This window comes from bacterium, from assembly GCA_020444325.1.
Classification (GTDB): Bacteria; Bacteroidota; Ignavibacteria; order SZUA-365; family SZUA-365; genus BM516.
In genome coordinates this window covers 1-45480 of sequence record JAHLLD010000019.1, presented here as the reverse complement: position 1 = coordinate 45480, position 45480 = coordinate 1, and the positions used below count along the sequence as shown (strand labels likewise).

At 56.8% G+C, this 45480-nt stretch carries 34 protein-coding genes and 1 tRNA gene; 23 read left to right on the top strand and 12 right to left on the bottom strand.

Annotated features, from left to right (window positions below):
• Positions 1 to 195: 195 nt before the first annotated feature.
• Together KQI65_17635 and katG are read left to right on the top strand one after the other, a co-directional pair.
• Positions 196 to 268: transfer RNA gene (locus tag KQI65_17635), tRNA-Met, on the top strand.
• Positions 269 to 506: 238 nt separating this feature from the next.
• The gene (katG, locus tag KQI65_17630; protein ID MCB2206568.1) at positions 507 to 2690 is read left to right on the top strand and encodes a catalase/peroxidase HPI; all 2184 of its coding nucleotides are present in this window, start codon (positions 507 to 509) and stop codon (positions 2688 to 2690) included.
• Between the two features lie 68 nt (positions 2691 to 2758).
• Here katG and KQI65_17625 read toward each other — a convergent pair whose 3' ends face one another.
• The 4 genes from KQI65_17625 to KQI65_17610 all read right to left on the bottom strand — a co-directional run bounded on the left by KQI65_17625 (position 2759) and on the right by KQI65_17610 (position 15700).
• A complete protein-coding gene (locus KQI65_17625; GenBank protein MCB2206567.1) occupies positions 2759 to 6007 on the bottom strand; it encodes a T9SS type A sorting domain-containing protein in 3249 nt (1082 codons plus the stop codon).
• Positions 6008 to 6232: 225 nt separating this feature from the next.
• Positions 6233 to 13675 carry a hypothetical protein gene (locus KQI65_17620; protein MCB2206566.1) on the bottom strand — a complete coding sequence of 2481 codons (7443 nt, stop codon included), beginning with the start codon at positions 13673 to 13675 and terminating at the stop codon, positions 6233 to 6235.
• A 472-nt stretch (positions 13676 to 14147) separates the two neighbouring features.
• A complete protein-coding gene (locus KQI65_17615; GenBank protein ID MCB2206565.1) occupies positions 14148 to 14810 on the bottom strand; it encodes a methyltransferase domain-containing protein in 663 nt (220 codons plus the stop codon).
• Positions 14798 to 15700: a DUF3473 domain-containing protein gene (locus KQI65_17610; GenBank protein MCB2206564.1), complete on the bottom strand. Its 903-nt coding sequence runs from the start codon at positions 15698 to 15700 to the stop codon at positions 14798 to 14800. The genes KQI65_17615 and KQI65_17610 overlap by 13 nt, the downstream gene beginning before the upstream one ends.
• A gap of 210 nt (positions 15701 to 15910) precedes the next feature.
• Between KQI65_17610 and KQI65_17605 the strand changes: the two genes are divergently transcribed.
• The gene (locus KQI65_17605) at positions 15911 to 16933 is read left to right on the top strand and encodes a pirin family protein (GenBank protein ID MCB2206563.1); all 1023 of its coding nucleotides are present in this window, start codon (positions 15911 to 15913) and stop codon (positions 16931 to 16933) included.
• Positions 16934 to 16954: 21 nt separating this feature from the next.
• Here the strand turns inward: KQI65_17605 and KQI65_17600 are convergent, their stop codons facing one another.
• On the bottom strand, positions 16955 to 17743 hold the full coding sequence (locus KQI65_17600) for an SDR family oxidoreductase (GenBank protein ID MCB2206562.1): 789 nt from the start codon (positions 17741 to 17743) through the stop codon (positions 16955 to 16957).
• A 117-nt stretch (positions 17744 to 17860) separates the two neighbouring features.
• On the opposite strand from KQI65_17600, the gene def reads away from it, so the two are divergent.
• Complete coding sequence (gene def, locus KQI65_17595) at positions 17861 to 18421, top strand: peptide deformylase (GenBank protein MCB2206561.1); 561 nt, start codon at positions 17861 to 17863, stop codon at positions 18419 to 18421.
• A gap of 39 nt (positions 18422 to 18460) precedes the next feature.
• A complete protein-coding gene (fmt, locus tag KQI65_17590; protein MCB2206560.1) occupies positions 18461 to 19369 on the top strand; it encodes a methionyl-tRNA formyltransferase in 909 nt (302 codons plus the stop codon).
• On the opposite strand, the gene lpxB is transcribed toward fmt, so the two are convergent.
• Both lpxB and KQI65_17580 read right to left on the bottom strand, forming a co-directional pair.
• Complete coding sequence (gene lpxB / locus KQI65_17585) at positions 19366 to 20502, bottom strand: lipid-A-disaccharide synthase (protein MCB2206559.1); 1137 nt, start codon at positions 20500 to 20502, stop codon at positions 19366 to 19368. The two genes, fmt and lpxB, sit on opposite strands and share 4 nt — an antisense overlap.
• 34 nt (positions 20503 to 20536) lie before the next feature.
• A complete protein-coding gene (locus KQI65_17580) occupies positions 20537 to 21184 on the bottom strand; it encodes an isoprenylcysteine carboxylmethyltransferase family protein (protein ID MCB2206558.1) in 648 nt (215 codons plus the stop codon).
• Between the two features lie 107 nt (positions 21185 to 21291).
• Between KQI65_17580 and KQI65_17575 the strand changes: the two genes are divergently transcribed.
• The 13 genes from KQI65_17575 to KQI65_17515 all read left to right on the top strand — a co-directional run bounded on the left by KQI65_17575 (position 21292) and on the right by KQI65_17515 (position 33114).
• Complete coding sequence (locus KQI65_17575; protein ID MCB2206557.1) at positions 21292 to 21942, top strand: phosphatidylserine decarboxylase family protein; 651 nt, start codon at positions 21292 to 21294, stop codon at positions 21940 to 21942.
• Between the two features lie 90 nt (positions 21943 to 22032).
• On the top strand, positions 22033 to 22818 hold the full coding sequence (gene pssA / locus KQI65_17570) for a CDP-diacylglycerol--serine O-phosphatidyltransferase (protein MCB2206556.1): 786 nt from the start codon (positions 22033 to 22035) through the stop codon (positions 22816 to 22818).
• A gap of 9 nt (positions 22819 to 22827) precedes the next feature.
• Complete coding sequence (purS, locus tag KQI65_17565; GenBank protein MCB2206555.1) at positions 22828 to 23076, top strand: phosphoribosylformylglycinamidine synthase subunit PurS; 249 nt, start codon at positions 22828 to 22830, stop codon at positions 23074 to 23076.
• A gap of 12 nt (positions 23077 to 23088) precedes the next feature.
• Positions 23089 to 23799 (top strand): phosphoribosylformylglycinamidine synthase subunit PurQ, encoded by a 711-nt coding sequence (purQ, locus tag KQI65_17560; protein ID MCB2206554.1) that lies wholly within the window; start codon positions 23089 to 23091, stop codon positions 23797 to 23799.
• Between the two features lie 12 nt (positions 23800 to 23811).
• The gene (gene tatA / locus KQI65_17555) at positions 23812 to 23997 is read left to right on the top strand and encodes a twin-arginine translocase TatA/TatE family subunit (protein MCB2206553.1); all 186 of its coding nucleotides are present in this window, start codon (positions 23812 to 23814) and stop codon (positions 23995 to 23997) included.
• A 33-nt stretch (positions 23998 to 24030) separates the two neighbouring features.
• On the top strand, positions 24031 to 25653 hold the full coding sequence (locus KQI65_17550) for an aspartyl/glutamyl-tRNA amidotransferase subunit A (protein MCB2206552.1): 1623 nt from the start codon (positions 24031 to 24033) through the stop codon (positions 25651 to 25653).
• Complete coding sequence (locus KQI65_17545) at positions 25646 to 26392, top strand: HAD-IB family phosphatase (GenBank protein ID MCB2206551.1); 747 nt, start codon at positions 25646 to 25648, stop codon at positions 26390 to 26392. Before KQI65_17550 ends, KQI65_17545 begins: the two co-directional genes overlap by 8 nt.
• Positions 26393 to 26535: 143 nt before the next feature.
• Positions 26536 to 27453 carry a site-2 protease family protein gene (locus tag KQI65_17540; GenBank protein ID MCB2206550.1) on the top strand — a complete coding sequence of 306 codons (918 nt, stop codon included), beginning with the start codon at positions 26536 to 26538 and terminating at the stop codon, positions 27451 to 27453.
• A gap of 186 nt (positions 27454 to 27639) precedes the next feature.
• Positions 27640 to 28464, top strand: coding sequence for a hypothetical protein (locus tag KQI65_17535; protein ID MCB2206549.1), 825 nt, complete (start codon positions 27640 to 27642; stop codon positions 28462 to 28464).
• Positions 28464 to 30032, top strand: coding sequence for a hypothetical protein (locus KQI65_17530; GenBank protein ID MCB2206548.1), 1569 nt, complete (start codon positions 28464 to 28466; stop codon positions 30030 to 30032). The genes KQI65_17535 and KQI65_17530 overlap by 1 nt, the downstream gene beginning before the upstream one ends.
• Before the next feature lie 14 nt (positions 30033 to 30046).
• Positions 30047 to 31057 (top strand): hypothetical protein, encoded by a 1011-nt coding sequence (locus tag KQI65_17525; GenBank protein ID MCB2206547.1) that lies wholly within the window; start codon positions 30047 to 30049, stop codon positions 31055 to 31057.
• Positions 31058 to 31077: 20 nt separating this feature from the next.
• Entirely contained in the window at positions 31078 to 31998 is a 921-nt protein-coding gene (locus KQI65_17520; GenBank protein MCB2206546.1) for a PorV/PorQ family protein, read from the top strand.
• A 6-nt stretch (positions 31999 to 32004) separates the two neighbouring features.
• On the top strand, positions 32005 to 33114 hold the full coding sequence (locus tag KQI65_17515; protein ID MCB2206545.1) for a glycosyltransferase: 1110 nt from the start codon (positions 32005 to 32007) through the stop codon (positions 33112 to 33114).
• Between the two features lie 36 nt (positions 33115 to 33150).
• Here KQI65_17515 and KQI65_17510 read toward each other — a convergent pair whose 3' ends face one another.
• Genes KQI65_17510 through amrA form a run of 3 tightly spaced genes read right to left on the bottom strand, consistent with a single transcriptional unit; the run spans position 33151 to position 35511 of the window.
• A complete protein-coding gene (locus KQI65_17510) occupies positions 33151 to 34119 on the bottom strand; it encodes a DUF2520 domain-containing protein (GenBank protein MCB2206544.1) in 969 nt (322 codons plus the stop codon).
• Positions 34116 to 34958 carry an AmmeMemoRadiSam system protein B gene (gene amrB, locus KQI65_17505; protein MCB2206543.1) on the bottom strand — a complete coding sequence of 281 codons (843 nt, stop codon included), beginning with the start codon at positions 34956 to 34958 and terminating at the stop codon, positions 34116 to 34118. Before amrB ends, KQI65_17510 begins: the two co-directional genes overlap by 4 nt.
• A 10-nt stretch (positions 34959 to 34968) precedes the next feature.
• Positions 34969 to 35511: an AmmeMemoRadiSam system protein A gene (gene amrA / locus KQI65_17500; GenBank protein ID MCB2206542.1), complete on the bottom strand. Its 543-nt coding sequence runs from the start codon at positions 35509 to 35511 to the stop codon at positions 34969 to 34971.
• Positions 35512 to 35703: 192 nt separating this feature from the next.
• Between amrA and KQI65_17495 the strand changes: the two genes are divergently transcribed.
• Positions 35704 to 38373: a T9SS type A sorting domain-containing protein gene (locus KQI65_17495; GenBank protein MCB2206541.1), complete on the top strand. Its 2670-nt coding sequence runs from the start codon at positions 35704 to 35706 to the stop codon at positions 38371 to 38373.
• Between the two features lie 108 nt (positions 38374 to 38481).
• Here KQI65_17495 and KQI65_17490 read toward each other — a convergent pair whose 3' ends face one another.
• Positions 38482 to 39894, bottom strand: coding sequence for an MFS transporter (locus KQI65_17490; protein ID MCB2206540.1), 1413 nt, complete (start codon positions 39892 to 39894; stop codon positions 38482 to 38484).
• 272 nt (positions 39895 to 40166) lie between these two features.
• Between KQI65_17490 and KQI65_17485 the strand changes: the two genes are divergently transcribed.
• Genes KQI65_17485 through KQI65_17470 form a run of 4 tightly spaced genes read left to right on the top strand, consistent with a single transcriptional unit; the run spans position 40167 to position 43684 of the window.
• Positions 40167 to 41528 (top strand): DUF1446 domain-containing protein, encoded by a 1362-nt coding sequence (locus KQI65_17485; protein MCB2206539.1) that lies wholly within the window; start codon positions 40167 to 40169, stop codon positions 41526 to 41528.
• A gap of 1 nt (position 41529) precedes the next feature.
• Entirely contained in the window at positions 41530 to 41865 is a 336-nt protein-coding gene (locus KQI65_17480; protein MCB2206538.1) for a hypothetical protein, read from the top strand.
• A gap of 51 nt (positions 41866 to 41916) precedes the next feature.
• The gene (locus tag KQI65_17475; GenBank protein ID MCB2206537.1) at positions 41917 to 42744 is read left to right on the top strand and encodes a transketolase; all 828 of its coding nucleotides are present in this window, start codon (positions 41917 to 41919) and stop codon (positions 42742 to 42744) included.
• A 16-nt stretch (positions 42745 to 42760) separates the two neighbouring features.
• Entirely contained in the window at positions 42761 to 43684 is a 924-nt protein-coding gene (locus tag KQI65_17470) for a transketolase family protein (GenBank protein MCB2206536.1), read from the top strand.
• Positions 43685 to 43807: 123 nt separating this feature from the next.
• On the opposite strand, the gene KQI65_17465 is transcribed toward KQI65_17470, so the two are convergent.
• The coding region (locus tag KQI65_17465) for a hypothetical protein (GenBank protein ID MCB2206535.1) at positions 43808 to 45480 on the bottom strand (1673 nt) is incomplete at its 5' end.

Here is a 45480-nt window from a genome sequence, read left to right as displayed (position 1 = left end):
TCGCGCGGGAGTTCGCTTGCGCTCACGCAGGAGCGCCGCTTCGCATCGCGCGGGAGTTCGCTTGCGCTCACGCAGGAGCGCCGCTTCGCATCGCGCGGGAACTCGTCCCTCTGCGAGGGACTCGTGCGGGATGATCACGGTAAATTGCTATTTTGTTTGCATTCAGCAGGGAGTCTTCGTATATTAAAAATCCACCGCGGGGTGGAGCAATTGGTAGCTCGTCGGGCTCATAACCCGAAGGTTGTAGGTTCAAGTCCTGCCCCCGCTACAAGAAAAGGCAAAGCCGTCTGGCTTTGCCTTTTTGCGTTGTGCTTATGGGGTAGGGAGAATCGGTGCCCCTTTCTTGACATTCGCTGTCCTTCCTGCTAAATTTTTAAGACAATTCCAGAATGGTATTTGCCGCGATCTGATCGGTATTGGTCAGGGAAGCGGTAGTATCCTGATTTCAGTGATAGTGCTATAGAGATCACCGCGTTAACTTAATCCAGATAAGAAGGAGTGAATGCATGAGTGGAAATGGAAAACACCCGGGGATGGGTGGTGATCGATTCAGTGGAACGACGAATAAGGACTGGTGGCCCAACCAGTTGAATCTCAGGATTCTGCATCAGAACTCTGAAAAACTCGATCCGATGGGGCAGGACTTCGACTATGCGGAGGAGTTCAAGAAACTGGACCTGCAGGCGGTCAAGCATGACCTGTATAAACTGATGACGGATTCGCAGGACTGGTGGCCGGCGGATTACGGGCACTATGGCGGACTCTTTATCCGTATGGCGTGGCACAGTGCAGGCACGTATCGTACGGCGGATGGACGTGGGGGCGGCGGTACGGGATCGCAGCGCTTCGCACCGCTGAACAGCTGGCCTGACAATGCCAACCTCGACAAGGCGCGCCGTCTGCTGTGGCCGATCAAACAGAAGTACGGGAAAAAGCTCTCATGGGCAGATCTTCTGATTCTCGCTGGTAACTGCGCGCTTGAATCCATGGGACTCAAATCCTTCGGGTTTGGTGGGGGACGCAAGGATATCTGGGAGCCGGAGGAGGATATCTACTGGGGCAAGGAAACCGAATGGCTGGGCGACAAGCGCTATTCCGGTGACCGCGATCTCGAGAACCCTCTCGCAGCTGTGCAGATGGGACTGATCTACGTCAATCCTGAAGGACCCAACGGGGAACCTGATCCTGTGGCCTCGGGACGCGATATCCGTGAGACGTTCGCACGCATGGCGATGAATGACGAGGAGACCGTGGCGCTCACCGCAGGTGGACACACCTTTGGCAAGGCGCACGGTGCTGCAAAACCGGAACATGTCGGTCCCGAACCGGAAGCAGCTCCTATGGAAGAGCAGGGGCTTGGCTGGAAATGCAGCTTCGCCAGCGGAATGGGCGATGATACCATGACCAGCGGCATCGAGGGTGCATGGACGCCGAATCCGATCAAATGGGATTCCGGTTACTTCGATCTGCTCTTCGGCTATGAGTGGGAGCCGGTAAAGAGTCCAGCCGGTGCATGGCAGTGGCATGCGAAGGACGTGAAGGAAGAGGATATGGCACCCGCCGCACACGATTCCTCCAAAAAGGTCCCTACCATGATGACCACGGCCGACATGGCCATGCGCATGGATCCGATCTATGAGAAGATTTCCCGACGCTTCCATAAAAACCCTGAAGAGTTCGCTGACGCATTCGCGCGGGCCTGGTTCAAGCTCACGCATCGCGATATGGGACCGAAGTCGCGCTATCTCGGGCCGGAAGTGCCCGAAGAAGATCTAATCTGGCAGGACCCCATTCCCGCCGTTGATCATGAACTGGTGAGTGCTGATGATGTCGCAGCGCTCAAGGCGAAGATCCTCGAAAAGGGACTGAGCATTGCAGAACTCGTGTACACAGCCTGGTCCGCAGCTTCCACATACCGCGGATCAGATTACCGCGGTGGCGCCAACGGTGCGCGCATTCGACTTGCACCACAGAAAGACTGGGAAGTCAACAATCCCGCTCAGCTCCAGAAGGTGCTGCAGACGCTCGAAGGCGTGCAGAAGGAGTTCAACGACGCACAGTCGGGCGGGAAGAAGGTTTCCCTGGCTGACCTTATCGTCCTCGGAGGCTGCGCCGCTGTTGAGAAAGCGGCGAAGGATGCGGGACACGATGTCACCGTACCCTTCACTCCAGGACGCATGGATGCTGCAGATGAGCAGACCGATGCCGACTCCTTTGACGTACTCGAGCCCGAGGCGGATGGTTTTCGGAACTACGCAAAGGCGAAGTACACGGTATCCGCGGAAGAGATGCTTATTGATAAAGCACAGCTGCTGACGCTGACGGCCCCCGAGATGACAGTGCTTGTCGGCGGACTCCGCGTCCTCGGAAACAACTACGGCCATTCGAAGCATGGTGTTTTCACCGATCGTGCCGGATCACTGACGAATGATTTCTTCGTCAATCTGCTCGACATGAGTACGGTGTGGAAAGCTACATCCGATGATGCCGACCTGTTCGAAGGACGTGATCGCGCGACCGACGAGCTGAAATGGACAGGCACGCGAGTCGATCTCGTGTTTGGATCCAACTCTGTACTTCGCGCACAGGCGGAAGTCTATGGCTGCCAGGATTCCCAGGAGAAGTTTGTCAGCGATTTCATCGCGGCTTGGGATAAGGTGATGAACCTCGACCGCTTCGATGTGGCCTGACATACCATCACAGGAGACAAAAAACCCCGGCACAATGTGTCGGGGTTTTTTGTTCCAGTATCAATTCTTTACTGAACCACGGTCATGACACGGCTCAGTATTTCTCCTTCGTTCTGTAATCGCAGCAGATAGCTTCCAGTAGGCAGCTTCGACACATCATAGGTCAGCAGGTGATTCCCGGAAGGGAGCGGAGAATCAATGAGTGTGGCGATACATCGTCCCAGCATGTCAAAGACGCGCAGCGTTGCAGCGCCATCACGTGCCGTTGCGAATTCGATGACGGTAGAGCTGTGTCCGTGGATGCTGCCACTGCCGACGGGATTGGGATGATTCTGCTGCAGCGCCATGCTTGCCGGAGTTCCCGGGGTGCTGCGCACCTCCAGACTTCGTGGTTTTGCGAGGATGTAAACATCCCTGTTGCTGACCGGGATGTTGGGAACTATGGTGTAGCTCTCGCCATCCGCCGGGAGGGAAATCGTGGTATCGCGAATCGCCCACAGCATATACATCAGATCTGCCTCCTGTGAAAGGTCTGAGAGAGGTCGCTGATATGCTGCGGGTGGTGTAGTGGCGTAATCGTCCGCGAAAATCCAGAGCAGTTCCCGGTCGTCGGGGAATGCACCCGGAAAATACATGCTGTCGGCGGCGGGACGATGCAATCGTTCGGAGAAACCTACCATCAGCTGTCGTGGATTTGCAGTATCGCGAATATCATAGACACGGAGGGGGATATCATGGTATCCCGTATAGCCGTAGTTCGGCCTGCTTCCCCTCATGTAGCCCGCCGCTTTCTGTCCATTGGATTGATCAAATACGATACGTACGGGGTAGCAATCATACAGATGGAGGGCTGAGCCGAATGGACACTCATCGGCTGTATAAAACTCATCATCAAACACCGTGAACCATGCGTGTGCAGGATCACTGAAGTATCCATCCGCATCATGCGTGTAATTCACCACACGTCCCCAGTTCTCGTCGTATACCTCATCATCGAAGGTTGTACCGATGTTGATGCGCCAGCCGTCGATTTCCACCGAAGCGGGAAACACCGCACCGGGAACAGGTTCGGACGGAAACAGCGTCTTTCCAAGAGTCACATCCTCGATCACCATGGTCTTCGAAGCATTATCCTCCCCTGTAATGCTCACTCGATAATCGTGGTCCGTCAACGCAGCAAGATTGGTGATAGAGTATCCCAGTGATCCCACGGCATTGCCTTCAACATGTTCAAGCAAGCCGTGCTTGTACACCGGGGGAGGAGGCTCAACCACAAGCGTGAACTCCGTTTTCCAGGTACAGTGTCTGTCGTTCATCAGGACCACAGGGACATGCCACTCTCCCTGGGAGACGGTATCGCTGATCTGAAACTGGAAATAACTCTTCGGGTTCAGTTCGTCATAGGTGGTCTCGAGCGACGATAGCGCGGAGAGCACAGTGTCATACCGCATGACCGCCTTGTCGCCCGTGGGTGATTGCAGGCCGGTGAAGAACACATGCCATGGTCCCATTGCTTCCGTGGTCAGATTTTCAATACGGTATTCGTATCTGACCACTTCACCCGGTTGCGCTTTCCCGTCAACCTCCGGGCTATCAAATACGAGATTGGTTAGAGAAACAGTGGCGGGACCGGGCAGAGGCAGCTCGCGTTCCACGAGCCATTCCTTTTCTCCGCCTGCATCGACTGTGACGATGTACAGATCAGCTCCTTCCGTCTGCCCGGAACCTTCGATCACACCCCCGTAAATCCCATCCGATGGCACAGCATCTCCATTCAGCCCATCGTCGGTAATTGTATTCCTCTGTATTTCCTTCCCATCGGCTGAGCGCAATACAGTCTGCACACTGCTGGTCCCGGCTGGAAACGGTCCGCCTGAGACGGCAATGCGGTAGGCATCATTATTCTGAGGAAAGGATATTTCTGATGCGAACTCCGGTGCCAGGAATCCGAAAGGGAGATTCCTGTAGATATCGCGCAACTGAAGCGCAGCCAGTCGCAGATCGCGGATACTCAGCAGACGGTTTTTTGCATCCGCTGCCAGCGTTGCGGTGATGACTTTCTGCGTATCGCCGGGCAGGAGAGTGAAGGGACCGCAGGCGGAGAGAAAGCGGCGGTCTCCGGGAGGATTGATGATGCCGTCAACCCAGCCGTGATTCCGTACCGGATCGCCTGAGAGCGAGAGCGTGGTTTCGGCGCCGGATCGAACGGGATCTGCCTGACTCTCGCCATTCCACAGTCGTCCCGTCGTGTTGTAGTACATGCTTGTCGTTCCGACCGGGTTTTTCAACTGCGGATCCCTGTACCTTGGATCGGCACTGATGTAATACACGAAGCTCGACAGTGGGATGTTGCGGTATCCGTCCCGTACGGCATCTCCGAAGCGGGCGACGGCTCCGGATGCAGGCACGATCGGTGTCTGCAGCCAGACCGTTCCTGCCGCTGCCGGGGGTGAGTACACTGCATCAATTTCACGCCCATTGTATGTATATGCCACTGCAGAGATGGTGTCAACTCCACAGAAATCGTTGAGGGGGTCACCAAAGTCTGGATCCTGCCAGATGGCTGCATACGCGTCCTCCAGAGGAAGATTCCCCCGGTTAATAATGGTGTGTTCGCGAAATACGACATCGTCGAGGAGAGGGTGTCCGCTGTCCGCCCAGATATGCGTGTGCAATTCGAGTGGATAGGCAGGTGATCCGTAAAGATTCGTCAGACGTATGTCGTCCATAGCGTTGCTGGCGCAGAACAGTGACTGCACACCGCGATAGTGGGGGTGGTCAGTGTCGCCGCCGGTTTTCCAGATGGAAGTATCCGGATCGTAAATGCCATTGCCGTTGCTGTCCACCCACGGAGCTCCCAGCTGAACGGGCCATTCGGCAATATCCTTCGCGAAGCGCCATTGCTCGGAACTCGTGAGCGCATTCCACCACTGAGGGTCGTATCGATGGACGTTGAAAAGGCGATTCTGTGGATCATTCGGATCGCTTGCCGTTCCATCGGGGAGTATCGGACCCGCCTGCCAGCTGTATGCGTACGTTGCCCCTCCGGCCCACATGTCGCCGTCGATGACGGCGGTAATCACAAGTCCCTCGGCGAAGGTGATATACTTTCCGCTGCCGCGTGGCCATTCGGTTCCGGCTGCTGCGGTCAGGGGATTGTGTCCCATCGAACCGTTATTACTCGCCCACATCAACAGGCGGTTGGCGCTGATGAAATCCCATGCATCGTTTTGTAAGGTGGTAGGAGGCAGGGACTGTGCCTGCGTAATGCATTGCAGACCCAGAACAAGGAACAAGCCAGAAAACAACAATCTCATGTTTCCCCCCGGTGTCGTGATGTAGAGAGTTAACAGGACCAAAAAATCCTTTATAATGCCATATAATAGGAAGCGCAGGGTCTTGTGTCAAGTCATCACGAGGGATGCATGTAGATATGCAGAAAGTGCATATCCGGCAGGATGTGAATATGCAGAAAGTGCATAAAAACGGGATGCATGCTGTGAACATGCATCCCGTTTCATGAGGCTATGTTATGAGAGGGCTTACTTGAGCATGAGCATGAGGCGCTCGCGGACGTACTTCCGTTCACTGATCAGCGACTGCGCATTGATGCGGTAGATGTAGCTGCCCGCGGGAAGCGTTTCGCCGCTGTCTCCAAGACCGTCCCAAACCGTGGAGTGCAGACCGTATGTGACTTCCTCGTTCACCAGTGTCTTGACCGTGCGGCCAAGAGTGTTGATGATGCTCAGGTGCACGCGGCTGCGCTCTGGTATGAAGTAGCTGATAGTGGTCGAGGGATTGAAGGGGTTCGGATAGTTCTCGAAGAGGCTGTAGTCGTTCGCTGTTGCCTCAGCCGGACGGCCGCCAGCCTTCGAGATTACGTTGAGACTGCAGGTTGCCTGGCAGCTCGAGTTGTTGGGATTAATCGAATTCCAGTTCGCGTCGCGCACGACCAGTGTGATGGTGCCGTAGTAGCTGCAGGGCACGTCGAACTGCGGAACCTGATGGTTGCCCGGGTTCCAGGTGTACTGGTACGGTGGTGTTCCACCGGTCACGACGGCTGATACCGTGCGGACCCCGTTGATGCATTCCGTGATCTTGCACGTCGCGATGAGCGGTGCCGGTTCGGTCACCGTGATCGTGACTGTATCCGTGCAGTTGTTCACATCGCTGACCACGTAAGTGTAGGTTCCAGCACCCTTGGTGAAGGTGCCGACGCCACTGTACGGTGGGGTGCCGCCGCTGGCGGAAACTGTAACCGATGTTGTACCGCCGTTGCAGAGGATGTCGCCGACCACCGCCGCCGCCACGAGGGGCGGAGGACCGTTGACAGTCACCGATACGGTCTTGCTGCAGTTGTTGTCATCGGTCACGGTGAAGGTATAGGTGCCGGGTACGCGTTTGAACGTGCCGGTACCCTGATACGGCGGGGTGCCGCCTGATGCCGTGATGGTGACTGTGGCGCTGTCTTTTCCACAGATGACTGAAGTCGCACTTGCATTGACGACGAGCTCAGGCGGTTCCAGGATGGTGACAGACGTGGTTGCGGTGCAGCCGTTGGAATCCACAACGGTGAAGCTGTAGGTGCCCGCGCCGCGGAGGTAGGTCCCGGTACCCTGATAGGGAGGGGTGCCACCACTCGCAGTAACGGTGACCGTACTGTTGTCGCCATGACAGAGAATCGGTGTGAATGTCGAAGCCGCGTTGAGCGGAGGCGGTTCCACCAGTGTGATGGTATCCGTATCCTCGCAGCCATGGGCATCGATAACCGTGAATACGTATGTCCCGGGTCCCTTCTGGAAGGTGCCGACGCCACTGTACGGTGCCGTGCCGCCGGAAGCGGAAACGGTGATGATCGACTTGTCGCCGTAGCACAGAATCGGTGTTGCATCGACATCAATGATGATCGGCGTGGGTCCATCGACGAGCACGGAGATCGTGGCGATGCAGCCCATGGAATCGATGACGGTGAAGCTGTGGTATCCGGGCAGCCGCTTGAAGGTGCCGATGCCCTGATATGGAGGCGTTCCACCGGATGCTGTCACCGTGACAGTCGAGCTGTCGCGTCCGCAGTTCACCGGCAGTGCCGAACCGTGTGCCACGAGTTTCGGGGGTTCGGTAATGGTCACCGAGACCTGCGCGGTGCAGCCATTGGCGTCGGTGACGACAAAGGTGTGTGTCCCCGCGCCACGGGTGAAGCCTCCTGTGCCAGTGTAGCCCGGCGTACCACCGGAGCCGTTGACGGTGACGATGGACGTGCCGCCATTACAGGCGATGGGTGTATGATCGGCGGTTGCAATCAGCGGAGTGGGTTCCGTTAATGTGATCGAGACCGTGTCGGTGCATCCATTCGCGTCGATGACGACGAAGGTATGCGTGCCCGCATGGCGGGTGAACTTGCCGGTGCCCTGATAGGGAGGCGTTCCACCGACAGCGTCAACATCCACCACCGTGGTTCCTCCGTAGCAGAGGATGTCCGGCGCCGTCGCATCTGCGCGAAGCATGGGCGGCTCGGTGATGATGACGGTCTCGGTTGCGGAACAGTTGTTGTAGTCGGTAACGGTAAAGCTGTATGTACCGGCAGTGAGATTCCACGTCCCCGTTCCCGTGTAGGGCGGCTTTCCTCCCGTGGCGGTAACGACGACAGTGGAATAGTCCCCATAGCACAGCACAGGGGTTTTCGTGATGTTGACAGTCAGCAACGGCGGCTCGGTCAGGGTGATCGAGACGGTGTCGGAGCAGCCGTTCGCATCGGTGACCTGGAAGTAATATGTGCCTTCGCCCCTGCTGAAGGTACCCGTTCCGAAGTACGGAGGAGTGCCACCGGAAGCGGAGACGGTAATTGTGGAAGTGCCGCCGTTGCAGAGAATGGGCGTTCCGCTGGCAGTAACGATCAGCGGCGTCGGTTCTGTCAGCGTGATGCCAACGGTATCTGCGCATCCATTTGCATCGGTTACGATGAAACTGTGCGTTCCCGCCGTGCGTGTGAAGCTGCCTGTGCCGGAGTAGGGAGGTGTGCCGCCTACCGCATCGACGTCCACAACCGTACTGCCGCCGTAGCAGAGAATAGGCTGGGCATCGGCGTCGGCCATCAGCTTCGTCGGTTCCGTGATGGTCACCGTGGTGGATGCGGTGCATCCGAAAGCGTCGGTGACGGTATAGGTGTAGGTGCCCGCGGTGACGAAGAACGTTCCGGTCCCGCTGTAAGGCGGCGTGCCACCGGCACCGTTGACGGTCACCGTGGAATTATCGCCGTAGCAGAGCACCGGTGTCGCGGTAGATGATGCCGTGAGCAGAGGCGGTTCCGAGATGTTTACGGAAACAGTATCGGAGCAGCCGTTCGCGTCGGTTACGGCGAAGGAATAGAGGCCCGCAGGACGCGTAAACGTTCCTGTGCCGCTGTATGGCGGGGTGCCGCCGGTCGCGGTCACGGTGACGGTGGACCCGCTGCCGTTGCACTGGATCTGCGTGGCGTTTATTGCGGCTGTCAGTTCAGGAGGTTCACTGATGGTTATCGAGGTTGTTGCCGTGCAGCCGAGGGAATCGGTCACCATGAACGAGTAAGTGCCTGCGCCTTCGTAGAATTTTCCGGTGCCGGTGTAGGGCGGCGTACCACCGCTGGCGGTTACCGTAATCGTCGCATCCTCACCATAGCACTGAATGGATGTTGCCGACGAGTTCGCTGTGAGGAGAGGCGGCTGCGTGATGGTGATCGTGGTGGAGGCCGAACAGTTGTTCGCGTCCGTCACGGTAAATGTATATGTACCGGCACCGCGAGTATACGTCCCGACTCCGACGTACGGGGGAGTACCGCCGGATGCGGAAACGGTGACTGTACTATTGTCTCCATTGCAGTTGATCGGTGTGGGAATGGCAGATGCGACCAGCTGCGGGGCACCGGTGATGGTGATGGACGCCGTGTCCTGACAACCGTTGGCGTCGGTGACGGTAAAGATGTACGTCCCGGGGGATTTCGTAAAGGTACCTGTTCCGCTGTAAGGCGGTGTACCGCCCACGGCGGAAACCGTAACCGTGGAAGTCGTGACCGAACAGGTAATCGGCGTTGCATTGAGTCCGACGATCAGCTCCGTAGGTTCGGTGACGGTGACGGAGGTCGTTGCCGTGCAGCCGAGGGAATCCGTCACGGTGTAGGTATGGGTCCCTGCCTGCGCCGGGAAGCTGCCCGTCCCGGAATAAGGAGGAGTTCCACCGTTGGCGGCGACGGTCACAATGGCTGTGCCGCCGTAGCAGGCAATATTCGTTGCCGACGAGGACGCGGTAAGCAGCGGTGGCTGTGTGATGTTCACGGTCGCACTTGCCGAGCAATTGTTGGCATCGGTGACGGTGAAGGTATACGTCCCGGCAGTCTTACTGAATGTCCCAACGCCGGAATACGGCGGGGTGCCACCGGAGGCGGATACCGTCACGGTACTGCTGCTTCCGTTGCAGTTGATCGGCGTGGCCGAGGCCGCTGCGATCAGCGAAGGAGCGCCTGTGATGGTGATGGACGCAGTGTCCTGGCATCCGTTCGCATCGGTGACGGTGAAGATATATGTGCCCGGGGATTTCGTGAACGAACCGGTACCGCTGTACGGGGGCGTTCCACCGACAGCGGAGACGGTAATGGTCGACGTTGTCGTCGTGCACGTGATCGGGGTCGCACTGAGTCCGGCGATCAGCTGCGTCGGTTCGGTGACGGTGACCGAAGTCGTCGCCGTGCAGCCGAGGGAATCCGTTACCGTGTACGTATGGGTGCCGGCCTGGGCCTGGAACGTCCCGGTGCCCGTATACGGCGGGGTGCCGCCGCTGGCAGTGACGGTGACGGCAGCCGTGCCGCCATAGCACTGGATGGTCGAGGCCGATGACGATGCGGTCAGCTGTGAAGGCTGCGTGATGGTCACGGTCTGACTGGAAGAACAGTTGTTGGCGTCCGTCACGGTGAACGTATGTGTGCCCGCGGACTTGCTGAACGTGCCGACGCCAGTGTAGGGCGGCGTACCACCCGATGCGGATACCGTTACGGTACTGCTGCTGCCGTTGCAGTTGATCGGGGAAGCGTTGACGGATACGATAAGTGACGAGGGTCCCGAAATGGTGATCGTTGCAGTATCGGTACAGCCAAGTGCATCAGTGACCGTGAAGGTGTACGTGCCCGGTGCCTTGGTGTACGTCCCGATGCCCAGGTAGGGCGGTGTTCCGCCAGCAGCGGAGACCGTAACGGTCGATGTCGTATTACTGCACGTGATGGAAGTCGCGGTCACACCGGCAACGAGTTGCGGCGGCTCCGTGATGGTAATGGAGGTGACGGCGGTGCAGCCATTGGCGTCCGTCACCGTGTAATTGTGCGTACCAGCTGCGGCTGCAAAGCTGCCGATGCCGGTGTAGGGCGGGGTACCGCCTGATGCGGTGACGCTGACGGTGGCATTCGTGCCGTAGCATTGAATCTGAGTTGCCGATGAGGATGCTGCAAGGGCAGAGGACGGCTGAGTCAGCGTTGCTGAAGCCGTTGCCGTGCAGCCGTTGGCGTCCGTCACGGTAAAGGTGTGTGTGCCGGCGGACTTGCTGAAGGTTCCGGTGCCGGTATACGGCGGAGTGCCTCCGGTCGCGGAGACGGCAATACTGCCCTGTCCGCCGTAACACTGAATGAGCGAGGTCGGATTCGCCGTCGCGGTGATGGCGGAAGGCTGTGTGATCGTCACCGTTGCACTCGAAGAGCAGTTCTGTGCGTCTGTCACGGTGAACGTATAGGTGCCGGCGGGTTTACTGAAACTGCCGACGCCTGAATAGGGCGGTGTACCACCGCTCGCCGCGACGGTGACTGTGGAATTTCCGCCATTGCATCCGATCGGGGAGGCCGTGGCCGTGACGTTCAGAGACGGCGACCCGGTAATGGTGACCGTTGCGCTCGCACTGCAGTTGTTCGCATCCGTCACGGTGAATGTATGCGTACCCGCCGATTTGCTGAAGGTACCGATACCACTGTACGGCGGTGTGCCGCCACTGGCGGTCACGGTGACAGTTGACGTGGTATTTCCACAGGTAAGCGGTGTAGCACTGGCGGTGACCGCCATCTGTGCAGGTTCTGTAATCGTCAGGGAGGACGAGGACGTGCAGCCGTTGGCATCCGTCACGGTGAACGTATGCGTTCCCGCAGGTTTGTTGAAGGTTCCGGTTCCCGAATACGGTGCTGTTCCACCAGTGGCCGTAACGGTGACGGCAGCATCACCTCCGTTGCAGCTGATCGGCGTTGCGATTGCTGCCGATGTTGAAAGCTGCGCTGGTTCGGTGACGGTGACCGAGGTAGTCCCGCTGCATCCGTTGGCATCGGAAACGGTAAATGCGTATGTGCCGGCACTGCGCGTGAATGTACCAACGCCCGTGTACGGCGGGGTGCCACCCGAGGCGCTGACGGTCACGGTTGCGTTTCCGCCATTGCAGGACACCGGTGTCGTGACGTTGGCGCCGATCTGCATGACCGGGGCGGATGTGATGGTGACGGTGGCGATGTCGCTGCAGCCGTTGTCGTCGAGAACGGTGAAATTGTGTTTTCCGGGTCCGCGCATGAATTTGCCCGTGCCCTTGTAAGGAGGCTTTCCACCCACGGCATTCACCGTTACCTCGGCATTGCCGGTGGTACAGGAGATGATCGTTGCATTGGCCGAGGCGGCAAGCTGTGCGGGCTCAGAGAGCGAAAGCGTCGTGCTGCCCGAGCAGCCGTTTGCGTCCGTCACCGTGAAGGTGTAAGACCCTGCCTGTTTGTTGAATGTCCCTGTTCCCGTGTAGGGCGGCGAGCCGCCGGTCGCGGAAACGACGATGGAGGCCGAACCTCCGGAACACGTAATCGCGGTGGTCGGTGCCGCGGTGACCGTAATGTCACTGACGATGACGGGGTAGGGACACTGGACCGTCTGTCGTCCGTCAGAAACCGTTGCGACCACCGTGTAGCCGCCGGAAGTACTGCCTGCGTCGACAACAACGGTTCTGCCGGTCGTCGAACCCACTATGCTTGCGCCGCTGCTGTTGTTTTCCAGCGACCACGCGTAGGTCACATTTTTGGATGCGGAGTTGAAAGTGAACGCGCTCTGTGTATTTGCACAGCTGACATCAGAGCCCGTGATGTCGCATTCGAGACGCGCAACGATGGCACTGCTGGAAATCTGATTGTCCTGGCTGCCGAGGGCAGAACCATCAAGCCGGTCGAGCTTGAAATGGAAAGGGGCACCCTTGATGCTCCCGGCGCCACGTCCGATGCCGTATCCCACGCCACTCGTGACATTCGGGACGTCGACGGCCATGGACAGATGTCCCGCAAACTCAAGAAGAATGCTGGAGGAAGTCGAGGTCCAATGCAGCGTGTATTCCGCGTACGGGTCCCTGCCCTTGCTGTAGCCATTGAAAACGACGACTGCTGAACTGATGGGCTGATCGCCATAAATCTTCAGTTCACGATTCCCGAACGCATTCTCATAGTTCGCGACCACTTTCGCGATGTCGTCCGAAAGCACCCATTTCATGTCGTCCGGAAGATCCGTACTGAAACTGTAACCGTTGCTGCGCAGGGAAGTGCACATCTGTCCCAGATTGTGCGGGGGACCAATGGCAGCGCCGCAGTTGTTCAGATTGACGAGGGTGGTGGGACCGGCGATCGCCTTCGATGAACTGAGCGCCTGATCGTAGGAGGTGAGAAAATCATATGCGTGTACCATGTTTTTGCTTGCCAGATGCTTGAAAGTCAGCGTATGCTGATTCTTCCTCGCAGAAGGAACACTGGTAAACATGATGCGCTGTGGAACGGACATTCCTTCGAAGTACACGGAGTTGTTCTTCTGAAGAATGGAGTTGACCCAGTGTACGTCACCCAGCTGATAGGGGCTGTCATCATTTGCAGCCTGGCGAAAATCTACCGTTGGCTGCGCCAGCAACGTACCGGACATCATGAGGATGAACAGCAGCAATGCTGGCAAACTTCCTCTCATTCGTAACATAAAAGCCTCATCCGATCAGAAAATGAATACTATCAGGCATCTCCCTGGCCACTCAGCCCGCCTCTCGGCTTCGCTTTCGGAGCGCCGTGTTCAGTACAAATCTAGAATGAGGACCTTTCTATTAGGTAAATCCGACATTACAATACGCTGACAGTATGCTTACGTTTTTGAAAGGAAAGTGCCTCTCAGCAAGAAAACGCATACAGGGGAAAGCAATAAACCCATATATAAGAATGGATAATAGGAAATACATAAAGTATATATTTCAGTGATGCCCTGAGGAATTGAATTCCTGTCCGGAATTTTCGATTTCAGTGTGGATCAGAAGGGATAGGAGCGTAGTCGCTAATAATATGGATGATTATCCATATAATATTCAGCAAGGAATGCACGAAAATGCGTCAATATAGCAGCGAGGGACGGATTATGTCCGTCCCTGCCAAAACACACGTACAATTATGGGAGGAGATTGTCACTGTTTTTCAGGACGTGCGACAACAAAGTACAGTTTGCCGAGGCGTTTGAATTCCACGATGTGCAGTCCAGCTTCGCGGAGTATGCTTTTTACGCCACGGGCGGAAAAGAAATACACCGGGCAGCCGCGCATGGACAATCGGATCTTTCGAATCGGTGCCCGCCAGGTGTTCACCCTGGGGAAGGTCGCAACGACGTCCGATTTCGTTCTCAGCGCCATTTCACGCAAGGTGGGAACGGGATCTTTGATATAGTCAAAGAGTCCGATACCGATGCTGACGTCATATTGCCGTTCCTTTTCGAGATCCTGTACCTCGCCGCGGATAAAGCTCGTGTTTTCCAGCTTCTCTTCTTCAGCGCGCTGCGTGCAGGCTTCCACCATGCGCTCTGCGATATCAATGCCGCAGACATGCTGCGCACCGCGCCGCGCGAGTTCTAGCGCATACACTCCGGTACCACAACCTACATCGAGGATGCTTCTTCCCTCCAGTGGTTCGCACGCCGCGAGTGTACTGTTGAGCCGGTCATACATGTCTTTCCGGAACACGCTGTCGAGCATCGATGAAAACGTGGATTTCCGATGTGTATAGATTGCGTCGAATGCTTCGCGCTCCCTGTTCCAGTAATCGCGTTGCGTGTCAATCTCGTTCATTGCAGGCATGGCTGTTCCTTGAGTGGAGTAAAGCGGAATTCCTCGAGCAGCAATTGAAGGCGCTGCTCGGTTTTATCGAGGTTGTGATAGTGGCGGTATGCTTTCGAGAAGGGAAGCGTGACGCGCGGCTGGTCACTGTCGATTTCCCAGGGGTGCAGATAAAGATTCAGCGGTCTGCCGTCTTTCCGCACCTGACGAAGCAGTGACCTGATCATGGAAAACGGGAGAAGACGCATGTACGCACCGCCAGCACAGGGAATGCGCAGGGACACGCGTTCGGCTACCGTCAGCGGCAGTTCCATCAGTGTGTCGCCGATTTTCCAGCAGGACAGCGGCGCATCGGGGATGCCATACGTCGGATGTCCCTTCACCGGGAATACCGAGGAGCTGTAATGGATACCGTAGCGCTCGAGAATCGGGATTGCCCAGAGCGTCTCCGTAACCAGGGTGAAGGATGGAGCACGATATCCGATGACAGGCTGCGAATGCTGACGGACGTGGAGGTTCAAGGCACTTTCAAGATCCCGTTCGAACTCATCGGCCGTCATCGTGGTCAGCGGACGATGGTCGTATCCGTGCGTCGCCACCTCGTGTCCGCGAGAGAGTATCTCCGAGGCAAGGTCCGGATGACGTTCCATCACCCATCCGAGGAGGAAAAAAGTCGCCCGGTTCTCCGTCTTCTCCATCATATCGAGCAGACGCATCACGGATGCTTCGACACGGCTTTCACAGCGCGGCCAGTCCCTCCGAAGCAGTGGGGGAGACAGGTTGTGGGCACAGAACCATTCTTCCACATCAATGCCCAGGGCGCCATCGCTGTGATCAGCGGGCGGAATACTGTCAGCAGCACCGTTTTCGTGTGACTGATCGGTATCGAATTGGGAAACACTGTCGCTCATTTACTCACCTTTTCCCAGCATGCACTCCATACAATCTTCCTGCTGCGTATGCACACACGTTGCATTTGCGGACAATGTACGTAAAAAATCTCTTCTGATGCCATGACAGCACGGGAGGAGATTTGTTCCCCTGCCAGTTCGATATGAACGCTTTTGCTGCGCTCCGTTGTTGTACAGGCAGAGAGGAATAAACAGTCGAAAGGACAGCACATGGCAAGCACAACCGTAAAAAATATATTTCCATTGGGATTCATGTGGGAGACGGGTGATCCGTTTCTCTTCTGTGTACATCACAGGGATGCGTATCCGCATGGAAACAGTGAACTGGGGCCGGCCGCATCGCTCGCGGGACGAAATATCGGACAGGATTTTCAGGTAAAGGACGGCTGGCGCATGTACCATGGGAGTACCGTCCCGGGATTCCCCGCGCATCCGCATCGCGGCTTCGAAACCGTCACACTTGTGCAGAAGGGATTCGTCGATCATGCGGATTCGAGTGGTGCCGCGGGACGTTACGGAAACGGGGATGTGCAGTGGATGACTGCGGGCAAAGGATTGCAGCATGCGGAGATGTTCCCTCTGCTCAGGGAAGATGAAGACAATCCGCTGGAGCTTTTCCAGATCTGGCTGAATCTGCCGAAATCCGGGAAATATGTGGAGCCGCACTTCCGCATGCTCTGGTCCGAGCAGATTCCCATAGAAAAGTTTGTGGACGACGGTGGAAGAAACACCGAGGTGAAAGTGGTGGCAGGATCCCTGCGCGATGTGAGTGCCCCGGCCCCGGCTCCTGATTCCTGGGCGGCCAACGGCGAGAACGAAGTCGCCATCTGGCTGCTGCGCATGGACGCCGGGGCGAAGTGGACGCTGCCGGCTGCTTCCGCGGGATTGAGCCGGCGCCTCTATGCTTTTGAAGGCAGCGGTGTGAAGCTCGACGACGGAGACCTCCCTGATTATCACGGTGCGGAGCTGCAGTCTGACCGGCCCGTTGAACTCACGTGCGGAGAACTGCCGGCGCGATTGCTGCTGCTGCAGGGACGCCCCATCAACGAGCCGGTGGTGCAGTACGGTCCCTTCGTCATGAATACAAAGGCGGAAATCCAGGAGGCGTTCGAAGACTATCAGCGTTCGCAATTTGGCGGATGGCCCTGGGATCGCCCTGATCCTGTGCATGAGAAGTCAAAGGGACGTTTTGCCCTGCACAGTGACGGCAGGGAAGTCACGCCCTCGACCTGATCGCGCAGACGCGAATCTGAATTAAAGCAGACTGCGATTGAGTCCGCCATCGACCTGTATCGTAGCGCCGGTGATATAGGAAGCACGCGCCGAAGCGAGGAATACGGCGAGATGTGCGATTTCCTCAGGCCTGCCTATGCGTCCCATAGGTACCATGGACGTGACGTTGTCGCGAATGTCTTCGACGGTGGTCCCAGCCTTCTCGGCGCGGTCGGTGAAAAGCTGCGTCTGTCGTCCCGTGCGTATGTAGCCCGGTGCAATATTGTTTACTGTGACCCCGTGCCTGGAGATTTCATCCGACAGCGTTTTGGCCATGCCGGTGACTCCCGCGCGAAAGGTATTGGAGAGCAGCAGGCGCTGCACGGGCTGCTTGACGGAAATGGAAGTGATATTGATCACGCGTCCCCATTCCTGCTCGATCATGCCGTCGATCATCCCGCGTATGAGACGCACGGTGCTCATGAGCGTACGATTGTATCCGGCCAGCCACTGTTCCTCGGTCATCGAGCGAAAATCTCCGGGATTTGGTCCGCCGTTATTCGTGACGAGTATGTCGCAGCCCCCGTAGACGTCCTTCATCGCCGCAACGGCTTGCGCAATGGCATCTGCGTCATCGAGATCCGCGACGGCGTAAGCGACCTGCGCCCCGCCGGTGCTGAGCTCCTTCGCAAGTGCCGCGAGTTTATCCTCGCTTCGTGCACAGAGCATGACCTTGCAGCCCTCGGCTGCGAGTCCCGCAGCAACAGCCTTTCCGATGCCGTCGCTCGAGCCGGCGACGAACGCGCGTTTCCCTTTCAGTTCGAGATTCATATATGCCTCGCTTCTTCGTAAACCATACGTTACGTATTTTTGTTGGGTTGGAGAGAGGCAAACTACGGTATTTCACCGGGCGGACAAAATTGCCGTCCACCTCACAGAGAGTTACACATGGCCATACTGCCAATTTATCCTTACGATGCCCGCGTTCTTCGCGAGGAAACGCGTCTCATCGAGAAGCCATCGCCTGAATTGACACAGCTGATTATCGACATGTTCGCCACGATGGATCAGGCAAACGGTGTCGGACTGGCGGCAAACCAGGTCGGAAAGGGGGAATCGCTTTTTGTCATCAACCTTCGTCCCATGGAGGGCTATGAAGACACGCAGCCCCTGGTGATGATCAATCCGGAAATCACCGAATTTTACGGTGAGGATGTCAGTTTCGAAGAGGGTTGTCTGAGCGTCCCCAATGTGCGCGAAGAAGTCTTTCGACCCGAAAAGCTGCATATCCGATTCAGGGATGCCAATTTTGAACCGCAGGAGCTGGAGGCGGATGAATTTCTCGCCCGTGTCATCCAGCATGAATATGACCATCTGCAGGGGATTTTCTTTACGGACTACCTCAAGGGATTACGGAAGCGGCTCGTCATGCCCGTCCTCAAGAAAATCCGTCGTGGCGAAAGCGAGGCGGATTATCCCATGGCAACGCAGGTCGAACTCGCAGACTGATTTTTCACACAACCGGAGTGCAACATGCGGCTTATTTTCATGGGCACGCCTGATTTCGCTGTGCCCTCGCTCCGCCTCCTGCACGAGGCGGGACATGATATCGCCGCCGTGGTGACAGCAGCAGATAAAAAGCGCGGCCGCGGCCAGCAACTATCTCCCACACCTGTCAAAGAATATGCAGAAGAGCATGGGCTCAGGGTGATTCAGCCCATGGGGCTCAATGACCCCGGGTTTTCAAATGCGCTGCGCATGCTCGATGCAGACTGTTTCGTCATCGTCGCATTTCGCATACTTCCCGAATCGGTGTTCAGCATTCCACCGCGCGGCAGCTTCAACCTGCATGCGTCGCTGCTGCCGAAATATCGCGGCGCCGCACCCATCAACTGGGCACTCATCAACGGGGAGCACGAGAGCGGTGTCACAACATTTTTCCTCAAACCGAAGGTGGATACCGGCAATATCATTCTGCAGGAGCGTGTCGAACTGCATGAAAACATGACAGCCGGACAACTGCATGACGTCCTCGCCGACCTCGGTGCCGGTGCGGTGCTGCGAACCGTCGAACAGATCGAGACCGGAACGGTTACTGAACAGGCACAGGATGACAGCGCCGCGACTCCCGCACCGAAGATTTTCCGGGATACCTGTCAGGTAGACTGGAGCGGAGATGCGCATCGGGTCCACAATTTCATCCGCGGTCTCAGTCCCTATCCCGCTGCATGGACGATGCTGGATGGGAAACAGCTGAAACTGCTGGTCTCCCGCGTTCACGAAGAAAGCAGCACCGGCACCCCCGGCTCACTATCTCACACGGAGGGGGTTCTGCGCGTGCAATGCGGCACAGGCAGCATCCTCCTTCACGAGATTAAACCCGAAGGACGCAAGAGTATGACTGTTCAGGAATACCTGCGGGGACACCGGGTGGAGGAAGGCAGCAAGCTGCGCTAGCCATTCCCGACGAGCGCAGCGAGGAGGGAGGAGACGCGCTGGCTGGCGCCGGGTGAACCCATCTTTTCACGTACGCCGCGGAGTTCCTGCCGTGTCTTTTCGTATTGCTCGCTGTCGTTGAAATAGTGCAGCGTGTAGTAGGCGATGTATTCCGCGTTGGCGCTGGACTGCAGGAGTTCAGGCACGATGCGTTTTCCCGCGAGGATGTTGGCCATACCGATGTCTTTGACATTGACCAGGTGTCTGCCGATCTGGTAGTTCAGCGTTGAGGCTTTGTAGACGATGACCATGGGCGTTTCGTAGTAGGCCGTTTCCACTGTTGCCGTGCCCGAGGCGACAATAGCGGCATACGAGTGCTGCATGAGCGCATGCGTGGCATCGCGCAGCAGGCGAAAATCGGGATACGCATCCATCCATTGCATGTACATCTCATCCGGCTGACGTGCTGCTCCGACCGCCACCGCACATCCCGTTTTCTGCTGAATGCGATCGGCTGCGTCAAGCATTTCCGGGAGCAGACGCTGGATTTCCTGTTTGCGCGAGCCAGGGAGGAGGGCCAGCAGGGGTTTGTCCTTCGGAAGGTCCCATTCTTCGAGAAAGCTGTCACGGTCCGTATGTTCGAGAATTTCGAGCAGCGGGTGTCCCACGAACGTGGTTGGAATCCCTTCATCCCTGAAAATCTGTTCCTCGAAAGGGAAGACGACGGCCAGGTGGTCGACCAACGCTTTCATTTTCCGCGCCCTGTTTTTTCCCCATGCCCAGACCTGCGGACTGATGTAATAGAGGACCTTTCCCTGCATCTCCTTGATCTTTTCCGCCAGCCGCAGATTGAAACCGGGGTAGTCGATCAGCACGGCGGCGTCCGCCTTCCGCTCGGCATACGCCTCCTGGCAGGTGCGGAACATCTCTTTCAGAAACGGATAGTGCTTGAGCACTTCCACAAAACCCATAATTGCCGTGTCACGGATGTGATACAGCAATTCCATGCCTTCCTCCTGCATGTGATCACCGCCGATACCGAAGAATACGGCGTCAGGATGTTCCGAACGGAACTCCCGGATGAGGCGTGCCCCGTACAGATCGCCGGACGCCTCCCCGGCGACCAGCATGATAACAGGTGCCCTGGGGCTCATGACTCCTCTGAAATGATTGTGCCGCTGAAGCCTGTCAGCGAACGATGTATATAATGATCAACACTAATGTCGCAATAGAGAATGCCTGCAGCGTACGTGTTTCCGACTGCCAGCCTGCTTTCCAGTCAATATCCACCGGATGCCATGAGCGATACGGTGTCAGACGGAAGAGAAAGCGCGGCACCTTTTTACAGTAGTCCTCATATTCCTGTCCGAATTTTTCACGAAGGAAATCTTCTTCTTCCTTGACGATCATCGTGTACTGGAAAAGGAACCATACAAGTGCCGCGATTTGCAGCCATGGCCACAGGGCCAGTGACATGATGCCGATGCCGAGATAAATCAGGATGTTGCCCACGTAAAGGGGATTTCGCACGAAGGCGAAAGGTCCCGACGTGACAAGCTTGCTTGCACCGACTTCACCCGTGACCCGGGTTTCGCTGCCGACATAAAACACGCCCCAGGCACGGAGAAATTCCCCGAGTGCGGAGACGACAAAACCGATGAGCAGACTGCTCAGCGTCGGCTGTGCGAACACCAGCATCACAACCAGGAAGGGCAGGGGAGTATAACTTCGATTACGGAACAGGAACTGACGAACGGTCACGGTTTTCCTCTGTTTATCACAAACAACAAAATTACGCCGCACGCCGTCGAAAAACAACCAGGAAGCAGTCGGCATGGGCCATCCTGCTATGATTCCACGCGCGATTTCAATATCTTACATGGATTCATGAATGTGGGACCTTCAGTGCCCGCATCCTTATTACAGTACCGGATTTACCCTGCATGCTGACGAAATACGGCCTTGATGTTGCGATCCCCATTTTGATCATTTCGCTTGCCGTGGTGATCATCGGGTTTTTCGTATCCAATCTCCCGTTGCGCATTGTGCTCATTGCGGTCGGCGCCGCGGTGTTTCTTTTCACGCTGAATTTTTTCCGCGATCCTGACCGCAGTACCCCCGTCGTTGCGGGTGGCATCATCTCTCCCGCAGACGGCAAGATCGTGAACATTTCAGAAGTGGAAGAATCGGAATATCTCGGCGGCAGGGCGAAACAGGTCTGCATTTTCATGTCCCCCCTCAACGTTCATGTCAACCGCTGGCCCGTCAACGGAACGGTGGAGTTCTTTCGCTATGTCGAAGGACGTTATGTCATGGCGTTTGAGGACAAATCCAGCGACCTCAACGAGCGCACGCTTATCGGTATAGACGCCGGTGGCTACAAGGTGCTGTTCAAACAGATCGCGGGCTTCGTGGCCCGCCGCATCGTGTGTCCCATCGCCATCGGCGACAGTGCCGTCGCGGGAAAGCGCTTCGGGATGATTAAATTCGGTTCACGTGTCGACGTGCTGATGCCCGTCGATGCGCAGCTGCATGTCAAGATGGATCAGCATGTCGTGGCGGGAGAAACCGTACTCGCCACCGTCCCGCAGTAGCAGCCTGCGGGAAGCCTCCGCTGTTTCTTTTTCGGAAGCAGGCTCGAAACGCGGGCTGACCGATCACTTATCTATACACGGAAACGCCGTTTGAGAATACGTCTCAGCAGGTCTATTGTCCCGAATCTGTTCACCGTCCTGAACATTTTCTTCGGTTTCCTCAGCATTATTTTTGCTGTGCAGGAGCTGTATGTGCAGGCCGCGTGGTACATTATTCTCTCCGCGGGCTGCGATGCGCTGGACGGGTTCATGGCGCGATTGACGCGTTCCGCGAGCGAGTTTGGTGTCGAACTCGATTCCCTCGCTGACGTCGTGAGTTTCGGCGTATCTCCGTCGTTTTTGATTTATTCTCTTGTGCTGCACGAGTACGGGACCTTTGGCATGCTTGTCTCGGCCACACCACTCATTCTCGGCGCATTGCGCCTGGCCCGTTTCAACGTGCAGCTGGTCGGGTTTTCCAAAGATCATTTTACCGGGATGCCGATTCCCCTCGCCGCGCTGACGCTGGTCTCCTTCGTCCTGTATTTCCATCCCGCGGAAGTCATCGCTTCCGAACAGCTGCAGTATGCGCTTATCGCACTCACCGCGGGATGCGGCACGCTGATGATCAGCACCGTGCGCTACCCGGTTATCCCGAAAATCTCGCTTTCCACATTCCGCGCACAGCCGGTGCGCATGGGTATCTTCATCGCCGGCGCCCTGGCCGTCGTGCTTTCGTCCGGCGAACTGCTGTTTCCCGGACTCCTGGCCCTGGGCATCAGCGGTCCGCTCTCCGCGACGGGCAGACAGCTGCGCAAACTCGGCAGGCGCCGGGGAGGAAGCGCGGACAGTGACCGTAAACAGAACGAAGCCGTTTCCGTTGATTCGCAATCATAAAGGATCATCATGTACAAAGCGATTATCACAGTGAAACTCCGGCCGTCCATTCTCGATCCCGAGGGCAAGGCCATTGAACACGCGCTGCAGTCGATGGACTACAGCCAGCTTTCAGGTGTGCGCGTGGGCAAGGAGATTGAACTTCAGGTCGACGCCACATCGCGTGAGGAGGCAGAGCGCACGGTCAATGAGGCGTGCGGCAAGCTGCTCGCCAATCCCGTCATGGAAGATTACACGTTTGAACTGCAGGAGCTGTAAATCATGGCTGATGTGAAATTCGGCGTCGTCGTCTTCCCGGGTTCGAACTGCGATCACGATGCCTATCATGCCGCAAAACATGTGCTCGGTCAGCGGGCGGAATTTCTCTGGCACAAGGAGAGCGACCTCAAGGATGTGGATGTCGTCATCCTCCCGGGTGGCTTTTCCTACGGAGACTATCTCCGCTGCGGTGCCATTTCACGGTTTTCCTCCGTGATGAAGGAAGTGGTGCGGCATGCGGAACGGGGCGGTCACGTGATAGGAATATGCAACGGCTTCCAGATTCTGACCGAATCGGGTCTGCTGCCCGGTGCACTGCTGCGCAACGCCTCGCTCAAGTTCGTATGCAAGACGGTGAATCTTCGCGTGGATAACGCCTCGACGGCGTTCACCTCGCAGTATGCAGGGGGACAGGTACTGCGTATTCCCGTTGCTCATGGGGAAGGAAATTTCTATACTGACAAGGATACACTGCAATCGCTCGAAGATAACGGACAGGTTGTGTTCCGTTATGCGGAGAGTGACGGCAGCATAACGGACGCAGCCAATCCCAATGGCTCGCAGAATAACATCGCGGGTATCATCAACCAGCAGGGCAACGTGCTGGGAATGATGCCGCATCCGGAGCGCGTGGTTGAAGGACTCCTGGGTTCCAGCGATGGACTCGGAGTGTTCGCTTCCCTGGTTGAAACTATCTCGGGCACAGTCCCGGCTCTCTCATAGGAGGTTCTCGTTATGTTCGGTAATATCGGCGGATGGGAAATTCTCATCATCATCTTCATTATCCTCATTTTCTTCGGCGCGAAGAAAATTCCCGATCTGGCACAGGGACTCGGCAAGGGCATCAAGGAGTTCCGCAAAGCCGCAAAGGATATTCAGGACGATATCAGTCTTGAAGAAAAGAAGGAAGAGAAGAAGTAACGGATCGGCAGCATACCCCGCACATCAATTACAATGATGCAGTATGAACATGTCGTACCCCTCATAGAGGCACGGAAGGAATTCTGTGCCTCTCTTGTTGTCGGCGCAATCGAACGCAGCGACCGTCATGCGCAGCTCAATGCCCTGCTGGAGATCCATGCCGATGAGGCAGTCGGGCAGGCACGGGAAAGCGATCGGAGGGTGCGGGAGGGCACATGCCGTCCACTCGAAGGCATCCTGGTCGGGATCAAAGACAATATCTGCATGCGCGGCAAAGCCGCATCGGCTGGCTCCCGCATGCTCACCGACCACATCGCCACATATGACGCCACTGTCGTCAGGCGTCTGCGCAAAGCAGGCGCGGTGCTCATGGCGCGCTGCAATATGGATGAATTCGCCATGGGGTCTTCCGGGGAAACATCGGCCTACGGTCCCACACAACATCCGTTTCTCCCGGGACGCGTGCCGGGCGGCAGCAGCAGCGGAAGCGCAGCGGCGGTCGCGGCCGGACTCCTTCACGCCGCACTCGGGAGCGATACCGGTGGGTCGGTCCGTCAGCCCGCCGCCTACACCGGAACGGTGGGAATGAAACCGACCTGGGGACGCGTCTCGCGCAGCGGACTCATCGCTTTTGCGTCATCCTGCGATCAAATCGGTCCGATAACCTCCTGCGTACGCGACAACGCGCGTCTGCTCGGTGTTCTTGCCGGACACGATCCGGCGGATGCGACCTCGGCCGACCTTCCGGTACCGGATTATCTCGTGGCCACGGAGCGAACTATCGATGGCCTGCGCATCGGCATTCCCACCGAATACATGGCTGAAGATGTACCGGAAGAAATACGCATGCGTCTGCGCTTTGTCGCAGATGCTCTCGAGAGCAAGGGGGCTGAAGTGCAAGAGGTATCTCTGCCGCTTACGCCCTCCGTGTTTCCCGCGTATTTCGTGATTGCAAACGCGGAGGCCTCATCGAACCTTGCCCGCTACGACGGTGTGCGACTGGGAACGGCCTCCCCGAATCCCGCGTCAGCTACGGATTCTCATTCCTCATTCCCGCTCTCGATGCTCATGCAGCGCTATGCGGCAAACCGGGGCGAAGGCTTTGGCCGCGAGGTGCACAGGCGCATCATGCTTGGCGTTACCCTGCTGGCCGGAAGCGAGGAGCACGACTGGCTTGGCAGGGCGCAGCGCATGCGGCGTCGTGTCAGTGAGGAGTTTGCCGGCGTGTTCAGCAACACTGATCTTTTACTGACCCCCGTCACCCCGGGTCCGCCATTCGCCTTCGGAGCGCGACTCGATGACCCCCTCCATATGTACCTGACCGATCTGTTCAATACGGCCGCGAACCTGACAGGTATTCCCGCCATCAGCGTTCCCGCCGGGAATGACGAGGCTGGAAATCCCCTGGCCGTACAGTTTATGGCCCCTGCCTTCGGCGAGGAAAGCCTGTACACAGCCGCAGCCGCAGTCGAACGAATTATGCACAAACTGCATAATCCCGGCGACGAAAATATGCAGAAACTGCATAATTCCGGTGAAAATCTGCAGAATGCGCATACATCGGGTCGTGAAAATATGCAGAAACTGCATATTTCAGGCGCAAGCACAGAGGAATCGGGCGCTGAGGAAGAACGGGAGGGAAGCGCGGATGCCTGAAATGCCGTCCTTCACCTCACAGCTGCCGGAACCGACAGTGCGTATTTTCGCGGATTTCGACGGGACGATCACGCACGATGATGTGGGCGAAGCGCTGTTCCGTCACTTCTGCGGGAACGCGGTGTTCGACCGGATTCGTGGTGAGTGGCTCCGTGGCATCCGTACCGCTCCTGACGCGTACAGCGCGCTGTGTGCGGCCATGCGGGATGTCACTGCGGAACGTTTTGAGACGTTTCTTTCCCGCTTCGCGGTGGATGAGACGTTTCCACGCTTCGCAGCATGGTGCGAGAAGGAGGGGTATCCCCTGCATATTCTCAGTGACGGATCCGATGCCTACATCGAGCCGTTGATGGAGAGGGTGGGACTCGACCTGCCGCTGCTGGCAAATGAACTGCGCATAGAAGGGAACAAGGTGGAGATGCGTTTCCCGCATTTCGACCCGCGTTGCCCGGAAATCGCAAATTGCAAAAGCAACCATGTGGCGCTGCTGGCGCAGGATGAGGATTTGATTATCTATATCGGTGACGGAAGCTCGGACTTCGACGCCGCGATGTACGCAGACCTGGTGTTCGCCCGCGGAGAACTCGAGCAGTTCTGCCAGGAACAGAATGTCACCTTTCGCCGGTTTTACAATTTCACGACAGTGAGAGAGCAGCTCTCACTTATGCTGCATCAGCACAACCTCCGGAAACGTGAGCGGGCAGCGGTCCGCCGCAGGCAGCTCTGGAGCATGGGCTGAAAACCGAACGTGACCTGAAACAAGGATCATACATGTCAGATATGACGGATGCCGCCCTTCGTCCCCCTGAACTTCGTCCCGCGCAGATCGCCAAACACGTGGCGCTGTTCCTCATCACGCTGCTGACAACCAGCATCGCTGGTATGCTCTGGCAGAACCAGATCGACCTGGCCAACCTGTGGGTGGGGATCCCTTACGCGCTGTCCGGACTGTTCATACTGAGCTGCCATGAATTCGGTCACTACTTCGCTGCCCGTCATCACGGTGTGCGTGTGACGCTTCCGTACTACATCCCGCTTCCGCCACTGCCACAGTTCATCAACTTCGGAACCATGGGCGCCGTGATCAGAACACGCTCACCGATACACACCCGGCGCGCATTGTTCGATATCGGCATCGCAGGACCCATCGCCGGTTTCATCGCCAGCATTCTCGTACTTGCGGTCGGATTCATGACGCTCCCGGGACATGAATTCCTGCTCAGCATTCATCCCGACTACGACTTTACCGCCCATGCAGCGGCGGGGACGGGAGACGGATTTACACTCACCTTCGGCAAAACCCTGTTGTACAGTCTCCTGGAGCAGGTGTTCAGCCGTCCCGGTGCCTACGTCCCACCCATGACGGAAATGTATCACTATCCGTTTCTCGTGACCGGATGGTTCGGACTGCTGGTCACGGCGCTGAACATGCTGCCGGCGGGACAGCTCGATGGGGGACATATCACCTATGCGATGTTCGGGAAGCGTCAGCATGTTGTCGGCCGCATCACCGTCGTCACGCTCGCGGTGGTCGGAGGGATAGGCATTTTCCCCGCGCTGATGGAACTCGCAGGCTTCGGGGCGGAGGCCGTGTCGTTCATGGAGATGTTCGGGAATTTCCAGGCCTGGTTCTGGCCAGGCTGGTTGTTCTGGGCGCTGCTCATCCTGTTCGTGGTCAAAGTGAAACATCACGAAATCATTGATCCACAAGAACTTACACCACGTCGACGCATGCTCGGATGGTTCTCGTACGCGATGTTCCTGCTCTGTCTTTCTCCCGCGCCGATATTCATTGCATGAGGCCTGTAATAAGGTCCTGATCTGTAGGGGAAAAATCCATCCGTCCCGGGATTGTAATTGACTTTGGAGAGGTCCCGGTGTATGTTTGTACTGCCTCCTTGATAGTGTGATCGTAAGCCGGGGCATGGTCAATTGTGACATGCCCCGGCTTCATTACACGGGATTTCAAACAGGAATATCCAGCCCATGAGCCTGAAACGATTTCTCCCTCTTCTGCTCGTGCTGACGCTCGCCGCAGGTTGCAGCGAAGATGACAGTACGCTTGATCCCACTCTTACTGATCCTCCTATCGTGTTTACTGACCTTGAGTTATCCGATTTCCTTGTAGATACGGATACGGTCGATGTGATCCCGAACCAGGACAAGTCGCCTGATGACCCGGTGACCATTCCGCTGCATGTGGGTGTCCAGGTCCGGCGTCCCACGGCGACGGGCGAAGCCGTCTCCCTGCGCTGCACGGTGACGCAGAACGGGTCTATCACCCCCGTGTTCACCAGCAGCATCGACAACCCGGCTGAGGGACTGCAGGCCTTCGACTTCGACCTCGAACTCAGTCGCGGCGATGTCGGGGACTACCGCGTCGAAATCAGTGGTCTGGATGCAAACGGGGCGGAGGCCGCAAGCGCCTTCGCGACACTGCGCGTGATATACGGCAGCAATCCTCCTGAACTTGTTGACATTCATGCTCCTGATTCTGTGCAGCTGGAAGCCGACACCACGACGCTCGATGTCAGCGTCCTCGTGCAGGATGCAAGTGGACTCAAGGATATCAAACAAGTGGTTCTCAGCAGTTTTCTGCCCGACAAGAGTGCTGCGAACGGCAATCCCTTCATCCTATGGGATCAGGGTGTAGCCGCGCAGGGAGATGAAGTCGCCGGTGACGGTTGGTATTCCCGCCGTTTCATCCTGCCGCCGACGGCGCAGAAGGGTGAATACGAGTTCCAGATCCGTGCCGTGGATTACTCCAATGCCGTGAGCAACGTCATCATTCACAAGATCATCGTATACTGATGCACACAGTCAGTTTTAGAAAGGGAGTCCTGTTCGCAGCGATACTGCTGCTCGCAGCTGTCAGCAGCCGGGCACAGGAGCGTCCCGCACAATTCACAATGCAGAAATCCGGCAGCACGCAATCCGATCGTCCCCTGAGCAACTCCGCGGTGGACCTGCTCGTGCGTGGTGACACGCTCTGGGTTGCCGGTGGCAAGGGCATCGATTACACCTTTGATGGCGGGAACAACTGGACGCATTTCGGTCAGGACGCCCCGTTCGATGCCGAAGACATTGCCGCACTCGAGGCCTATGGCTCCACCTTCTGGGCTTCGCTTGCGGGATCAGAGGACAGCCAGGACGGCGCGCTGCCGGTAGGACTCGGTCTGGCACGGTCAACGGACAACGGGCAGACCTGGGAACACATTGACCAGCCGATGGAAGCGGAGGATATGTCCGTGTACGACATCACGTATGGGGTAAACACGATTCCCGCCCTGGCAGTGACGACGCCTATCAATAATATCACTTACGATATCGCAGTGACCAGCAAAGCGGTGTTCATCGCCAGTTTCGCAGGGGGACTGCGAAAATCCACCGACGGCGGCGCAAGTTTCGAGCCTGTCGTCCTTCCGCCGGACGCACTTGATGATATCGCACCAGACGACACACTGGATTTCGAACTTTCGCCCGTGAGTCGTCCCGACCTCGGCCTGCGCGAAAATCTTAACCATCGCGTCTTCTCTGTCCACGCCATGAGTGACGACAGCATTCTTGTCGGCACCGCGGGCGGGGTCAATCTGAGCACGGACGGCGGGATTTCCTGGCGAAAGTTTTCCTTCAATAATCAGCTGCAGCCCATCAGCGGAAATTTCGTTGTTGCGCTGGGCGACAATATGGTCGACGGCACCCGCTATATCTGGGCTTCGACCATCAACGCACTGAATCCGATTGAATTCCGTGCCGTAAGCTATTCGACCGATATGGGTGAAACGTGGAACACGACACTTCGCGGTGAATTCACGCACAACTTCGGCTTCAGGGACGAAGTCGTGTATGCCCCTACGAATTCCGGAATCTACAGAAGCGACGACGGTGGAAAAAGCTGGATCGGTTTTTCACGCTTCGTTGACAGCCGAAGCCGCCAGGTGGCAGCCGATGAACGCTGTTTCTCCGCGGCAGCAGTGGGGGATGTGGTATGGGTAGCCAACGGCGACGGACTGATGAAGACCACGGATAACGCCGCCACGTTTTTTGGAACGCAGTGGACCATCCTGCGAGCGGCGCAGCCACTTGAATCCGCCGAAGAAGTGTATGCCTACCCGAATCCCTTTGCTCCGGACGACGAAGTATGTCGCGTGCATTACAAAACGGAAAGCGGGAGCGTTTCCATCCGCATCTACGATTTCGCCATGATGCCAGTGCGTACGTTGCTGCGTAATGCCGCGCGTTCGACAGGAGTAGAGCACGATGAAGTGTGGGACGGCCGCACCGACGCCGGTGACCGTGCCGCGAATGGCGTCTATTACATTGAAGTCGACAATGGTTCCGGCGATCCGCACTGGACCAAGGTGGTGGTGCTGCAATGACAGGAAAATCGCACATGGTTACACGCGCAACACGAACACTGTTCATCCTGATCCTGTGTGCAGCATTCATGCCGCTGACACTGTCCGCGCAGAACGGTACTGCCGGCGCATTCACGCGCATGGGATTCGGCGCCCGGGGACAAGGCATGGGCAACGCTCTGTCGACGGTCAACAGTGGAACGATATCCACGTACTACAATCCCGCCCTCAGCGCATTCCAGGAGGGACACGTACTGCATGGCAGTTACGGTTTCCTCGCACTCGACCGCGCCTTCAACCAGGTCAGCTACACGCAGACCATCCGCATCTACAACAAGGAAGCCAATATCTACGCTGACGAACCCGGGGTGCAGTCCATTTCCGGTGTGTCCGTCACGTGGATCAACGCGGGCGACAGTGAAATTCAGGGATATGACAGCGACGGCTTCAAAACGGATATGCTCAGTGTCTTCGAAAATCAGTTTGCCGTCAATTTCGGCACCCGCTTCTCCGACAAGCTTGCGGTGGGCTTCAACGCGAAGTTCTATTACAGCGGCGTGTATGAGGGCGTGACGTCTTCCGGTTTCGGTGTTGACATCGGCGCGTTGTATACCGTCTCACCATCCATCCGTATCGCGCTCGTGGCCCAGGAACTGCTGACGAAGTACAAGTGGGATACCAGCGATCTCTACGGTGCGGAACGTGGCAACACAACGGAGGATCCGTTCGCCCGTATTTTCCGGCTCGGTGTCGGGTATACGCTGCCGTCGGATTACGGACTGGCTGCCGCGGAGGTGGAGCAGGTCGACGGGGATGTGTATCTTGTACGCCTCGGCTATGAAATCCCTGTCGTCGAGAATATCTGGCTGCGTGGCGGTGTGGAGCGTATCGATCTGTCTGATGCCGGCATTGACCCGCGTCCTTCATTCGGATTCTCCATCGCACAGCCTGTTGCGAACATGCAGCCAGTCATACACTACGCCTTTGTTCTCGAGCCAGTGGCCCCTTCATCAACGCATGTGCTTTCCTTCGCCCTGCACTTCTGAAAACGAGCACGGTACCTGTTATGCAGCGCATTTTACCCGTCACGCTTTTCCTTTTCCTTCTCATGCCGTCCATGCTGATGGCGCAATCCGGCAAGGCGGGACTTTCCTTCCTGAAAAACGGTGTCGGCGCACGAAACGTGGCGATGGGCAGTACCGGTGTCGTCTCCGCAAAGGAGGGAGCCGCATCGTATTACAATCCGGCCCTTCTTGCTGACGACGAGGCGGCATCGATTTCCATCGAACATACGGAGTGGGTGCAGGACATCACCACCGAGTATGTCGGCATAGCACTTCCGGCACAGAGCTGGTCATTCGGTGTGTTTTTCGGTATTACTTCCGTCCCAGGCATCGAACTGCGCGACACGCCGTCGCTCGAGCCCGACGGTGTTTTCGAATCACAGAATCTCGCCGCAGGCGTGTCCGCCGCCTTTGCACTGACAGATGGGATCGATTTCGGAATGAACCTCAAGTATCTCTTCGAGAAAATTCATGTGGATGATGCCTCCGGGTACGGCCTTGATTTCGGCATTTCCGCGAGACCTTTCGAGGATGAGGATCTCGAGCAGCTCCGATTTGGTCTCGCACTTTCCAATGTCGGCAGCATGAATGCGCTCAATGCGCAGGAGACTACACTTCCGATGCTGCTCCGTTACGGTGCAGGCTACATGATTCCCATCAACGCGCTTAAGAGCGCATTGAATGTTGAGATTTCGGGACTGAGCCTGCTCGAGGAAGAAACCACGCATGCCAGTATCGGTGTCGAGTTCGACTATGTCGATATGGTTTTCATTCGCATGGGATATCTGAGCGGTTATGACAACAAGGATATCAGCTTCGGTGCGGGCGCCCGATACAGTTCGCTCCGTTTTGACTACGCGTACGTTCCGTGGAGCGACAGCTTTGGAGACGCGCATACCATCGCCCTCGCCATTCTTTTCTGATGCAGCATGTCCACGCGGCCGCAGATCTGTTTCACCTTCGTGGGAAACGTTACACGTGATTCCCGTCTGCGCCGCTTCGCCGAAGCGGCAATTGCGCTTGGTGATGTACATATTGCGGTTCTCAGTGCAGATCCCAGTGCAGCACTTCCTGACACACGCATTTATCCCACACAACGCAGCGGTTCGCTGAGAGCGGCGCTGCCGGGTTTCTGGCGTACCGCTGGAAATATTCTCGCAGCAACTACTCCTGATATCTGCGTGGCAGCGGATCTTTATTCGCTTCCCCTTGCGGCGCGGCTGGCGCGAAAGAGTGGGGCGAAGCTGGTCTATGATGCGAGAGAGCTGTATCGCGCCATCGCTGCCCTTGAGGGACGCGAAGTGACGCAGCGCTTCTGGACGCTTCTCGAGAAACGGTATGCGCGCCGCGCCGATGCCGTCCTCACCGTAAATGCCGCCATCGCTGAGGTTCTTGCAGCGGAATACAGCCCTGTTCACGTGTTTCACAATTACCCGGATCGCCGGGTGGAGAAACGTACCGCGCTTTTGCGAACGGAGTTCGGTATCCCTGAGAACATCCCTGTACTGCTTTCGCAGGGAGGATTGCAGAAGGGACGCGGAGCCCTGCTCTGTGTCCGTGCGCTGGCGGAACTGCCGTCTGTTGCCCTGGTATTTCTCGGGGATGGTCCACTCGCAGCGGAAATCGAATCAACCGCGCACGAACTCGGGATCGCAGACCGTGTGCATATCAAATCCGCCGTACCGAGCCGTGAAGTACTCGAGTGGACCGCTTCCGCCGATCTCGGCCTATGCATGATTGAGAACCTCGGACGCAGCTATTACCTGAGTCTGCCGAACAAGCTGTTTGAGTACATCGCCGCCGGTGTGCCCGTTCTTGGCAGTGATTTTCCGGAAATCGGAAGGGTCCTTCGAGACAGCGGCACGGGCGTCCCTGTGGCGGCAGGGGATGCGCAGGCGCTTGCACAGCAGGTCACGCGACTGCTCGATGACACCGAATACTACCAGGTGCTCAGGGCGCGCTGCCGGGAACATGCCGATATCTTTCAATGGAGCAGGGAGAAGGAAAGCTTCCTGACCATGCTGGATGGTCTGCTCTGACGCGCAGATGTGATTGCCGGGAGGTTTGTACGGGGTTCAGCGTTGGCGGAGATAATCCGCAATCTGTTTTTTTTCGCTCTCGGTGAGCTGGGACATCGCGGCGGCGGCCCGGGTGAGCGTGCGATACTCTTCAAGGAGGTCGGGAACCGCGTCGTCAATGGCCTGCATATGGCTGCCGAGAGCTGTTGTATCGCCACGGGCGGCGGGACCTGTCAGCACCTGCTCCGCGGGATGATCACGGAGCTGTTGCAGAACGGATTCCATCATGGGGAGGAGATAATCCATCGGTGTTTCCACATCTTCAGCGGCGAGGCGCAGCAGCTGTTCCGCCTGGTGGGCGATGAGCGTGGTGAAATTGCCCGCGAATACGCAGGCGGCATGATACAGCGCCTTCCGCTCGGCGTTGACGCGAATCGGGAACCAGCCCAGCAGCTCGGCAAAGTCACTGGCCCGTGACCAGAAATCATCAGGTCCCTGCACGCCGCAGCCGATGCCAATCAGACGCTCCGGGGGAAGAGGGGATGCAGGGAAGGATTGAATCGGATGCATGCAGCCGGCGTGGCAACCTGCCTCCTGCAGGGGCAGCATCACCTCATCACTCAGCAGTCCTGAAAGGTGAAAAACCAGCGCACCGTTATGCAGCGCGCCGTGATCCGCAAGGTGCTGCACGACGCCTGGCAGCGCATCGTCCGGAACGGCGAGAATGCAGACATCCGTGCTTCTCGGCAGCGTCGGTGGGAGTGCCGTCAATACCCTTGCGTCCGGTGCGATGGCACGGATGGAGGGGTGATGTTCGATGCGGGGTTCAACGACAGCGCAGATTTCGAGATTATTGGCAACGGCGTGCCGCAGCAGCGGGAGTCCGACCCTGCCCGCACCGATAAGACTGACACCGATGCGGAGGTCCTCAGCAGTACGCGTATCATCCGTCAGATGTTGTTCCACATCATGACGCTGGTCTTCCTGTGGCTGATGTTCTTCAAAGGGCAGCTGATCTTCGATCATACGGGACGCTCACCTCTGGTGAATGCTGCTGACAGGTAGCCGACCACGCGGGAGTGATCGCCGGTGACATCACCGCTGGTACACTGTTGGAGAATGGTGCTGTGTGCCGCGCCGAGTTGCATGGCGGCAGTCATCACCGCAGCCATGGGACCTGCACCGCAGGCCTCACAGCGATGTCCTGCAATATCGTCAAGCAGACGGGCGGGCTGCAGGGAACGCAGATGCCTGGCGGTCAGTGCATCGAGCTCAACCGCCTGGTCATGTGTGTGGAAATGAGAGAGGTCGCTGCTTGCGATGAGTACTGTTGTCGCACTGTCCACGATTTCTGCCAGCGCATCACCCAGCAGGCGACAGTATTCCGTACGCTGATCTCCCATCACGATGGGAAGTATTTTTGCTTCGGGGTTGATACGTTGGATGAAAGGAAGATGCACTTCGACGGCGTGCTCATCGCGGTGTCCCATCACCGAGGACTTGATGATACCCTTGTACGCCAGAAGCTTTTCGCGCAATGCGACGTCGACGTTGATGAGTCCGAGAGGCGTGCGGTAAGCATCGCCGTCATACACGGAAATCCCGTGAAACGCTTCCCGGTGACTCGGCGATACGATGATTGCCGTCTTGAACGGACGATTACGCAGGGTTGCGTAAGCCGCGGCGGCTGTTGGACCCGAATATGCATATCCTGCGTGCGGTGCGACGATGGCGAGCGGCGGACCTGACAGCGATGCCGCGGTCACATTTTCGAGCATGTTGTCGACATCGAGCGAGAGCAGCGTGGGATCCGAGGGGTAGAACAGACCACTCACGGCAGGGGGACGGATTTTCATCGCTTTCATGCCAAACCTCTCATTCGTCCAGTGTTGCGCCCTTGAGTACGATTCCTTCGAAGCGGTAGAGCCGGCTGTTCTCATGTTTCCAGGCATTCTCCGGCAGCAGCGCCTTTCTGGCGACGGCTTCCAGGAACTGCCGATGCGACCAGCCATGATCAACCGCCACCTGCGGCAGCAGCAATCCGCGGCGTCCATGTGCTTCGATCACCAGGCCGTGCAGACCGATGTCGAAATGCTCCGGGTCCTCCAGTTCTTCGAGCGGACCAAGCAATGTAACGTCGATTTGCATGTTGTCCACCTCGTCAGCGCTGATCGAGGGGAAGCGCGGATCGGTATGGGCAGCCCGCCGCGCCACTTCGCGCAGGGTCGCGACAAAACTGACCTGAATCTCAAGAAAGCCGATACAGCCGCGCAGTTTGCCGTCGACATGAATGGTGACGAAGAGCCCCGAAGCCTCGCGTTCAGGACAGGGATCACGTGGAAGCCTTGCGGCGTCAAGTGATTCACGGATGGCATCCTCTGCCTCAGCCAGTATCGCCCTGTGCTCAGTATCCATCATGGCGGGATATCACCGTTGGTCCGTCGATTTTCATTGTGTTGTAATGGTGGTGCATCTATCTTTTGAGTCCGGAATCGATGGCTCCGTGCCCTCCGGTACTGATTGACAACTCATGTATTGATTGGAATATAAAAAACACCGGACTCTGAATCAGGTGTTCGGTGAGTTACAAGCGTTTTTAAGGTGTATTGTATGCTGAAAATTGTTCCTCGCATTGTTGTTTTAGGTGTTTTTGCCGCGTTCGGCATGGGCGCATTGCATGTGCTGCCGTCCCGCTTTGATGGTGAAGCGTTGATGTCAACCGATCGTGCACGGAAGCTGGAGAGAAAAGCGGAACAGAGAGAGGCGTCGGATGCAGGTTCCATTGGCGAAGTGCCGCATCTCGACTGGTATTTCCTCCCGCGTACCTGGAATGCCGACAGAAGTATCTCGGCGGGACTGCGTCAGGGCAGCCGACATATCATGCAGCAGCGTCATTCCAACGCGTTCAGAAAAGCCAGCATCGGCAATGTCTGGAGTTTCATCGGACCCAACGATATCGGGGGACGCATCCGCGTTGTGAAATTCCACCCAACGAATCCCTCCATCATTTATGCTGGGTCCGCATCCGGCGGTGTATTCAAATCCACCGATGGCGGTGCGCACTGGACGGCCATGTCTGACAGTCTGCCCACCCTGTCGATCGGACACATGGCAATAGACAGGAACAATCCCGAGCACATCTACATCGGGACGGGGGAAGGATCGTTTAACTGGGACAAGGTGTATGGAGATGGACTGTACCGCAGTACCGATGGCGGACACAACTGGGTCAACCTGATGCTGGACGAAATCAATGAACAGGATTTCGCCATCAATCACGTGGAACTGCATCCTGAGAACTCTGATTATATTTACGCCGCCGCAACGTTTGGTGGCGCCTCCGGTGGACTCATGCGCAGTACTGACGGCGGCGAGAGCTGGACGACAGTGCTTAATGGCTATGTCCGTGATGTCATCCTGGATCCGAGTAATCCCGACCGGGTGTATGTGGCTATGGGGTATCGCGGGGGACAGAGCAGTAACGGCCTGTATGTCTCTGAACAGAAAGGCAATCGCTGGACGTTCAACAAGATACTCGATGAGAGCTTTCCACCCCCTGACAGCACGGGGAATATCGTCATGGATGCCAGCCTTTCGCAGCCCGGTACCCTTGTCGCCGTCATGCAGCGGGTCCCCAATGTGAGTCCCACCGAGCGGCAGGACTTCTATGGCGTTTATGTAAGCACCGATTATGGTGTGACCTGGGAGCGCACGGAAGGAAGCGACCAATCGAACATGCGGGAAATCCTTCGTTCGCAGGGCGATTACAATCTGTATGTGCGTTTTCATCCAACTGATCCAAACACAATTTTTATTGGCGGCATTCACAGCTGGCGCAGTACGGATTTCGGGAAAACCTTTACGCAGATCACGAAGCAGACCGGCCTGAGCGCCGCCTGGGTGGATATGCATTATGCGGATTTCAGTCCCACCGACCCTGACGTCATGATCGTCGCGAGTGACGGGGGATTGTTCCGTACCGAGGATTGCAGACGTTCTTCGCCTCTGTTCGAGGAAATCAACGTCGGCCTGGGAACCATGCAGTTCTATGCGATGGACTTCGACCGTCAGGATCCGACGCGTGTTGCGGGCGGGACGCAGGACCGGCGGAACAACCTCGGCAGTGCGACAACAGGGGAATGGGAACGCCTGAGCTGGGGCGGTGACGGAGGCTATGTCGCATTCGACTACGAAGACAGCGATGTGTTCTACATCACATCGCAGTACGGCAACATCGCCAGGACCACCAACGGGGGACAGTCGTTCCGTTCCGCGCGCTCCGGTCTCGACCGCACGGACAGCAACGGCAACTACCTCTTCAGTTTTGTGACGCCATTTATCATGCATCCGACGCAGCCGAAGACGTTGTTCACCGGCGGCAACCGCATGTACCGCACCACCAACGGGGCGCAGGATTGGATTCCCATCTCTGATGACCTCACAGGCTCACGCAGCTCCCTTTCACAATTCCAGGACCTCTCGCAGTGTCCGACGAATCCTGACGTCCTTTACGGCGTCACCGGATATTCGAGTACCGCCTGGGTGTCGACAAACGTGATGGCAGACACCAGTGAGATCACCTGGGAACGTATCGATGACGGCCTCCCGAATCTCTTCCTCGCCGATATCGAAGTGCATCCCACGGAGCCGAACATCGCCTATGTCGGAACCGCGGCGTTCAGCGCTGTTACCGGCGTGTACAAAACGACGGATTACGGTCAGACCTGGGAATTCATGAAGGGCGAGACGGAGGAAACCCAGCTGCCTGAAATTCCTGTCGGTGCCATCACTATCTGGGAAAAGCACCCCAACGTCGTGTACGTGGGTACGGATCTCGGCGTGTTCGTCAGCAGGGACGCCGGCCGCAACTGGTATCCCTTCGGCGAAGGACTCCCGAACGTGGTTATCGACGACCTGAAAATCACCCCCGACGATATCCTTTACGCTGCCACACATGGCCGCGGCATGTGGCGGACATCGGCCATTGTCTCCGTGGATGATGAAGCCCAGCCACCGCTTTCGTTTTCTCTCGGACAGAATTACCCGAACCCCTTTAATCCCACGAGCGTCATTCCCTTCACTCTGGATAAGGCTTCTCACGTACGTGTGCGCCTGTATACTAGTGATGGCAAGCTCTTGCAGACATTGCTCGACGAGTGGCGTGACGCTGGAACGCATCAGCTGCGCGTCGATGCTTCGGGATTGCGCAGCGGCCTATATCTCTACGAGTTGACCGCAGACAATGCGAAGCAGACGCGGAAGATGGTGGTTCTGAAATAGGAAAGCCACCGGCACTGCATCCGGCGGGCTGAGTAATAAAAAAAGAGGTGTCCCTTGCTGAACAAGGGACACCTCTTTTCACTTCAAGATGGGACCGACGCGCGGCGATCAATGTCCGGTACGTGTTCCGATGACTTTCTGATAGGTCAGGAGTCCGATGATACACAGTACTCCGATACCACTGAACAGCAACCACAGTTCGCTGGTCATCGCATGCTGTGCGATATCCAACTTGGTCAAGCCAATCTGGTTACCGATTTCAAGAGCACTTTCGATCGTCATTTCGCCGGAGCCGGCAATGTTTCCGCCACGCTCCGCGATGGTCTGCTTCACGAAGGCAATCATCGGGTTATCGATGAAGCGGACGTAAAGGAAGGCACCGAGAATACCGCCGACCAGGCTGCCGAATGCGCCGTAAAGGAAACCGAAACCCATGTACGTCGCCTTTTTGTCCGGCGGCGCTATGAGTCCGAGATAGCTGATGAATTTCGGATGCGCGGTCATTTCACCGATAGAGAAAATGATGATTCCCGCCATGAACACCCAGATGCTTGTGTCGAAGGCGAGGATGGCCATACCGATGGTGCCGAAAGCGATACCCGTGACCATGGTGGGGAGGGCTTTCGTCTTGCTCACAATTTTAGAAATGAAGAGCTGCAGCAGGATGATTGTGCCTGCGTTGATGACGGTCACGTGTTCGACATCGAAATGCCAGTCGATTCCGAGCGTACTCTGTACCCAGTTATCCAGCGGCGTGGCATCGACAAAGGCTTTGACATACCACAGAACGCTGTCGAACATCTGGAAATACAGAATCCAGAACCAGCTGTAAATGAAGATGAAGAGAATGAAACGCCAGTCAGTGAACACCATCCAGAGTTTCTGCCAGATGCCCTTCAGCGCCGTGCCGAACGACTCTTTGTCAGGATGCGGCTCGTTGGGTTCCTTGAACAGGAATATCGTGGGAATCAGCATGGCGCCGGTTCCGATGGCTGATGCGATAATGACATAGTGCCAGGCGATGGCTTTGAGCATTGGCACGATAATCAGCGGGAAGAGGAATGCACCGAGATTGATAGTCCAGTAGAAAATGCCAAAGCCGAGCGTGCTGTTGTTTTCGTCCGTCACTTTCGCGATGGTCCCCGAAACTACCGGTTTGAAGGTACCGGCCCCGAAGCCCATGATGACGAGGGCGAAAAACACAGCACTGTATTCCGTCATCTGACTCGTCAGGAAGTAGCCTCCGCCCAGCAGGGTAAACGCGACCATGAGTGTTCGACGGTATCCCATGCGGTCGGCCACCGCGCCGGAGAAAATGGGAAGGAAGTACAGCAGAGGCTGAATGGTACTTTTGATCAGTCCGACACCTTCCTTTGAGAATCCGAGCTGATCCGTCATGTACACCGACAGAATGCTCATCATGCCGTAGTACGATCCGCGCTCGAAAAATTCGAAGAGGATGACAATCCAGTAATTCTTTGGAAAATCCTTCAGACGGGGTTTGGGTTTGCTCTCAGCCATAAAGACTCGATGTTTTTTTGTGAAACTCCGGGGGAGGGACGGTACCGCGGCATGTCCCTTTCCCTCTGTGTGCAGGGAAGTGGGCATTGCAGTGATTGCCCAAGATAAGAAATACGGGAGCGGGAGAAAAAAGGAAATTGAAGTGCTGAAAAAGAACCCCATTTCGGCGCAATTCGTGGCGCTTCTTTGTATATCAGTCAGGGGAGTATTACTTTCGAAGTAGTGGAATACAGATGTTCCATGTCCGTTTCATCCCACCCGGAAGGTAATCCTTGAAAGACCGAATTCGCATCGCCAGTGGCCAGGGATTCTGGGGCGATCTCATCGACGCGCCCTATCACCAGGTCACCCGTGGTCCTGTGGACTATGTGATGATGGACTTCCTCGCGGAAGTCACCATGTCTATCATGCAGAAGCAGAAACTGCGCAATCCCGAGCTCGGGTACGCACGTGATTTGCCCGGACAGATCGGGCGCATGCTGCCGCATATCGTGGAAAAGAACATCAAGGTGATTACAAATGGTGGGGGAGTGAATCCACTCGCCTGTCGCGATGCCATTTTCCGTGAAGCGGAGAAAGCCGGGATTAAAGGATTGAAAGTGGGTGTTGTCGTCGGAGACGACATCCTCGAAGAATTGGATGCCATGATCGCGGGTGGTATTGAGCTTGCCAACATGGAAAACGGAGCGCCCCTCTCAACGATTCGCACGAATATTGTTTCTGCAAATGTGTATTTCGGCGCCTTTCCAATTGTTGAAGCGCTAAAGCAGGGGGCTGATATCGTGATCACGGGGAGAACGACGGATACGGGGCTCACGCTGGCGCCGATGATTTACGAGTTCGGCTGGGAGAACGACGATTGGAACAGGCTTTCCGCGGGGACCGTTGCGGGACATATTCTCGAATGCGGCGGTCAGAGCAGTGGCGGCAATTTCCTCGGCGACTGGCGCGCGGTGCCGGACCTTGCGCATATCGGTTTCCCGATTGTCGAAGCGCGTCCCGATGGCAGTTTCACCGTAACCAAGCATGAAAATACGGGTGGACTCGTTTCCGAGGCCACGGTGAAAGAGCAACTGCTGTACGAAATCGGCGATCCCACAGAATATATTACACCAGACTGTGTGGCGGATTTCACCTCCATTCACCTCGAGCAGGAGGGAGAGAACAGGGTGCGCGTACATGGCATCGAAGGCCGTCCCGCAACCGAGTTTTACAAGGTGTCCGCTTCCTATCACGACGGGTATTCCGCGTCAGGGACCCTGACGTACGCCTGGCCGGACGCCCTCGACAAGGCCAAAGCTGCCGATGCCATCCTTCGTGAGCGCATGCAGGATCTGGGGCTGCATTTCGACGAAATTCTCAGTGAGTTTGTCGGACTCAATTCCTGTTTCGGTCCCCTTGCAACCATCCCCGACGACATCAATGAAGTCGTTCTTCGCATCGGCGTGCGCGGGAAGGACAAGGATCACATCGCCCGTTTCGGACAGGAAATCGCGCCGCTTATCCTTACCGGACCGCCATCCGTCACCGGCTTCGCAGGTGGACGTCCCAAACCCAGCGACGTCATCGCGTACTGGCCTGCCCTGTTACCAAAAACCGCTGTTACACCGAAAGTAATCGTGGAGGAGAACTGATATGGCCACGAAACGCATTCGTCTCATCGAGATCGCCCACGCCCGCTCGGGTGACAAGGGTGATGCCGGAAACGTTGGTGTAATTGCTCGTGATGATAGATTCTATCCCGTTCTCCTGGAACAACTTACTGTCGATGCTGTAAAGCAGCACTTCGAGGGTATCTGTCACGGGGCCGTCGAGCGTTACGAACTTCCGAATCTCGGTGCACTGAACTTCATCCTGCATAATACCCTCGGCGGCGGCGGGACGGTGTCACTGAAGAATGACGCCCAGGGGAAAACGCTCAGTTCGGCCATGTTGCGCATGGAAATCGACATCGACGAATCCCTGCTTTGAATTCAGAAAACAAACCCTTCTTCCATCATAGTCACGCGCATACATCCCACTATGGACCTCACACTTCCCGCTCTGCAGCGGTCCGCCCAGGAAATGCGGATCGACATCATCAAGATGCTGCATGCGGCCGGCTCGGGGCATCCGGGCGGCTCGCTTTCCCTCATTGACATCCTCACTGTACTGATGACGCGCTATGTGAAGCGCACACCTGAAAACGTCGAAGACCCTGACCGGCATCGCATGGTCCTTTCAAAGGGGCATGGCGTTCCGGCCCTCTATGCCGTTCTCGCAAAACTCGGCGTCATTCCCCACGACGAGCTGATGACGCTTCGCAGGGTAGACAGCCGTCTGCAGGGACACCCGCACAACGCATCACTCTTCGCTGCCGAGGCCTCAACCGGGTCACTCGGACAGGGACTCAGTATCGCCCAGGGCATGGCCATGACGGCCAAGCTCGACAGCAAGCCCTACAAAGTGTATTGCGTCATGGGCGACGGCGAAACACAGGAAGGGCAGGTCTGGGAAGCGCTGCTCTCGGCACCGATGTTCAAACTTGACAATCTCGTCGTCATCCTGGATTACAACAAGGGACAGATCGACGGACCGACCAATGATATCGTTAACCTCGAACCGCTGGCAGATAAACTGCGCGCCTTCAACTGGGACGTGCAGGAAATCGACGGGCACGACTTCGAGGCCATCGACGCTGCGTTGGAAAAAGCGCAGGGCTACGGCGGCCGCCCGCATTTCATTATCGCACATACGGTAAAAGGCAAGGGTGTTTCCTTTATGGAAGACCCCACCGAATGGCACGGGAAAGCCCCGAACGATGAACAGGCCGCAGCGGCCGTCAAGGAACTGGAAGCCACACTTAACTGAGGAACATTACGATATCATGGCAAAAGCGACACGCGTATCATTCGGTGAAGAACTCGCAGCAATAGGCGCCACACACCCCGACGTCGTGGTGTTCGATGCTGACCTTTCAAAATCCACGCAATCCTGGATGTTCGCCGAGAAGTATCCTCAGCGGTTTTTCGAAATGGGTATCCAGGAACACAATATGATCGGGGCCGCCGCGGGTATGGCACTCAGCGGCAAAAAGCCGTTCATCTGTTCATTTTCTACATTTGTCGTCGGCCGTTTCGAGGTTATTCGCATGTCCATCGGCTACAGCGAAGCCAATGTCACCGTCGTCGGCACCCACTGCGGTGTGGCGATCGGGGAGGACGGCTACAGCCAGATGGCCCTTGAGGATATCGCACTCATGCGCACGCTCCCGAACATGGCAATCATTCAGCCTGCGGATGACCGTGAGGCCAGGGCTGCGGTTCGTTTCCTGGCGGAGTATGATCAGCCTGCGTTCCTGCGTCTGACTCGGCAGGGACTCGAGGAAGTGCACGACGATAATTATACGTTTGAATTCGGGAAGGCCGACGAACTGCGTGGCGGCAAGGACGCAGTCATTTTCGCAACCGGTGGCGTATTGCATAACGCACTGCAGGCTGCGGAAGAGCTTGCGGCGGAAGGACTGGACCTTCGTGTGGTCAACATCCACACGATCGCACCGCTCGATGTCGACTATGTCGTGCGCGCCGCGAAGGAAACCGGTCGTGTCATTACCGTTGAAGACCACAGTGTGGTCGGCGGACTCGGCGGTGCGGTCGCGGAGACGCTTGCGGAGCATCAGCCCACATTGATGAAGCGCATCGGCATGCACAGTTATGGCAGGTCCGGAACCCCGAAAGATCTCTACACGCATTACGAACTGGACAAGGATGGTGTGAAAAAGCAGATCGCAGCATTCATGAAGGGGTAGCTGTTCAGAGCTTTCCACGTTCTTACCCGATATATGAAAACGGATCCCACTCGCGTGGGATCCGTTTTCTGTTGAGCAGGAAATGCAGGTCGCTTAGCTCCTGCCTTTGCGAAAGCGCACTGTTTATTTCACCAGCATCATCTTTCGCACATCACTGAATTCAATGCCATCGGGTCCGACCGCCTGCATGCGGTAGGTGTAGACACCCGAAGCGAGAGAGGTGTTCGCGAGGTTGCTTTCCCAGGTGACATAATGTGTCCCTGCTGGTACTCTGGCATCGACGAGAACCGCGACGGATTCGCCGAGTGCATTGTAGACCACCAGACGTACCTGACATTCAACAGGAACGGTGTACTTAATCGTTGTCGCCGGGTTGAACGGGTTCGGATGGTTCTGATGCAGCGCGAAACCTTCCGGCATTACTTCTGTTCCGTCACGTTTCGGAATGGCCGCATGGTAGCCCGCAAAGAAGCGAGCGCCATCGAAGCCCTTGTTGTAGGCGTCGAGTGCCTGCGTGATATCGGTAAGCGAAGCGCCATACGTGCCGAGTCCGGCAAGTCCACGATTCGCCAGTGCCAGGAGATCCGGCAGATAGAAATCCGTGGCTGCTGGGAGCATGGACTGGAGCGCGGTAATGACACTGGGCGGAATGTACCAGCCCTTCGTCGAGAGAGGTACCTCTACATCATTTCCATCGAGGCAGATGCCGTTCACATAGTTTGCTTCCATTGTCCAGAGGTATGGGAGCGTTGTGGGCGGCAGTTTGATGTCGGTGGTAAGATGCGGGTCCAGCCGCAGGTTCAGAGCAAAGGTAATTGTCTGGCCAAGCAGAATGTTATAGAATCTGCCGTTATTCAGCTGCGAGAAATTACCGGGAACGAACTTGCAATTGTTGCCGAAGACGTAGTCGTGTGCCTGCAGTGCTGCTGCTGTTCCGCCTGATGGCAGGTACTGAATCACGCAGGAAGCATCGGCACTCAACATGGTGAGAGACCCGTTGTTTGAGGGGATACCAACCGTCAGAGACGGCGCCAGCAGTCCGCTGAGGAGCTGTGTCGTTCCATACCCATTTCCGCAGTACGTTCCGCCCTGGTTCCCGTAGAAGCCCTGGGTGAGTGACGAGAACTGGCAGCGCAGTTCGACGATGGTCTGTGTGACCACGGACGACTGATTCTGACAGATATCGTCGACACGCCATGAGCGAATATGCCACTTCGTCCCGTCGGGCTGTGGGATGATGTCATGATCGATCACGAGCACGAGGGCAGGGTTGGAATCACAGTTGTCGTCGTAGTCGATGTCGTTCTTCGGATCCCAGAACGGTATTGGATCGGTCGCGCAGGGTACCTGGACATTCGTTGGAGGCGAGTTGATCCAGTAAGGATCCTCGGTATCACCACCCGTATACACGACCACGGCGTTGGGTGCGAAGTTCTGACATTCGTCCTCCACCGTGTAGGTGTACGTGGCTGTCCAGTCGCAGTCGTTACCGGTGACACTGGAGCTAGTCAGCGTCGCGGTGACGATACCACAATTGTCTGAGTACAGTGCTCCGATGCTGGCCGCGGAAGGTGCGGCCGGTGCATCACTCATGCAGGAATTGCCGATGTCACCACCGGGCAGGATTCCTGTCAGCGTCGGCGCTTCGGTGTCTCCACCAGAGAAGGTCACCACCGCGTTCTGACCCATGTTGAAACAGTCGTCACGTATGGTATATGTGTAGGTTGCGGTCCATGCGCAATCGGTTCCCGAGACATCGGAGTTGATGAGAGTCGCGGTCACGATGCCGCAGTTGT

Excerpts from the sequence above, each read along its gene's own strand:
- amrA (MCB2206542.1), bottom strand. The coding sequence starts at position 35,511 with ATGATGGATACTGAGCACAGGGCGATACTGGCTGAGGCAGAGGATGCC.
- def (MCB2206561.1), top strand. The coding sequence starts at position 17,861 with ATGGCCATACTGCCAATTTATCCTTACGATGCCCGCGTTCTTCGCGAG.
- KQI65_17615 (MCB2206565.1), bottom strand. The coding sequence starts at position 14,810 with ATGCCTGCAATGAACGAGATTGACACGCAACGCGATTACTGGAACAGG.
- KQI65_17625 (MCB2206567.1), bottom strand. The coding sequence starts at position 6,007 with ATGAGATTGTTGTTTTCTGGCTTGTTCCTTGTTCTGGGTCTGCAATGC.
- lpxB (MCB2206559.1), bottom strand. The coding sequence starts at position 20,502 with ATGAGCCCCAGGGCACCTGTTATCATGCTGGTCGCCGGGGAGGCGTCC.
- KQI65_17535 (MCB2206549.1), top strand. The coding sequence starts at position 27,640 with ATGAGCCTGAAACGATTTCTCCCTCTTCTGCTCGTGCTGACGCTCGCC.
- KQI65_17515 (MCB2206545.1), top strand. The coding sequence starts at position 32,005 with ATGTCCACGCGGCCGCAGATCTGTTTCACCTTCGTGGGAAACGTTACA.
- KQI65_17510 (MCB2206544.1), bottom strand. The coding sequence starts at position 34,119 with ATGATCGAAGATCAGCTGCCCTTTGAAGAACATCAGCCACAGGAAGAC.
- KQI65_17545 (MCB2206551.1), top strand. The coding sequence starts at position 25,646 with ATGCCTGAAATGCCGTCCTTCACCTCACAGCTGCCGGAACCGACAGTG.
- KQI65_17470 (MCB2206536.1), top strand. The coding sequence starts at position 42,761 with ATGGCAAAAGCGACACGCGTATCATTCGGTGAAGAACTCGCAGCAATA.
- KQI65_17620 (MCB2206566.1), bottom strand. The coding sequence starts at position 13,675 with ATGTTACGAATGAGAGGAAGTTTGCCAGCATTGCTGCTGTTCATCCTC.
- KQI65_17525 (MCB2206547.1), top strand. The coding sequence starts at position 30,047 with ATGGTTACACGCGCAACACGAACACTGTTCATCCTGATCCTGTGTGCA.
- KQI65_17600 (MCB2206562.1), bottom strand. The coding sequence starts at position 17,743 with ATGAATCTCGAACTGAAAGGGAAACGCGCGTTCGTCGCCGGCTCGAGC.
- tatA (MCB2206553.1), top strand. The coding sequence starts at position 23,812 with ATGTTCGGTAATATCGGCGGATGGGAAATTCTCATCATCATCTTCATT.
- purS (MCB2206555.1), top strand. The coding sequence starts at position 22,828 with ATGTACAAAGCGATTATCACAGTGAAACTCCGGCCGTCCATTCTCGAT.
- katG (MCB2206568.1), top strand. The coding sequence starts at position 507 with ATGAGTGGAAATGGAAAACACCCGGGGATGGGTGGTGATCGATTCAGT.
- KQI65_17530 (MCB2206548.1), top strand. The coding sequence starts at position 28,464 with ATGCACACAGTCAGTTTTAGAAAGGGAGTCCTGTTCGCAGCGATACTG.
- KQI65_17475 (MCB2206537.1), top strand. The coding sequence starts at position 41,917 with ATGGACCTCACACTTCCCGCTCTGCAGCGGTCCGCCCAGGAAATGCGG.
- KQI65_17480 (MCB2206538.1), top strand. The coding sequence starts at position 41,530 with ATGGCCACGAAACGCATTCGTCTCATCGAGATCGCCCACGCCCGCTCG.
- fmt (MCB2206560.1), top strand. The coding sequence starts at position 18,461 with ATGGGCACGCCTGATTTCGCTGTGCCCTCGCTCCGCCTCCTGCACGAG.
- KQI65_17605 (MCB2206563.1), top strand. The coding sequence starts at position 15,911 with ATGGCAAGCACAACCGTAAAAAATATATTTCCATTGGGATTCATGTGG.
- KQI65_17575 (MCB2206557.1), top strand. The coding sequence starts at position 21,292 with ATGCTGACGAAATACGGCCTTGATGTTGCGATCCCCATTTTGATCATT.
- KQI65_17520 (MCB2206546.1), top strand. The coding sequence starts at position 31,078 with ATGCAGCGCATTTTACCCGTCACGCTTTTCCTTTTCCTTCTCATGCCG.
- KQI65_17580 (MCB2206558.1), bottom strand. The coding sequence starts at position 21,184 with ATGCCGACTGCTTCCTGGTTGTTTTTCGACGGCGTGCGGCGTAATTTT.
- KQI65_17610 (MCB2206564.1), bottom strand. The coding sequence starts at position 15,700 with ATGAGCGACAGTGTTTCCCAATTCGATACCGATCAGTCACACGAAAAC.
- amrB (MCB2206543.1), bottom strand. The coding sequence starts at position 34,958 with ATGAAAGCGATGAAAATCCGTCCCCCTGCCGTGAGTGGTCTGTTCTAC.
- KQI65_17540 (MCB2206550.1), top strand. The coding sequence starts at position 26,536 with ATGCTCTGGCAGAACCAGATCGACCTGGCCAACCTGTGGGTGGGGATC.
- KQI65_17490 (MCB2206540.1), bottom strand. The coding sequence starts at position 39,894 with ATGGCTGAGAGCAAACCCAAACCCCGTCTGAAGGATTTTCCAAAGAAT.
- KQI65_17495 (MCB2206541.1), top strand. The coding sequence starts at position 35,704 with ATGCTGAAAATTGTTCCTCGCATTGTTGTTTTAGGTGTTTTTGCCGCG.
- KQI65_17550 (MCB2206552.1), top strand. The coding sequence starts at position 24,031 with ATGATGCAGTATGAACATGTCGTACCCCTCATAGAGGCACGGAAGGAA.